Source organism: Enterococcus lemanii (genome assembly GCF_016909125.1).
Lineage (GTDB): Bacteria > Bacillota > Bacilli > Lactobacillales > Enterococcaceae > Enterococcus_I > Enterococcus_I lemanii.
The window spans coordinates 1-57,671 of sequence record NZ_JAFBFD010000006.1 but is presented as its reverse complement, the minus strand read 5'-3'; the positions used below and the strand labels follow the sequence as shown (position 1 = coordinate 57,671).

General features: G+C 36.7%; 57 protein-coding genes, 1 tRNA gene, 1 pseudogene and 1 other annotated feature (1 of these 60 running past the window's edge). Of the genes and pseudogenes, 46 read left to right on the top strand and 13 right to left on the bottom strand.

Annotation, left to right across the window (positions count from 1 at the left end; all coding sequences use genetic code 11):
- The 5 genes in view from yycF to JOD14_RS02910 are tightly spaced (at most 51 nt apart) and all read left to right on the top strand, a layout consistent with a single transcriptional unit that may run on beyond the window.
- A protein-coding gene (gene yycF, locus JOD14_RS02930) for a response regulator YycF (RefSeq protein ID WP_204653199.1) crosses the window boundary here: on the top strand, window positions 1-272 show its 3' portion. 433 nt of this gene lie to the left of the window's left edge; only the last 272 of its 705 coding nucleotides appear in the window; the start codon falls outside the window, past its left edge; the stop codon is at window positions 270-272.
- Between the two features lie 3 nt (window positions 273-275).
- On the top strand, window positions 276-2,108 hold the full coding sequence (gene walK, locus JOD14_RS02925) for a cell wall metabolism sensor histidine kinase WalK (RefSeq protein WP_204653198.1): 1,833 nt from the start codon (window positions 276-278) through the stop codon (window positions 2,106-2,108).
- Window positions 2,099-3,418, top strand: a complete 1,320-nt coding sequence (locus tag JOD14_RS02920; protein ID WP_204653197.1) for a two-component system activity regulator YycH — start codon at window positions 2,099-2,101, stop codon at window positions 3,416-3,418. Before walK ends, JOD14_RS02920 begins: the two co-directional genes overlap by 10 nt.
- A complete protein-coding gene (locus tag JOD14_RS02915) occupies window positions 3,408-4,271 on the top strand; it encodes a two-component system regulatory protein YycI (RefSeq protein WP_204653196.1) in 864 nt (287 codons plus the stop codon). The genes JOD14_RS02920 and JOD14_RS02915 overlap by 11 nt, the downstream gene beginning before the upstream one ends.
- A 51-nt stretch (window positions 4,272-4,322) precedes the next feature.
- Window positions 4,323-5,129 (top strand): MBL fold metallo-hydrolase, encoded by an 807-nt coding sequence (locus tag JOD14_RS02910; protein WP_204653195.1) that lies wholly within the window; start codon window positions 4,323-4,325, stop codon window positions 5,127-5,129.
- Between the two features lie 79 nt (window positions 5,130-5,208).
- On the opposite strand, the gene JOD14_RS02905 is transcribed toward JOD14_RS02910, so the two are convergent.
- Window positions 5,209-6,009, bottom strand: a complete 801-nt coding sequence (locus JOD14_RS02905; protein ID WP_204653194.1) for a competence protein ComK — start codon at window positions 6,007-6,009, stop codon at window positions 5,209-5,211.
- A 163-nt stretch (window positions 6,010-6,172) separates the two neighbouring features.
- On the opposite strand from JOD14_RS02905, the gene JOD14_RS02900 reads away from it, so the two are divergent.
- Complete coding sequence (locus JOD14_RS02900) at window positions 6,173-6,952, top strand: MerR family transcriptional regulator (protein WP_204653193.1); 780 nt, start codon at window positions 6,173-6,175, stop codon at window positions 6,950-6,952.
- 61 nt (window positions 6,953-7,013) lie between these two features.
- Here the strand turns inward: JOD14_RS02900 and ald are convergent, their stop codons facing one another.
- Together ald and JOD14_RS02890 are read right to left on the bottom strand one after the other, a co-directional pair.
- Window positions 7,014-8,132 (bottom strand): alanine dehydrogenase, encoded by a 1,119-nt coding sequence (ald, locus tag JOD14_RS02895; protein WP_204653192.1) that lies wholly within the window; start codon window positions 8,130-8,132, stop codon window positions 7,014-7,016.
- A gap of 142 nt (window positions 8,133-8,274) precedes the next feature.
- Entirely contained in the window at window positions 8,275-10,209 is a 1,935-nt protein-coding gene (locus JOD14_RS02890) for an ABC-F family ATP-binding cassette domain-containing protein (RefSeq protein WP_204653191.1), read from the bottom strand.
- 199 nt (window positions 10,210-10,408) lie between these two features.
- Here JOD14_RS02890 and JOD14_RS02885 point away from each other — a divergent pair, with 199 nt between their 5' ends.
- A complete protein-coding gene (locus JOD14_RS02885) occupies window positions 10,409-11,056 on the top strand; it encodes a redox-sensing transcriptional repressor Rex (protein ID WP_204653190.1) in 648 nt (215 codons plus the stop codon).
- Between the two features lie 126 nt (window positions 11,057-11,182).
- Here JOD14_RS02885 and JOD14_RS02880 read toward each other — a convergent pair whose 3' ends face one another.
- Window positions 11,183-11,536 (bottom strand): thioredoxin family protein, encoded by a 354-nt coding sequence (locus tag JOD14_RS02880; RefSeq protein WP_204653189.1) that lies wholly within the window; start codon window positions 11,534-11,536, stop codon window positions 11,183-11,185.
- Between the two features lie 214 nt (window positions 11,537-11,750).
- Here JOD14_RS02880 and JOD14_RS02875 point away from each other — a divergent pair, with 214 nt between their 5' ends.
- From JOD14_RS02875 to JOD14_RS02865, 3 genes are read left to right on the top strand one after another with little or no spacing between them, the layout of a single operon-like run.
- Window positions 11,751-12,020 (top strand): IreB family regulatory phosphoprotein, encoded by a 270-nt coding sequence (locus JOD14_RS02875; protein WP_204653188.1) that lies wholly within the window; start codon window positions 11,751-11,753, stop codon window positions 12,018-12,020.
- On the top strand, window positions 12,017-12,448 hold the full coding sequence (ruvX, locus tag JOD14_RS02870) for a Holliday junction resolvase RuvX (RefSeq protein WP_204653187.1): 432 nt from the start codon (window positions 12,017-12,019) through the stop codon (window positions 12,446-12,448). Before JOD14_RS02875 ends, ruvX begins: the two co-directional genes overlap by 4 nt.
- Before the next feature lie 27 nt (window positions 12,449-12,475).
- The gene (locus JOD14_RS02865) at window positions 12,476-12,775 is read left to right on the top strand and encodes a DUF1292 domain-containing protein (protein ID WP_204653186.1); all 300 of its coding nucleotides are present in this window, start codon (window positions 12,476-12,478) and stop codon (window positions 12,773-12,775) included.
- 158 nt (window positions 12,776-12,933) lie between these two features.
- Here the strand turns inward: JOD14_RS02865 and JOD14_RS02860 are convergent, their stop codons facing one another.
- Entirely contained in the window at window positions 12,934-13,872 is a 939-nt protein-coding gene (locus JOD14_RS02860; protein ID WP_204653185.1) for an AraC family transcriptional regulator, read from the bottom strand.
- Window positions 13,873-14,104: 232 nt separating this feature from the next.
- Here JOD14_RS02860 and melA point away from each other — a divergent pair.
- Window positions 14,105-15,325: pseudogene (gene melA / locus JOD14_RS02855) on the top strand (alpha-galactosidase); the annotation flags it as partial.
- 170 nt (window positions 15,326-15,495) lie between these two features.
- Window positions 15,496-16,779, top strand: a complete 1,284-nt coding sequence (locus tag JOD14_RS02850) for a glycoside hydrolase family 27 protein (protein WP_239576055.1) — start codon at window positions 15,496-15,498, stop codon at window positions 16,777-16,779.
- 88 nt (window positions 16,780-16,867) lie between these two features.
- Here the strand turns inward: JOD14_RS02850 and JOD14_RS02845 are convergent, their stop codons facing one another.
- Entirely contained in the window at window positions 16,868-17,209 is a 342-nt protein-coding gene (locus tag JOD14_RS02845; RefSeq protein ID WP_204653184.1) for a metal-sulfur cluster assembly factor, read from the bottom strand.
- Between the two features lie 188 nt (window positions 17,210-17,397).
- Between JOD14_RS02845 and ilvD the strand changes: the two genes are divergently transcribed.
- Window positions 17,398-19,101: a dihydroxy-acid dehydratase gene (ilvD, locus tag JOD14_RS02840; protein ID WP_204653183.1), complete on the top strand. Its 1,704-nt coding sequence runs from the start codon at window positions 17,398-17,400 to the stop codon at window positions 19,099-19,101.
- An 83-nt stretch (window positions 19,102-19,184) separates the two neighbouring features.
- Window positions 19,185-19,413 (top strand) — a binding site (T-box leader).
- Window positions 19,414-19,527: 114 nt separating this feature from the next.
- On the top strand, window positions 19,528-20,373 hold the full coding sequence (locus JOD14_RS02835) for a MetQ/NlpA family ABC transporter substrate-binding protein (protein WP_204653182.1): 846 nt from the start codon (window positions 19,528-19,530) through the stop codon (window positions 20,371-20,373).
- Window positions 20,374-20,403: 30 nt separating this feature from the next.
- Here the strand turns inward: JOD14_RS02835 and JOD14_RS02830 are convergent, their stop codons facing one another.
- Together JOD14_RS02830 and rnhC are read right to left on the bottom strand one after the other, a co-directional pair.
- On the bottom strand, window positions 20,404-21,516 hold the full coding sequence (locus tag JOD14_RS02830) for an NAD(P)/FAD-dependent oxidoreductase (RefSeq protein ID WP_204653181.1): 1,113 nt from the start codon (window positions 21,514-21,516) through the stop codon (window positions 20,404-20,406).
- Window positions 21,513-22,466, bottom strand: coding sequence for a ribonuclease HIII (gene rnhC / locus JOD14_RS02825; protein WP_204653180.1), 954 nt, complete (start codon window positions 22,464-22,466; stop codon window positions 21,513-21,515). The genes JOD14_RS02830 and rnhC overlap by 4 nt, the downstream gene beginning before the upstream one ends.
- Before the next feature lie 148 nt (window positions 22,467-22,614).
- On the opposite strand from rnhC, the gene JOD14_RS02820 reads away from it, so the two are divergent.
- The 8 genes from JOD14_RS02820 (at window position 22,615) to JOD14_RS02785 (ending at window position 31,594) form a co-directional block, all read left to right on the top strand.
- The gene (locus JOD14_RS02820; RefSeq protein ID WP_204653179.1) at window positions 22,615-23,055 is read left to right on the top strand and encodes a cell division protein ZapA; all 441 of its coding nucleotides are present in this window, start codon (window positions 22,615-22,617) and stop codon (window positions 23,053-23,055) included.
- A gap of 13 nt (window positions 23,056-23,068) precedes the next feature.
- Entirely contained in the window at window positions 23,069-23,614 is a 546-nt protein-coding gene (locus JOD14_RS02815; RefSeq protein ID WP_204653178.1) for a CvpA family protein, read from the top strand.
- A gap of 75 nt (window positions 23,615-23,689) precedes the next feature.
- The gene (locus tag JOD14_RS02810) at window positions 23,690-26,053 is read left to right on the top strand and encodes an endonuclease MutS2 (RefSeq protein ID WP_204653177.1); all 2,364 of its coding nucleotides are present in this window, start codon (window positions 23,690-23,692) and stop codon (window positions 26,051-26,053) included.
- Window positions 26,054-26,134: 81 nt separating this feature from the next.
- Window positions 26,135-26,449, top strand: coding sequence for a thioredoxin (gene trxA / locus JOD14_RS02805; protein WP_204653176.1), 315 nt, complete (start codon window positions 26,135-26,137; stop codon window positions 26,447-26,449).
- 107 nt (window positions 26,450-26,556) lie between these two features.
- The gene (gene uvrC / locus JOD14_RS02800; RefSeq protein WP_204653175.1) at window positions 26,557-28,368 is read left to right on the top strand and encodes an excinuclease ABC subunit UvrC; all 1,812 of its coding nucleotides are present in this window, start codon (window positions 26,557-26,559) and stop codon (window positions 28,366-28,368) included.
- A gap of 43 nt (window positions 28,369-28,411) precedes the next feature.
- Window positions 28,412-29,311: an ABC transporter ATP-binding protein gene (locus JOD14_RS02795; protein WP_204653174.1), complete on the top strand. Its 900-nt coding sequence runs from the start codon at window positions 28,412-28,414 to the stop codon at window positions 29,309-29,311.
- A complete protein-coding gene (locus tag JOD14_RS02790) occupies window positions 29,304-30,578 on the top strand; it encodes an ABC transporter permease (RefSeq protein WP_204653173.1) in 1,275 nt (424 codons plus the stop codon). The genes JOD14_RS02795 and JOD14_RS02790 overlap by 8 nt, the downstream gene beginning before the upstream one ends.
- Entirely contained in the window at window positions 30,575-31,594 is a 1,020-nt protein-coding gene (locus JOD14_RS02785; protein ID WP_204653172.1) for an alpha/beta fold hydrolase, read from the top strand. Before JOD14_RS02790 ends, JOD14_RS02785 begins: the two co-directional genes overlap by 4 nt.
- A 52-nt stretch (window positions 31,595-31,646) precedes the next feature.
- Here JOD14_RS02785 and gloA read toward each other — a convergent pair whose 3' ends face one another.
- Window positions 31,647-32,021, bottom strand: coding sequence for a lactoylglutathione lyase (gloA, locus tag JOD14_RS02780; protein WP_204653220.1), 375 nt, complete (start codon window positions 32,019-32,021; stop codon window positions 31,647-31,649).
- A gap of 160 nt (window positions 32,022-32,181) precedes the next feature.
- On the opposite strand from gloA, the gene JOD14_RS02775 reads away from it, so the two are divergent.
- Entirely contained in the window at window positions 32,182-32,643 is a 462-nt protein-coding gene (locus JOD14_RS02775) for an NUDIX hydrolase (protein ID WP_204653171.1), read from the top strand.
- A gap of 176 nt (window positions 32,644-32,819) precedes the next feature.
- Here the strand turns inward: JOD14_RS02775 and yidA are convergent, their stop codons facing one another.
- The 3 genes from yidA to JOD14_RS02760 are packed head-to-tail and all read right to left on the bottom strand — an operon-like array spanning window position 32,820 to window position 35,811.
- Complete coding sequence (gene yidA, locus JOD14_RS02770; RefSeq protein ID WP_204653219.1) at window positions 32,820-33,629, bottom strand: sugar-phosphatase; 810 nt, start codon at window positions 33,627-33,629, stop codon at window positions 32,820-32,822.
- 15 nt (window positions 33,630-33,644) lie between these two features.
- Window positions 33,645-35,006 (bottom strand): HD domain-containing protein, encoded by a 1,362-nt coding sequence (locus JOD14_RS02765; RefSeq protein ID WP_204653170.1) that lies wholly within the window; start codon window positions 35,004-35,006, stop codon window positions 33,645-33,647.
- Window positions 34,990-35,811: a lipoate--protein ligase family protein gene (locus JOD14_RS02760; RefSeq protein ID WP_204653169.1), complete on the bottom strand. Its 822-nt coding sequence runs from the start codon at window positions 35,809-35,811 to the stop codon at window positions 34,990-34,992. Before JOD14_RS02760 ends, JOD14_RS02765 begins: the two co-directional genes overlap by 17 nt.
- A gap of 112 nt (window positions 35,812-35,923) precedes the next feature.
- Here JOD14_RS02760 and JOD14_RS02755 point away from each other — a divergent pair, with 112 nt between their 5' ends.
- The 5 genes from JOD14_RS02755 to JOD14_RS02735 all read left to right on the top strand — a co-directional run bounded on the left by JOD14_RS02755 (window position 35,924) and on the right by JOD14_RS02735 (window position 39,063).
- Window positions 35,924-36,382 carry a YwiB family protein gene (locus JOD14_RS02755; RefSeq protein WP_204653168.1) on the top strand — a complete coding sequence of 153 codons (459 nt, stop codon included), beginning with the start codon at window positions 35,924-35,926 and terminating at the stop codon, window positions 36,380-36,382.
- A 61-nt stretch (window positions 36,383-36,443) separates the two neighbouring features.
- Window positions 36,444-37,055, top strand: a complete 612-nt coding sequence (rpoE, locus tag JOD14_RS02750; RefSeq protein WP_204653167.1) for a DNA-directed RNA polymerase subunit delta — start codon at window positions 36,444-36,446, stop codon at window positions 37,053-37,055.
- Window positions 37,056-37,224: 169 nt separating this feature from the next.
- Window positions 37,225-38,013: a hydroxymethylpyrimidine/phosphomethylpyrimidine kinase gene (locus tag JOD14_RS02745; protein WP_204653166.1), complete on the top strand. Its 789-nt coding sequence runs from the start codon at window positions 37,225-37,227 to the stop codon at window positions 38,011-38,013.
- Window positions 38,010-38,510: an ECF transporter S component gene (locus JOD14_RS02740; RefSeq protein ID WP_204653165.1), complete on the top strand. Its 501-nt coding sequence runs from the start codon at window positions 38,010-38,012 to the stop codon at window positions 38,508-38,510. The genes JOD14_RS02745 and JOD14_RS02740 overlap by 4 nt, the downstream gene beginning before the upstream one ends.
- Before the next feature lie 4 nt (window positions 38,511-38,514).
- On the top strand, window positions 38,515-39,063 hold the full coding sequence (locus JOD14_RS02735; protein WP_204653164.1) for a TIGR01440 family protein: 549 nt from the start codon (window positions 38,515-38,517) through the stop codon (window positions 39,061-39,063).
- Between the two features lie 382 nt (window positions 39,064-39,445).
- Here the strand turns inward: JOD14_RS02735 and JOD14_RS02730 are convergent.
- A tRNA-Arg gene (locus JOD14_RS02730) sits at window positions 39,446-39,517 on the bottom strand.
- Between the two features lie 54 nt (window positions 39,518-39,571).
- Here JOD14_RS02730 and rpoN point away from each other — a divergent pair.
- From rpoN to JOD14_RS02640, 18 genes are all read left to right on the top strand, one after another.
- Window positions 39,572-40,891 (top strand): RNA polymerase factor sigma-54, encoded by a 1,320-nt coding sequence (gene rpoN / locus JOD14_RS02725; protein ID WP_204653163.1) that lies wholly within the window; start codon window positions 39,572-39,574, stop codon window positions 40,889-40,891.
- Window positions 40,892-41,071: 180 nt separating this feature from the next.
- Window positions 41,072-42,109: a sugar-binding transcriptional regulator gene (locus JOD14_RS02720; RefSeq protein WP_204653162.1), complete on the top strand. Its 1,038-nt coding sequence runs from the start codon at window positions 41,072-41,074 to the stop codon at window positions 42,107-42,109.
- 40 nt (window positions 42,110-42,149) lie between these two features.
- Window positions 42,150-43,151: a type I glyceraldehyde-3-phosphate dehydrogenase gene (gene gap / locus JOD14_RS02715; RefSeq protein ID WP_204653161.1), complete on the top strand. Its 1,002-nt coding sequence runs from the start codon at window positions 42,150-42,152 to the stop codon at window positions 43,149-43,151.
- A gap of 97 nt (window positions 43,152-43,248) precedes the next feature.
- The gene (locus tag JOD14_RS02710; RefSeq protein ID WP_204653160.1) at window positions 43,249-44,439 is read left to right on the top strand and encodes a phosphoglycerate kinase; all 1,191 of its coding nucleotides are present in this window, start codon (window positions 43,249-43,251) and stop codon (window positions 44,437-44,439) included.
- Window positions 44,440-44,473: 34 nt separating this feature from the next.
- On the top strand, window positions 44,474-45,229 hold the full coding sequence (tpiA, locus tag JOD14_RS02705; protein ID WP_204653159.1) for a triose-phosphate isomerase: 756 nt from the start codon (window positions 44,474-44,476) through the stop codon (window positions 45,227-45,229).
- A 101-nt stretch (window positions 45,230-45,330) separates the two neighbouring features.
- Entirely contained in the window at window positions 45,331-46,632 is a 1,302-nt protein-coding gene (gene eno, locus JOD14_RS02700) for a surface-displayed alpha-enolase (RefSeq protein WP_204653158.1), read from the top strand.
- Window positions 46,633-46,776: 144 nt separating this feature from the next.
- A complete protein-coding gene (gene secG, locus JOD14_RS02695; RefSeq protein ID WP_204653157.1) occupies window positions 46,777-47,016 on the top strand; it encodes a preprotein translocase subunit SecG in 240 nt (79 codons plus the stop codon).
- Window positions 47,017-47,121: 105 nt separating this feature from the next.
- Window positions 47,122-47,877 carry an alpha/beta hydrolase gene (locus tag JOD14_RS02690; RefSeq protein ID WP_239576052.1) on the top strand — a complete coding sequence of 252 codons (756 nt, stop codon included), beginning with the start codon at window positions 47,122-47,124 and terminating at the stop codon, window positions 47,875-47,877.
- A complete protein-coding gene (rnr, locus tag JOD14_RS02685; RefSeq protein WP_204653156.1) occupies window positions 47,874-50,225 on the top strand; it encodes a ribonuclease R in 2,352 nt (783 codons plus the stop codon). Before JOD14_RS02690 ends, rnr begins: the two co-directional genes overlap by 4 nt.
- 11 nt (window positions 50,226-50,236) lie before the next feature.
- Window positions 50,237-50,695: an SsrA-binding protein SmpB gene (gene smpB, locus JOD14_RS02680; protein ID WP_204653155.1), complete on the top strand. Its 459-nt coding sequence runs from the start codon at window positions 50,237-50,239 to the stop codon at window positions 50,693-50,695.
- 269 nt (window positions 50,696-50,964) lie between these two features.
- Entirely contained in the window at window positions 50,965-51,684 is a 720-nt protein-coding gene (atpB, locus tag JOD14_RS02675) for a F0F1 ATP synthase subunit A (RefSeq protein ID WP_204653154.1), read from the top strand.
- A gap of 31 nt (window positions 51,685-51,715) precedes the next feature.
- Window positions 51,716-51,928 carry an ATP synthase F0 subunit C gene (atpE, locus tag JOD14_RS02670; RefSeq protein ID WP_204653153.1) on the top strand — a complete coding sequence of 71 codons (213 nt, stop codon included), beginning with the start codon at window positions 51,716-51,718 and terminating at the stop codon, window positions 51,926-51,928.
- Between the two features lie 110 nt (window positions 51,929-52,038).
- Complete coding sequence (atpF, locus tag JOD14_RS02665; RefSeq protein WP_204653152.1) at window positions 52,039-52,563, top strand: F0F1 ATP synthase subunit B; 525 nt, start codon at window positions 52,039-52,041, stop codon at window positions 52,561-52,563.
- On the top strand, window positions 52,553-53,095 hold the full coding sequence (gene atpH, locus JOD14_RS02660; RefSeq protein ID WP_204653151.1) for an ATP synthase F1 subunit delta: 543 nt from the start codon (window positions 52,553-52,555) through the stop codon (window positions 53,093-53,095). The genes atpF and atpH overlap by 11 nt, the downstream gene beginning before the upstream one ends.
- Window positions 53,096-53,118: 23 nt before the next feature.
- Complete coding sequence (gene atpA / locus JOD14_RS02655) at window positions 53,119-54,675, top strand: F0F1 ATP synthase subunit alpha (protein WP_204653150.1); 1,557 nt, start codon at window positions 53,119-53,121, stop codon at window positions 54,673-54,675.
- A 15-nt stretch (window positions 54,676-54,690) separates the two neighbouring features.
- Complete coding sequence (locus tag JOD14_RS02650) at window positions 54,691-55,614, top strand: F0F1 ATP synthase subunit gamma (RefSeq protein ID WP_204653149.1); 924 nt, start codon at window positions 54,691-54,693, stop codon at window positions 55,612-55,614.
- A 26-nt stretch (window positions 55,615-55,640) separates the two neighbouring features.
- The gene (atpD, locus tag JOD14_RS02645; protein ID WP_204653148.1) at window positions 55,641-57,047 is read left to right on the top strand and encodes a F0F1 ATP synthase subunit beta; all 1,407 of its coding nucleotides are present in this window, start codon (window positions 55,641-55,643) and stop codon (window positions 57,045-57,047) included.
- Between the two features lie 14 nt (window positions 57,048-57,061).
- Window positions 57,062-57,484 carry a F0F1 ATP synthase subunit epsilon gene (locus JOD14_RS02640; RefSeq protein ID WP_204653147.1) on the top strand — a complete coding sequence of 141 codons (423 nt, stop codon included), beginning with the start codon at window positions 57,062-57,064 and terminating at the stop codon, window positions 57,482-57,484.
- Window positions 57,485-57,671 lie beyond the last annotated feature (187 nt).

The window sequence follows — 57,671 nt, the reverse complement described above, 5'->3', positions numbered from 1 at the left end:
CCTATATTGTTAGTAAAAATGGCGAGAGCATTGAGCTGACTCACCGAGAATTTGAGTTATTACACTATTTAGCCAAACACATTGGGCAAGTAATGACAAGAGAGCACTTATTGCAGACGGTTTGGGGTTATGATTATTTTGGTGACGTCCGAACAGTTGACGTGACGGTTCGTCGCTTACGAGAAAAAATTGAGGACAGCCCGAGTCATCCAAATTATCTTGTGACTAGACGCGGTGTGGGTTACTATGTGCGTAATCCAGAACAGGAGTAATAAATGAAAAATAAGGTTCGCTTTTTTCAATCAGTGAACTTTAAAATCGCCCTGACATTTATCTTGATTCTTTTTATAGCAATCGAGATTATCGGGGCGTATTTTATTCGTGGTTTAGAACGTTCAATGATTGAAAATTTCAAAACAAATATGAATGCGCAAGCAGAAACGCTAGCTGGGACAATTAGTACGTACTTAGGAAATCAAGATTTAGAAGTAGCTGATATTAATACAGAAATCCAGCGAATTTTAGATAGTAGCGATTCACCAGATATTTTAGAAATGCGGGTGGTTGATTCAAAAGGGATTATTCGCGCAACAACTGATCCAACTGATCGAAATGCAATTGGTAAAAAAAGCATCGATTCTTATATTGATGAGTTTACGGATAAGAATTTTTCAGCTTTTGATGAAGTCAGTGGAGAGCGGGTATTAATTAATATTCGAATTGTTCAAGGGACAGGGGATTCGGTTGAGGGAGCTCTTTATATGCGTAGTAATCTCGAACAACAATATCAAGATATTAGTAATATCTCGTTTATTTTTATTTCAGCAACTTTAGTGGCGATTGGCATTTCAATGGTTGTTTCTTTGTTAATTGCTCGTTCGATTACCCAACCAATCGGGGAAATGCGTGAGCAAGCTTTACGCATTGCTCGTGGTGACTATAGCCATAAGTTGGAAGTGAAAGGAAAAGATGAATTGGGACAATTAGCTGAAACATTTAATCAGTTAGCGATCCAAATTGAAGAAACACAAGATGCCGTAGAGTCAGAAAGAAATCGATTAGACAGTGTTTTGACGCATATGACAGACGGGGTAATTGCTACCGACCGGCGTGGAAAAGTGATCATGATTAATGAAATGGCCTTATCCTTATTAGATGTGAAACAAGAAGCCGCCATTGGGCAATCAATTTTGACTTTGTTAGAGTTAAACGAAGATTTTACCTTGAGGAATTTACTGGAAAGTACCGATGAAATGTTACTAGAAAGGCCATCGAGTTATCCCCAACGTGGCAATTTGATTTTACGTATTGACTTTTCGATGATTCGACGAGATTCTGGGTTTATTTCAGGCTTGGTAGCGGTGTTACATGACGTAACCGAACAAGAAAAAACCGAACAAGAGCGACGAGATTTTGTTTCGAATGTTTCACATGAATTACGTACACCACTAACGAGTATGCGGAGTTATATTGAAGCTTTAGAAGAAGGAGCTTGGCAAGATTCAGAATTAGCCCCTCAATTTTTAAAAGTAACTTTAGAAGAAACCGATCGGATGATCCGGATGATCAATGATTTATTAAATTTATCAAAAATGGATAGTGGCAATGCGCAATTACAATTAGAATTTGTTAATTTCAATAATCTAGTGAATTTTATTTTGGATCGTTTTGATATGATGGTGACCAGCCAAGAAAAGCACTATAAAATTAAACGGGAATTTACGAAGCGAGACTTGTGGGTTGAAGTCGATACCGATCGAATGATTCAAGTGATTGATAATATAATGAATAATGCGATTAAATATTCACCAGACGGCGGGACGGTCACGGTTCGTTTAGCTGAAACGCATAATCATATTTTATTAAGTATTTCCGATCAAGGAATGGGGATTCCCAAAAAAGATTTACATAAAGTTTTTGACCGTTTTTACCGAGTGGATAAAGCCCGTGCACGAAAACAAGGAGGAACCGGTTTAGGACTTGCGATTTCTAGAGAAGTCGTTAAGGCACATCATGGCTCAATTTGGGTGGAAAGTCGCGAACACTATGGCTCAACTTTTTATATTAGTTTGCCATATGAACCATATGAAGAAGAGTGGTGGGATTAGTGAAAGTCAAAGAGAAAATCTTGAGAGTCATGCTAATCTTAATGATTGGTTTGAGTTTTTATTTAACTTATTTGTTGTGGGCTGGCCCAAGCAACCACGATTTAATAACGGATCATTCAAAAGAAGTCGTGAAAAAAGAAGAAAAAGAAAGAAAACCCATTGATATTTTTTTACCATTGACCCTTAGATATGAAGTGAGAGAGACAAATTATATGTCTCAAAACGAAACCTTGCTAAAAGAAGTACAATTAGCGATTAATGAGAGTCGTTTTACGAAAATAAAAGAGAAGACATTCAAAGTAGAAGAATATCAAACGGAAGTGAAAAGCAAACGTGGCATTGAGTTAGCTTATAGTTTTTTATTTCCTTTAACCCAATATATAGACTTGTTTGATCTAGATTTTCCACTAGAAACACAAACAAGTCAGGAATTTACTTTTTCGAAAATTCAAATTGATTTTGAAAAGCGTAAAATTCGCTTTTTAAATGACGAGCAATTGAGAATTGTTGAAGCAGCGATTGATAGTCAATTATCACCATTTACAAAATTACTAAAAGAAGTTGAAACCAACTGGATTTTAGTCGAGCCGAGTCCTTTGAGTAGCAATCTTTTTGTTAGCGTTCAAGAAATGGAATTAAAAAAATATAGCTACATTTCTTCGATGCGTCCTTATACGTTATTTCGAGATGCTTTTTTTACAACGCCAGCAAATGTCCGAAGTACGAATAATTCACTTGATGTTCACCTGTTTGATAGTGCAGAAACGCTAACTATTCAACAAAATAGTAGTGAATTTCAGTTTCAAGGAACCATTGATACAAAACAACCTTTTGAAATTTATCAAACAAGTTTTGATTTTGTCCGTGAGATTAGTCCAAGCTATGGTTCGACACGCATGATTGATCAAGTCCGCAATACGATTGATTATCGTATTTTTGTGGAAGGTTTTCCAATATTTGGTTCTTTTTCAGAAGGTCGTTTATTTGCTTATTTTTCAGACAACAAACAAATTGATAAGAAAAATATTACTATCGATGGAAATTTAAACTCTTTGCAAATTCCAATTCCTTCTGAAGAATTGATACAATTACCAACCAGTCATGAAGTTGTTCAAAAATTAGAACAAGCTGGAGGAGAGATTGATCAAATTAAGATGTTTTTAATTGGCTATAAATGGGAAAATATTCAAGATACTGGTGTGGTGGACTTGATTCCACAATGGTATTTAAAATACGGGGAATCTTGGTACACGTATGATAAATTATATGAAAAAATTGTAGAAGAAAAGGGGAGAGGGAATGGATTTTAAGAAAATTGAGTGGATCTTTTTCCTCGCTTTTTTAGGGCTCAATCTTTTTCTTTTAAACTTGTATCGAGAAGCACGCATTGAACAAAATATTACTTATCGTACAAACGAAACGATTCCATTAAAACAGCGGTTGGCTTCTGAGAATATAAAGTATGAAGAGGAGTTTTCTGAGGAAAATCAAATGGGGTATTACTTAAGCGGTGTTCCAACTGATTTTTATGAGGCACGAAAAGAGGCACAAGCTCGTCTAAATATTCCTGATTTTTTAATGAGTCGAACGACCATTGAAGAGGGGATGTTAACGCATTTAATCGATGAATCCATTTACATCAAAGAGGCTACGCAAGTTGAAACCGTCATAACGGCGCTACTTAATGACGAGAACTTTGTATTATATGGTGATAGCTATCGATACTTGCCACAAGAATCGAATTTGACGTCAGAATATCCTGAAATCATCGCAGGGCAAGAGTATGATGGCATTGCAATTAATGATTCTTCAAGTCGTTTAATTTTTTCTTTAGAAAAGTCAGGCGATCATTTTCTTGTAAAAAAATACAGTCAGACACATATTTCAGATTTAAGTCCTTTAAGGGAAGAAATGGCGATTATTTCAGAAAAAGAAGCCATTAATACGCTCTATGTTAATAGTAAAATTCCTTCAAATTCAAAAATTATTTCTAGAGAACTGATGTATAAAATGACCATTAAAATCAGAGATCAGAATATTTACGTGCCGACTTGGTTTGTTACGATTGAAACAACCGATGGAAAAGTTCGCGTAGAGCAGGTAAATGGCTTCACCAATCGAATTGTAACAAATTCAATTGTTCAAACAGTGGAAAATAAATAGAAAGTGCGTATAATAGGAAACAGTTGTTTAAATTAGAGAGGATTTTTAGCTGTGAATGATTCAAATGGATTTCAAATTAGTGTTTTAGCCAGTGGAAGTTCTGGGAATTGTTTATTTCTTGAGACACCTAAAAAGAAAATTTTAGTTGATGCTGGTTTGAGTGGTAAAAAAATTACGTCTTTATTAAATGATATTGGCCGGACACCAGAAGAACTGGATGCGATTTTAGTGACACATGAACATCGTGATCATATTCATGGTGTGGGTGTTCTTGCTAGAAAATATAATTTATCTATTTATGCCAATGAAAAAACATGGCAAGCGATGGATCCGTTAATTGGAAAAATCGCTTTAGAACAAAAACACCATTTTGAGATGGGGAAAGTTTTAACTTTGGACGATCTTGATATTGAAAGTTTTGGTGTCTCTCATGATGCAGCAGCACCTCAATTTTATCGTTTTTATCGTAACGGTAAGTCTTTTGTTATTTTGACAGACACGGGGTATTGTAGTGATGCTTTACGTGGGAAAATTACCGGTGCAGATGCGTATTTAATTGAAAGCAATCATGATTTAGAGATGTTACGAATGGGGGCTTATCCGTGGAACTTAAAGCAAAGAATTCTAGGGGATAAAGGACATCTTTCGAATGAAGATGGCGCATACGTTATGGCAGATGTGTTGACAGATACAACCAAACGAATTTATTTAGGTCACTTAAGCCGTGAAAATAACTTGAAAGAATTGGCCCATTTAACGATGGTTCATACGTTAAAAGAACAAGGATTAGCGGTTGGTCATGCTTTTGAAGTATTTGATACCGATCCAGAGCAAGCAACCGAATTATTTTCAGTATAAAATCGCTAAAATTACGAATGAATAAAAAACGCACGCAAAGTCATCTTTGCGTGCATTTTTTTATTGTGATGAAATGAACTTATTCTTCGATATCCAATCGTTGTAGTAGTTTTCGTTTTGCAAGAAACGCCGCCTCAAAATTATAGCGTTCAAAAAAATCGCCCTGTAGTCCGGGTAAGTGTTGATATTCCACCCCTTTTAAAATCGTTCTTGTAACAATGTTCGAAGGGATATCCAAATACTCTAGCAAATTAGTTGTTGGTCGAATCGGATCGGCATCGGCTTCTCTTTTTAAGATGCCATGGATAATAAAAGATTTTATCATCCGCCTTTTGATTCCGCGTGCTTGTCGATCACTACCAATGGTAAAAGAATTGTCTAGCTCAATGAAAGTTAAATGATTGGTCTCTTCAATATTACAAACGCGAGCGGGATTAATCCAAATTGTTTCTTTTTCATGGATGCTACCTAAAGAAAAAATGCTAAATTTTTGAGTAGCAATTGGAATGATGGTTGTTTTTTTATTAAAAATAGAATGAATTGTTCGAGCGTAAACTTTAAAATCTAAATATTGATAGGCTTTAAGTACATTTTGTATAATATCAAGTGGCGTAAGTTCTACATAAAGTGCGTAATTTTTATACAGAACGAACGTTTTTTTGTGGAATGCAGTTTTAATAGGAACGAGTGCGTAAACTTCTTCAAAAAAATCAGGTGTAATTGCTGGCTCAAAATGATGTGTTACTTTATGAATATTTTCAGGGGTGTAATAAAGCTCTTCTGACAAGCAAAATAAGGTGCTTAAAGGTATTTTATAACCGCGGTACTCCTTAATCGAAGGAAGTTGCTTGTTATGTAATTGAAAATTTGATAACTTCATAAGATCTCCTTTTACTTTAACAGATATAATTAAATAACATTATACATTGTTATTTAATCTTTTGCTAGCGCTTTCACAAGGAAATCTTTTTTAATGTACGATAAAACGCCTTGACCTTAACGTAAGGTGAAGGGGTACAATAAAGAAAAAAAGGAGGAGGGAAATGGATTATACCATTAAGCAAGTTGCTGAAATGTCAGGTGTGAGTAGTCGAACTTTACGTTTTTATCATGAAGAAAAACTATTAGAACCACGAGAGATGAATCAATCGGGTTATCGAATTTATGGTGAAGAGGAATTGGAACGTTTACAACAAATTTTACTTTATAAAGAATTAGGATTAAAGTTAACGGCAATTAAGCAAATATTAGATAACCCCGATTTTGATTTTGAACAAGCTTTAAAAACGCACAAAATCGCCTTAGAAGCGAAACGAGCAAGTTTAGATCAAATGATACGAACAGTTGAAAAAACGTTGGTTACTTATCAAGGAGGAGAGAAGATGTCAGGAGAAGACAAATTTATGGGATTTAAGAAAGAAAAAATCGCAAAAAATGAGCAAATTTATGGTACGGAAATTAGAGAAAAATATGGCGATGAAACGATTGATTTAGCAAATCAAAAATTGATGAATTTGACAATCGAAGAAAATCAAGAATTAGAAGAAACACAAAAGCAGTTATTTGATCAACTAGCCATTGCATTAAAAAGAAACGTTGTAGAGGAAGCGTTACAATTGCTTATTTTTGAATTGCATCGAAAGTGGTTGCAATTTTATTGGCCAAAGTATGAAGCACAGGCCCATTTTGGCTTAGCACAAATGTACTTAATCGATGAACGCTTTACTAACTATTATGATAAACAAGTGGGGGACGGTGCGACGAGAATACTTTGCCAAAGTATTCAGAAGTTCACACAAAAAAAGAATAATACCCAAGTTTAATAACAGATGTCTAATAAAAAAACTCCTCAGAAATCATTCTTTCTTGAGGAGTTTTGTTCTATTACGCAAGTAGGGCATCTAAGGCTTTGTATGGTAAATCAAGATCAATCGCAATTCCTTCATTGACGACAAATCCTTGGTAAGTATTTACGCCACGATACAAAGCGGTATTTGCTTTGATTGCTTTTTCAAAAGAGGCAGAATTCGCAATTAGACGGACATACTCCAAAGTTGTATTACTTAAAGCATAAGTTGCAGTCTGAGCAACTCCACCGGGCATGTTTGCCACCGCGTAGTGAATGACGCCTTCTTCAATATAAGTCGGTTGGTCATGAGTAGTTGCAAAAGAACTTGTTTCAAAAATACCGCCTTGGTCAATCGCAATATCAACAATGACTGATTTTTTCGGCATTTTTTTAACCATGTCTCTTGTGACTAAAGTTGGCGCTTTTCTACCAGGTAATAAAACAGCACCAATGACTAAATCAGCGGTTTCTAATTGCTTTTCAATATTAAACGCATTAGAAAGTAGCGTTTGAACTTTCCCGTTAAATTGAGCATCGAGTTCTTTTAAGCGATGCAAATTGACATCAAGAATAGTGACGTTTGCACCAAAGCCATAAGCGATTTGTGCGGCGTTGGTTCCTGAAACGCCCCCACCGATAACAACAACGTTTCCTTTTCGGACCCCTGGAACACCAGCTAGTAAAATCCCTTTCCCTTCGTTTGGTCCTTCTAAAAATTGTGCACCAATTTGAACAGCCATTCGACCTGCAATTTCGCTCATTGGGGCCAATAGTGGGAGTCCACCATTATCTAATTGGACGTTTTCATAAGCAATAGCGGTAACTTTTGCCTCAATTAAAGCTTGGGTAACGGCTTTATTTGCGGCTAAGTGCAAGTAAGTAAATAAAATTAAACCTTCACGGAAAAAGTGATATTCTTCTTTTAAGGGCTCTTTTACTTTCATCACAAGGTCTTGTGCCCAAACATCGGCTGGATTTTCTTTAATGATTGCGCCAACAGCAAGGTAAGCTTCATCGCTAATTGCAGAGCCTGCGCCAGCTTGTGTTTCAACATAAACTTCATGGCCTGCTTGGATTAATTCGTAGACACAAGCAGGGGGCAAAGCGACTCTTTTTTCATTATTCTTAATTTCTTTGACAATTCCAATTTTCATTTTCTTAATCACTCCATCTTTTTGGGTACGTTCAATTATAAAGGAAAAACAGAAGAATCACAATCATTGCATGAAAATTCTGAAAATTTTTCACAAAAAATTAATAAAGTTTCAAGAAAATTACTTCTTGAAACTTTATTAATTATGAATCCAATTGCTCTAACTCAAGACTAGCTTTTTCCCATTCTTCATAGAGTGTTTCTTGTTGGATTGTTTTCTCATCGATGGTTGTTTGAAGTTCAATGAGCGCAAAATGATTATTTAAATTATCGGGTTGAGTCATTTGTAGTTCTAATTGACTCACTTCTTCTTCAATTTGTTCAAGGTTCTCTTCTAGCTGTCCAATTTTTCTTTGTAGCTGGCGAATGATCTTTTGTTGTTCTTTCGTTTGTTGGAAAGATTGTTTACCAGCAGATACACTTTTTTCTTTTACTTGATCTTGTTCTAGCAAAGCAAGCAACTCGGCCTCTTCTTGTTTTTTTTCCATGTAATAATCATAATCGCCTAAATAGAGTGTGCTTTTTTCTGGTGAAAGTTCAATTACTTTTGTTGCAATTCGATTGATAAAATAACGATCGTGCGAAACAAATAAAATCGTTCCTTCAAAGTCAATTAACGCGTTTTCTAAAACTTCCTTACTATCAATGTCTAAGTGGTTCGTAGGCTCGTCTAAAATTAAGAAATTTTCATGGTTCATCGCCAGTTTGGCTAAAGCGACACGAGCTTTTTCTCCACCGCTTAAAAGACCAATTGTTTTTTCAACGTCTTCACCAGAAAATAAGAAACTTCCTAAAACGGAGCGGATCTCAACTTCCGGTGTTGTCGGGTGTTCATCCCAAAGCTCTTTTAAAATTGTTTTTTGTGGTTGCAGTTTTTGTTGTCCTTGATCGTAATAACCAAGAGATACATTCGTCCCGTAATGGAGCGTACCTTTTAGGAGTGGAATTTCTTTTAAGATGGATTTTAAAAGCGTCGACTTACCAATCCCATTTGGGCCAACCAGCGCAATGGCATCTTTTCGTCGAATATCTAGCGTAATATTTTTAGCAAGAACGTGTTTATCATAGCCGATTTCTCCGTCTTCTAATTGTAAGACCACGTTTCCTGATGGCTTATCGATTTTAAAAAGGATATTTGCTGATTTCTCTGCTCCTTGTGGTCGTTCCATTCGTTCCATCTTTTCAAGTTGCTTCCGCCGACTTTGTGCTCTTTTGGTGGTTGAAGCTCTGGCTAAGTTCCTAGCAACAAAGTCTTCCAGTTTATTTATTTGTCCTTGTTGCTTTTCAAAAGCTTTCCAGTCCAAAGCAAGTTGTTCTTCTTTTAGCGTTAAATAGCGGCTGTAGTTCCCTTTGTAGTGCATCATTTTGTGGCGTGCAATTTCATAAATTTCGGTCACAACTTTGTCTAGAAAATAACGGTCATGCGAAACAATTAAAAGTGCGCCTTGATAATTTTGTAAATAATTTTCTAACCAAGCCAATGTTTGGATATCTAAATGGTTTGTTGGTTCATCTAAAATAAGTAGTTCTGGCTTTTGCAATAACATTTTTGCTAAAGCCAGTCGCGTTCGTTGTCCGCCAGATAAATCTTGCACTTTTTGTTGATAAAAGGTGGCGTCAAATTGAAACCCGTGTAAAATGGAGCGAATCTCATTTTCGTAGCTATACCCATTCTGCTCAACAAAAGTATGTTGTAATTGGTCGTACTCTTTTAAGACGCGTTGTCCTTCTGGCGAGTCAATTTCTTGTGTACTAATAAGCGTTTCTAATTCTCTTAAACGACTTTCCATTTGACGTACAGCAGTAAACGCATCAAGCATTTCATTCCAGACAGTTGTATCTGAATTTAAACCGCTATTTTGAGCTAAATAGCCAATTGATAAATTTTTTGTCTTGGTCAAGGTGCCTTTATCGGGACTTTCAATACCGGCAATAATTTTTAAAAGTGTTGATTTGCCGGCGCCGTTTCGGCCAACTAAACCAATTCGACTTTGTGATTGAATTTCTAACTGCATATTTTCAAACAGCACCTCAGCGCCAAATAAGCGAGCAACCTGGTTTATTTGTAGTAAAATCATCTAAATCCTCATTTCTAATTCATCTAACAAGTGATATGTTTTCTTCAGTTTACCATAGTTTATTTCCTTGGGCGATACACGAAAAAAAGCAAATTACAAAAAAAGCACAAATTATGAGCAAGTGAATTGCTTTTATCAAGCTAAATTTGCTATGATAGGGTTTGTAATAGTGAAGTTTTCACAAATGGAGGTACTAAAATTGAAAGACAATCAAATTCCAAAGGCAACAGCCAAACGCTTGCCTTTATATTATCGTTACTTAAGATTATTAAATGATGCAGGTAAGAAGAAAGTTTCTTCAACCGAACTGAGTGAAGCGGTACAAGTTGATAGTGCAACGATTCGCCGTGACTTTTCTTACTTTGGTGAGTTGGGCAAGCGCGGTTATGGGTATGATGTAAAGGATTTAATGCACTTTTTTGCCAAAACGCTAAATGATGATCAAATGACCAATGTTGCTCTTGTTGGGGTAGGGAATTTAGGGAGTGCGTTATTGAAATACAAATTCCATCAAAGTAACAGTATCCGAGTGAGTGCAGCTTTTGACGTAAATCCTGAGATTGTGGGCCGAATTGTGGACGGGATTCCTGTTTATCCAATGTCTGATATGAAAGAACAAATTTCAATTCAACAAATTGATATTGCCATTTTAACCGTGCCGGCTGAACGATCACAAGATGTAGTGAATGACTTAGTTGCAGCAGGTATCAAAGGAATTTTAAACTTTACGCCAACCCGCATTACAGCACCAGCAGATGTCCTGGTACAAAACGTTGATTTAACGACGGAATTACAAACCTTAATTTATTTCTTACACTCTGGAGGAATTATTCCAGAAGAAAACTAGACCGAATCGATTGATAAGGTCAAAATAAAACCGAACGCGATTGAAAACACGCTGAAGTACTCATACCAAAACGGTAAGAGCGAGCAGTCCAATCGATTGTTCGGTTTTTTTAGACGTGAATATTTGTTACGTGTTTGCTTCAAATAAAGAAGTATAATCGCTAACCTCTTTCATTTGTTGGTAATTGGTTACAAAAGATTCTAATCGGGCAAAATCAATAAACCGTGCTTGTCGATGAACCTCTTTTCCTTGATAAAAAATTAAAATAGCTGGAGCGGTCATAACTTGAAATGTCCCAGCGACTTCAGGTGCCTCTGCGATATCTAACGCAAACATGGGCAAAGTGTTATTAAGAAAAAGCTGCTCAACTCGTGGTTTTACCGCGTGGCAAACCGAGCAATTTGGAGCAGAGATGTAGAGTAAACTAAGAGGACTTTGTCTGATTTTTTGAATTGTTTGTTCGAAAGTTAAGTGTTGCATATTTTTCACCCCTTTTACTTTACTTTAAGGATCCTCAAAGAACTTGTCAAATTTTGCGTACTCTTAATTTAGATACAAGAAAAATCATAAAAAAATCACAAACACTTGTTATAATCTAAAGTAGATTAAGAAGAATTTATTTGTAGTTTAACTAAAGGTCTAGTACAATAGGAACTAGGAATAAAGAGTTTTTTAAAGAAAGAGGTGTCACGTTATGGGTGTAAATGATGAAACGGTTCGTTTTGATTTTGACGATAGCCGTAAGCAAGAAATCAGTGAAACATTAGCGATTGTTTACCGCGCCTTAGAGGAAAAAGGCTACAATCCAATTAACCAAATTGTTGGTTATTTGTTATCAGGTGACCCAGCCTATATCCCGCGTTATCGTGAAGCGCGCAACTTAATTCGTCGTCATGAACGAGACGAAATAATGGAAGTTTTAATTCGCTATTACTTGAAAGATCATGGAGTTCATTTATCATGAGAATAATGGGGCTTGACGTTGGATCCAAAACCGTGGGAGTTGCTGTAAGCGATTTGATGGGATGGACAGCGCAAGGAGTTGAAATTATTCGAATTAATGAAGCACGTGGCGAATTTGGTTTTAAACGTGTGAAAGAATTAATTGATGAATATGAAGTGACGAAAGTTTGCATTGGCCTACCCAAAAATATGAATAACTCAATTGGGCCACGAGCAGAAGCTTCAATAGCTTATGGTGATAAATTAGAAGAGTTGTATCAAATTCCGGTAGTTTATCAAGATGAGCGGTTAACAACCGTGCAAGCGGAACGAATGTTAATTGAACAAGGTAACGTTTCACGTGACAAGCGCAAAAAAGTCATTGATAAAGTGGCGGCCGTCATGATTTTACAGAACTACTTAGATAGCGTCGGAAATAAATTATTATAAAAGAATGAAAAGAAAAGAGGAAAAACAATGACAGAACATACACACGACCACGAAGGACATGAACACATTACTTTAATTGACGATGAAGGAAACGAAACGTTATACGAAATTTTATTAACGATTGACGGTCAAGAAGAGTTTGGCCGCAATTACGTTTTACTTTATCCAGCTGGAATTCCAGAAGACGAAGAAGTTGAGCTACAAGCCTATGCCTACATCGAAAACGAAGATGGCTCAGAAGGTAGTTTAGAACAAATCGAAACCGATAAAGAATGGGATATGATTGAGGAAGTCTTTAACACCTTCATGTCCGAAGAAGAAGAATAGATTAAATAAAGCGAAGAAACCTTGATTTGATAAGGTTTCTTCTTTTTTATTTTATTTTTGACCAAGGTTATTAAAAATTAAGATGTGCCACAACAATATCGAATCGAACAAATGATGTTGCATGATTCTCAAAAATAAAAGACGAAAGAAGCTAGATTTTAAATGCTTCTTTCGTTTTTCATTTTTATTACTTCCCAATTATTTTCGTTTGATTGTTTCCGAAACTGACCAACATTATCTTTTTGGTGCTCAATACTTTGTTTTTGTAGCTTGTACGCTTTTGGGCTTAAACCATAGTGTTGTGTAAATGTTTGGCTGAAGTGTTGACGACTGTTATAGCCAATTTTAAAAGCCACATCGGTAATGGAAAGTTCACTATTTGCTAAAAGAAAACAAGCTTGCTCTAGTCTTTTTTGATTAATATAGGTTGCAATGGTTGTGCCTAATTGTTCAGAAAAAAGGGCATGTAAGTAAGATTTATTAATGCCAACATAATTTGCAATGTTAGGCACGCGGAGTTCTTCTTCCAAGTGTTCAGAAATATATAGCAATGCTTTTTCTAGATAAGGGCTAGGGGTTGGTGTTGTATTTGTATGAAGTAAATTTCCTAATTCGAGTAAACATTGTTGAAAAAGTAAATCAATTAAAAAAGTATCTTCGGATTGAGTATTTTGCAACGAATTTTTAGACAAAGTACCGATTAGCTTTTGTAAAGGTTGTTTTAAGCGATTGTTATCATAAGCAAAAAAGACAGTGGGAAACGCTTGTGTTTTTTGTTGTAAAAAAGAACAGTGTTTTCGCAAATTTGCTAAAGCAATCTCTCCTTGTTCTCCGACACTAAACTCCAAATTTAAAAGCGAACAAGGGCTACGATTATCAACAAATAAACGATGTGGGACATGGGCATCTAAAAAAACAAAATCACCTTCATAAAGGGTTCTTTTTTCAGACTGCGTGTAAATAAAGCAGTGTCCTTTTTTGACATACATAATCTCGCAAGATTCGTGTTGATGTAGACTCATATCAAAATTTGTGAGCGAAAGAGCATAAAAGGCGGTAATATTCGCCTGGTTTTTCTTTAAATCAAAAAGACTCATTTCTTCCTCCTAAAAGTTAAACTAATTTATTATACGACAATATCTGACATAATTACTGCTTTTTTTTACAAATATTTCCGTCTGATTTTTTTAAATAGCTAAAATAATCAGTAACAAGATTTAAAGGAGGATAACAATAAGTAAGAAAATTACAATCATTGGTGCAGGAAGCCTTGTTTTTGCGCGAACACTTTTTACGGATTTATTGTCGGTACCTTAATTACGTGATTTTGAATTTGCTTTTACAGACATAAATCCAGCGAATTTCGAAAAAACGAGAGCGCTTTGTCAAAGAGATTTGGAAGAAAATGGTCTTGATAAAACGATTATTGCCACAACGAATCGACGTGAAGCGTTAAAAGGAGCTCGTTACATTCTAAACCTCGTTCGTGTGGGTGGTTTGGAAGCGTTTGAGACGGATATTGACATTCCTTTAAAGTATGGAGTGGATCAATGCGTAGGGGATACTTTATGTATTGGAGGAATCATGTATGGGCAGCGAGTGATTGCTGCAATGCTTGATTTTTGCAAAGATATTCGGGAAGTTGCCGAAAAAGATGCCTTGTTACTAAATTATTCAAATCCGATGACGACTTGGGCTTGTAATCAGTATGGAAAAGTTCGAACGATTGGCTTATGCCATGGTGAAATTCATGGCGAGTTTCAAATTGCTGAAGTTTTGGGTGTGGCAAGAGAAGAGTTAGACATTATCTGCGTGGGCATTAATCATCAAACGTGGTATCTTTCAGTTAAACATCAAGGAATCGAGCGCAAGAATGAGCTACTTGCAGGCTTTAGTCAGCACGAACGATTCAAAGAAGAAGAAAAAGTACGAATCGATATGTTAAAGCGTTTTGGCCATTATTCAACGGAATCCAATGGTCATTTGCCAGAGTATGTTGCTTGGTACCGGAAAAGGCCCGAAGAAATTAAGCAATGGATTGATACAAGTAGTTGGATCTACGGTGAAACAGGTGGTTATTTGCGCATTACACGTGAGGAACGTCACTGGTTTGAATTTGAGTATCCGAATCTTTTAAAAGAAAAAGGCAAAGTGTATGATGGCTCCGATCGTGGTTTAGAACACGCTTCTTATATCATTGAAGCACTAGAAACCAATCGGATTTATCGAGGACATGTCAACGTAATTAATGGCTCGACCATTACTAATTTAGCGCCAGAAGCCGTGATTGAAGTGCCGTGTTATGTAGATCGTACGGGGATTCAAGTGCCACGTATTGGTGAATTGCCATTAGGTGCAGCCGCGGTTTGTTCTCAATCGATTTGGGTCCAACGCTTAGCAGTCGAGTCAGCGGTTTCTGGTAACGTTCAATTATTAAAACAAGCCGCTTTACTTGACCCACTAACAGGCGCTGTTTGCAATCCCCCAGAAATATGGCAAATGGTTGATGAATTATTAATTGCCCAGGAAGCTTGGCTACCCCGATACTAAGAGGTTATTCAAATAATTAAAAAAGAATGGCAAACAAGGTCTCTTATTCCAACCAATGATACTTATCAGGGAGCCGTGCGAATCAAAGAAAAAACACCAGCGCAAGTCCAAGCACAAAGAAATGAACGCAAGATTACCGTTTAATAAAAATTGAAAGAAGGAATCAATCAATGAAAAGTACATTAAAACATTTAAAACATCTAGAAGTTGCACAAACGCCACCAATGGGCTGGAATAGTTGGGACTGTTATGGCGCATCTGTTCGAGAAGAAGAAGTACGCGCCCATGCTGATTTTATGGCAGAAAATTTAAAAGAATATGGCTGGGAATACGTGGTTGTTGATATTCAATGGTCCGAACCGCAAGCTAGTTCGACATGGTATAATGCTTTTTTTTCATTACAAATGGACGAATTCTCACGTTTAATTCCTGCTGAAAATCGCTTTCCAAGTGCGGCGAATGGTGTCGGATTTAAAGCTCTTGGAGACTACATTCATAGCCTAGGGTTAAAATTTGGCATTCATATTATGCGTGGGATTCCACGTCAAGCGGTTCATCAAAATACGAAGATCAAAGGGACTGACAAACGAGCGCGTGACATTGCGCTAAACAATATTTGTCCTTGGAACTCTGATATGTATGGCGTTAACGTAGACTTACCAGAAGGTCAATTGTACTACGATTCTTTAATTGAACTGTATGCTAGTTGGGGTGTTGATTTTATTAAAGTTGATGACATTGCCAATTCTTATTTATACGGAGGTGCACACCGAAAAGAAATCGCAGCCATTCAAAAAGCGATTCAAAAAGTCGGACGCCCAATGGTCTTATCTTTATCTCCAGGCCCAGCCCAATTAACCGATGGTGCTTATTTACAAGATCATGCGAATATGTGGCGTTTAACTGATGATTTTTGGGATCATTGGGACGCGCTTTACACGATGTTCGACCGTTGCGCAGAGTGGGCACCTTATTTACGACCAGGTAATTGGCCTGACTGTGACATGTTACCGCTAGGGCATATTGGCATTCGAGCGCATGATGGTGGCGGTGGTGATAACTGGACGCGTTTCACGAAAGATGAACAATATACTTTGATGTCTTTATGGACAATTTTTCAATCCCCATTGATGTATGGTGGCACCTTGCCTGATATTGACGCATTTACTTTAAGTTTATTTACGAATAAAGAAGTTTTAACGATGTACCAGACACTGACCCAACGTCGTCAATATTATCGAGATGAAAATTGGGTGGTTTGGCATGCAACAAGTGAAGAAAAAGAATATGTTGCGATTTTTAACGTGAGTGAAAATGAGCAAGCTATTCCTGAAAGTCTGGTATCCGATCTCGTACCACAAGGCGATTTTGTTTATGATTTGTGGCATCAACAAGCAATTTTACTAAGTGAGCAAAAATTAGCTCCGCATGGTGCACTGTTGATTTCTCTTTAAATTAAAAATAAAAAAACTTTACTCAAAGTTTAAAGTAAAGTTTTTTTTAATAGAGAAATATAATCGTAAGTTCCTACTGTGGAAGGATTTAATTTGGGCTAACACCTAAAGAAATTCGTCCAAATCGGCTAATCCGAGTCATTTTCCAAGCGGGTGACCAAACGATTTCAACGTGAACAGAGTGGATTTCAGCAAGTTCTAATAAAACTTCTTCAATTTCTCCTGGAATCGATTCAATACATTCGCATCCCATTCCGGTAAAGGTGATAGTAATTTCGCAATGCCCCGTCTCATCTAAATTAATTTCGTAGACCAAACCTAAGTTAATAATATCTAAACCAATTTCTGGATCATAAATCATAAGTAATTTTTCGATTATTTGCTCGTTTATTTGCAATGCTAAAGCATTCATTTTTATATTGTTATCCATAGAGACGCGTCCTTTCTTTTATAACGTTGGATGTTTTCTCATTTTTTCATAAAATCACTTTTTTTTCAAGGTTTATAATGATAATTTCATTTAATTACTAGAATTTTATCATTTTTATGTTAGAATAGCGTTATTAGTTTTAATATTTTGGAAATTTTCTGACTTTTATTAATTAAGGAGTGAAAAAAATGACAAATAATCAAGCAAAAAAAGACATTCGGATTCGTAGTAATGTCTATGATAGTATGGTTAAGTCACCTAACCGTGCCATGTTAAGGGCAACGGGGATGGGAGACGAAGAGTTCAAAAAACCAATTGTTGGGGTAATTAGTACATGGGCAGAAAATACACCATGTAATATTCATTTACATGATTTAGGCAAGCTTGCCAAAGAAGGCGTCGTTACAGCAGGTGGTTGGCCAGTTCAATTTGGTACAATTACCGTTGCAGATGGTATTGCGATGGGGACACCAGGGATGCGTTATTCTTTGCCATCACGTGATATTATAGCAGATTCGGTTGAAGCAGCAATTGGTGGACATAATTGTGATGCATTCGTAGCGATTGGTGGGTGCGATAAAAATATGCCAGGGTGTATGATTGCCATTGCTAACTCAGAAATCCCTTCTATTTTTGTTTATGGTGGTACGATTGCTCCTGGAAAATTAGATGGAAAAGACATTGATTTAGTTTCGGTTTTTGAAGCGATTGGCAAATGGAATCATAACGATATGACGGCTGAAGAAGTTCGCCGAATTGAATGCAATGCATGCCCAGGTCCTGGCGGTTGTGGCGGTATGTATACGGCCAATACGATGGCATCTGCTATTGAAGCAATGGGAATGAGTTTACCTGGATCTTCTTCACACCCGGCAACGACCCAAGATAAATTAGATGATGTACAAGCTGCAGGGGAAGCTGTTTTGAAATTATTAGAAAAAGGCATTTATCCAAAAGATATTATGACACGCAAGGCTTTTGAAAATGCGATTACGGTTGTAATGGCTTTAGGCGGTTCAACGAATGCGATTTTACATTTAATGGCGATGGCGCATGCAGCAAATGTTGAATTAACTTTGGATGATTTTAATGATTTCCAAGAGAAAGTTCCTCATTTGGCAGACTTAAAGCCAAGTGGTCAATACGTATTCCAAGATTTATATGAAGTGGGTGGCGTATCGGCTGTGATGAAATACCTACTAGAAAAAGGCTATTTACATGGTGATTGTTTAACCGTTACGGGCAAAACGCTTGCGGAAAACTTAGCAGAAGTTCCTTCTCTAACACCAGGTCAAAAAGTGATTATGCCACTGGAAAACCCAAAACGAGCAGATGGCCCATTGATTGTTTTACATGGGAACTTAGCCCCAGATGGCGCGGTAGCCAAAGTTTCAGGGGTGAAAGTTCGTCGTCATGAAGGACCAGCCAAAGTCTTCAATACTGAAGAAGAAGCCATTCAAGCGGTTTTAGCAGATGAAATCGTCGATGGGGATGTGGTGGTTGTTCGTTACGTAGGACCAAAAGGCGGTCCTGGTATGCCAGAAATGTTATCACTTTCTAGTATGATTGTTGGAAAAGGCCAAGGTGAAACCGTTGCTTTAATTACAGATGGTCGCTTTTCAGGTGGTACTTACGGATTAGTTGTAGGCCATATCGCTCCTGAAGCGCAGGATGGTGGGCCAATTGCCTTGCTAAAAACAGGCGACGTTGTAATTGTCGACCAAGATACAAAAGAGTTAACGATGAAAGTAAGCCCAGATGAATTAGCAAAACGCCAAGCAGAATTAGTGATTCCATCGCTTCATTCAAGAGGTGTTTTAGGAAAATATGCGCATATTGTTTCAAGCTCATCTAAAGGTGCCATTACTGATTTTTGGAAAAAAGACGAGTAAGCATAATCAAAAAATTAAAAAGAAAATAGGTTTTGTAGTTGACAATGAGAAGATTCTCATGTAAAGTACAAGACAACTTAAATAGTCATCCGTTGCAAAGAAGAGTAATTTTCTCATGCTTTTTAGAGAGGTTCCGTTTGGTGAAAGGAACTAAGTCAGAGAAGATGAAGATGGTCTTGAAGGATAAATCGTCGATAAGTAGGCGGTTTCGATACGTTCAATCGTTAACTTGAACACCTATTTTTTTTGAAGTAGGGTGAGGGAAGTTTTTACTTCTAAAAAAAGGTGGTACCGCGATTCATCGTCCTTTTGCTAGTTTCGACTAGCAAAAGGGCTTTTTTTATTGAACAAAACGATTTGGTAAGCCGTCATTTGTCTGAGTATGATTGATTTAAGTAAAAAACAATAAAAAAGGGGAAAATAAAGATGAAAAAATGGAATAAAGTGATTCGTTTTAGTTTATTAGGGGCTGCTATTTTAGGGTTGGCTGCTTGTGGAAAAGGTACGGATTCAGGTGTTGGATCAAGTGATAAAAATGAGTTAGAGGTACTTAAAATTGGTGCGACTTCTACACCACATGCGGAAATTTTAGAGCAAGTTAAAACAGATTTAAAAGAAAAAGGCTATGATTTAGAAATTACTGTTTTTGATGATTATGTCTTACCAAACTTAGCCGTTGAAGATGGTAGTTTGGATGCGAATTTCTTCCAACACCAACCGTATTTAGAGAAATTTAATGAAGAAAATAATACGAATTTAGTTTCTGTTGCTAAAGTTCATTTTGAACCACTAGGGATTTATCCAGGAAAAACAAAAGATTTAACTGAGATTGCAGAGGGTGCACAAATATCAATTCCAAATGATTCAACAAATGGTGGGCGAGCGTTATTATTACTTCAAGCAGCCGGTTTAATTGAATTGAAAGAAGGTGTCGGCATCAGTGCAACGGTCAATGATATTACGAAAAACGACTATAAAATAGAAATTGTTGAATTAGAAGCAGCCCAATTACCTCGCTCAGTAGGCGATGTTGATTTTTCTGTCATTAATGCAAACTATGCACTAGAAGGTGGCTTTAACGTTGAAAAAGATGCCCTAAAAGCGGAAGACAAAAGCTCTGATGCAGCCGAAACATTTGGTAACGTTATTGCCGTTAGAAGTGGGGAAGAAAACGAATCGAAAATTACGGCTTTAGTTGAAGCTTTAAAAACAGATAAAATTAGTAAATTTATTAATGATCATTACGAAGGTTCTGTTATCTCACTATTTTAATTCGTCACTAAAAACAACCATGGATTTTTGTCATGGTTGTTTTTTTATATACGTTTCAAGTTCTTTTTGGTATTGTTTTGTTTCTATTTGGCGATTGTTATTTAGTTCTTGCGCTAGTATGTAGCCAATCAGAGGACCAATTGTTAACCCTGACGAGCCTAATCCACTTGCAACAAAAAGAGAAGGATCATTTGGAATTTTTCCAAAAAAAGGCGCAAAATCAGAAGTATAAGCTCGGGTCCCAACTCGGTACTGATAGGGAGCACCTTTTAATATTTCTGAAGAAGCTAGAAATTTTTGACTGATTTGCCAAAGATTAGTGAATGCTTCTTTTGTAGGTGTTAAGTCCCAAAGTGCTTCATTTTCATGTGTTGCTCCAAGTAAAATTTTCCCATTTTGATAGGGAATCAAATCAGCTTCTCCATCAAGCATGACGACAGGCCAAGTCGTACTTTGTAAATAATTGGTTTGAAATTCAATTAATTGGCCTTTTTGGGGACGGACGTCAACAAAATAGCCAAGCGGACTTAAGAGGTTTTTTATGCTTGGACCTGCTGTGATAACGATTAAATCAAAAACGTGCGCGGTACTGGTTGTCTTTACGAGCCAGTGCTCTTGCTCTTTTTGCAGCTTCGCCCTTTCTGGAATGAAAGAAACACCTTTATCTTTTGCCAAAGTTGTCATTTTTTCCAGATAAGCCTGTCCATTTAGTCGGGCGCCTCCTTGGAGAAACAAACTTACTTGAGGTTTTAATAAAGGCATGACTTGGTGTGTTTTCTCTTTTGTTAAAAGTTGAATTGTTCCTAATTCGGGCGCCTCTTTTTTTCTTTCATTTGCAAGGGTAAGTAAAGAATCGAATTCTCCTTCTTTTCGCAAAATCAAAGCGCCTGTTTGTGCGTAGATATCAGTGGATAAATGGAAATCTCGAACTAATTTTGGGAAAAAAGCGGCCCCGTCTTTTGCAAGTTGGTACCATTTTTGATTCCGTCTTTTGGAAGTCCATGGCGAAATGATACCTGCACTTGCACTCGTTGCTTGGCCAACGCCTTCGTCATATAAAGTAACTTGGAATTGTTCGAGATTGAGATAGTTCGCAAGCGTTATTCCAATGATGCCTCCGCCAATAATAGCGATTTTTTTCATTTATAATCACCTGCAATTTTCTGTGCTTTTTTTGTATTGGCAAAATGAAGTTTGGCATAGTTTTCAAGTAGTGAAAGGCCGCCTTTTTTTAAAATACGAGCAGCGACTTGATCAGATTTCAAACCAGCTCCAGAAGGCAAGGAAAAACCTAACTCTTCGCTCCCTTTTTTTAAAGAATCTAAAAATTGGGCGCGGCATAAAATGGACGCTGCGGCTACTGCCAAGTGGTATTGTTCGGCTTTAGTTGTAAAGAGTAAGCGATTTGTGACCTGGTTTTTTTCGGTTTTTAAGTATTTTCGATAATTGGCCTCCGGTGTAAATTGATCAATTAAAATGTAATCTGGTTGGGTTGGAGAAATTTCGTTTAATAATAAGCCGATTGCCTGGTTATGTAAAGCGACTTTCATCCGGACGGCATTGTACTGCGGTTGGATTTCATTGTATTTTTTTGGTGTCACCTCTAATATTTTATAAGCGACTTGCTCTTTAATTTTTGGTGCAAGTTTTTGAATGTCGCTATCCGTGAGCATTTTTGAATCTTTGACACCTAAGGCCTTTAAGGCTGGTAATTGCTCAGTTGAAGCGAATACCGCACAGACAATTAAAGGACCAAAATAACTGCCATTTCCCACTTCATCGCTACCGATTAGACTTTTTTGGGCGATATCGACAGGTAAAACATTTTGCTGAGTCCGGTTTGTTTTTGTCGTTTTTTCATCTTTGGTTGTCGTTTTTGCTAAGCTTTCATTTTTTGACCATCGACTCGCTTCTTGCTGGGCCGCGCTTCCTTGAAACATGACTTTTCCAGAAGTATAAATGGTAATAGTTGTTTGATTTGTTTTGGCAATAAACTCTGTATAGGGGATATTTTTATCAATTTTATCGTTATGGTAAAATTTTTTGATTTTATCAATTTCAGTTTTTGATAATTTTAAAACAACAGGAGCCATATAGAGACCTCATTTCTTCTTTTTTTATCAGTTTACCACAGAAAAGATAAAAGATTTATGAAAGAATCAGTGAAACGTCATAGCAAAAAAAACGATTATCTTTTATAATGTCTTAGAGAGTTTTTTATTTTTAGGAGGAGAGTTGGAAGTGGCAAAAGCAAAAACACGGTATAAAGCCGTCATTGCAAATCAATCGTATACAATTATCGGTCATGAATCCGCTGATCATATGAAGAAAGTGACGCAGTTAGTCAATGTGCAACTTCAAGAAATTCGCCAATTGGCTCCTCAGACTACGACTGAGGAAGCAGCAATTTTGTTAGCAATGAATGCCGTCTCTGATCAGTTGTTGAAACAAAAAGAGTTGCTTCGTTTGAAAAAGGAAAATGAAGAGTTGAAAAAATTAGAAATTAAAGCTTTAGAATTAGAAAATCGCTTGAAAAGAATTGACGCACTTGAAAAAGAAGCAAAAGAAGCTTTAGAGAAATCTGGTCGAACAGATGTTGAAATAACCAATCATTTGGAAGCACAGCAAATTTTAAATGAAGAGCGTAAAAAAAGTATACAAAAAAAAGCAACGAAACAGTAAGGGAGGTTCTAGTATGATAGGTACGGTATTTTTATTAACTTTATTAGGAACCTTTTATAGCGGCAGCCGACGAGGTATTCCTTTGCAATTGGTTTATTCAGCAGGTTTCTTTCTTTCTTTTTTGTTTGCTCAGAAAATGTACGTTTCTTGGGGGCGTAAAATTGAATTAATTGTCCCTTATTTATCTGTTTCTCCTGAGACAAAAATGGTCTTTTTTAGTCAAAAAGAGGCATTTGATTTAGATAAACCTTATTATGCGGCAGTTGCTTTTTTATTTTTTTTACTTGTCGGATTGTTATTAACGAAGCTAGTTGGTTTGCTGGCAAGCCCGCTAAGGTTTGTTTCAATTATTCCACAGTTTGATTGGATTGTTGCCGGTTTTTTAAATGTACTAATTGTTTATATTTGGTTCTTTTTATGCTTAAAGCTATTGACGTTAATTCCAATTGACTTCATCCAAGATTTATTTGTTAGCCATCAGTGGCTACGTAATATTGTTGAAAAGACGCCATTTTTTTCTAATTATATTCAACAACTATGGATTACCAATATCATTTAATAATCATCAAACAAAAACAAAGAGAAATATCTGAAGAGAATTTCTTTTCTTTTGTTTGAAAAAAGGTGGTAGAAAATGAATTCCCGTATTTTAAAAACCCTTGAATTTGAACAAGTAAAACAAAAGTTATTCCCTTACTTGACGACCGCTCAAGGAAAAGAAATGTTAGAACGGCTAATCCCCGTTGCAGATAAATTATTAATTGAAACATGGCTAGAAGAAACAAAAGATGCTCTAAAGGTCCAACGTTTGCGTGGAGGGATTCCCATTCCTAAGATTGAAAATATTCAACCACACATGAAACGAATTGAAATTGGAGCGGATTTAAACGGTTATGAACTTGCCCAAGTGACTCGAGTATTAACCACTACGGCAGAAGTTCGTCGTTTTATTGAAGAGTTAAAAGAAGCTGAAATTGAATTTGCTCGGTTGTACCACTGGGAAAAACAAATGACGCATTTACCAGAATTGACTCGTACTCTAAAACAGTCAATCGAAGAAGACGGCCGAGTGACGGACGATGCTTCTGATTTATTGCGTCAAGTTCGCCAACAAATTCGTCGAAGTGAGCAAAGTATCAGAGAAACACTCGATGGTTTGATTCGTGGTAATAATGCTCGTTATTTAAGCGATGCGATTATAACCATGCGAAATGAGCGTTACGTGATTCCAGTAAAACAAGAGTATCGCGGTATTTTTGGTGGCGTCGTGCATGATCAAAGTGCCTCAGGACAAACTCTTTTTGTGGAACCTAAGCAAATTGTGGAACTAAATAATCGTTTGCGACAACAACAAATTGCTGAGAAAAATGAAATAACGCGCATTTTAGCAGAGTTGTCAACGATGCTTGTTCCATACCGTAAAGAAATTATCCACAATGCGTATGTGATTGGTCAATTTGACTTTATGAATAGTAAAGCCCGCTTTGCTAAAGAACAAAAAGCAATTGTTCCAGTTATTCATTCAAAAAATGAAGTTAATTTTAAACAAGCCCGTCATCCATTAATCCCAATTGATAAAGTCGTCGCCAATGATATTTTAATTGGAAAAGACTATCAAGCCCTGGTTATTACAGGACCCAATACTGGTGGAAAAACGATTACTTTGAAGACACTCGGATTGTTGCAGTTGATGGGGCAAGCCGGCTTACCAATTCCAGTGGACGAAGAAAGTCAAATGGGGATTTTTTCTGAAATTTTTGCAGACATTGGCGATGAACAGTCGATCGAACAAAACTTATCAACTTTTTCATCCCATATGACGAATATTGTTGAAATTTTAAGAAAAGCAGATAATCAAAGTCTAGTTTTATTTGACGAGTTAGGCGCAGGAACTGATCCTCAAGAAGGAGCAGCCTTAGCGATTGCTATTTTAGATGAGATGGGCGCCCGTTCGTCTTATGTTATGGCGACAACCCATTATCCTGAACTTAAAATTTATGGTTATAACCGACCAAAAACAATCAATGCTTCAATGGAATTTGATGTTGATACGCTTAGCCCAACCTATCATTTATTGATTGGGGTGCCAGGTCGAAGCAATGCTTTTGAAATTTCAAAACGCTTAGGATTGGACCCACAAATCATTGATTCTGCGAAGAAAATCATTGATGGAGAAAGTCAAGATTTAAATGAAATGATTGCTGATTTAGAAAATCAACGGAAAATGGCTGAAACGGAATATTTAGAGTTACGACAATCACTAGTTGAAGCACAAAAATTAAAAGAAGATTTAGAAAGTGCACAACGCTATTTCTTTGAAGAAAGAGAAAAAGAACTGAGTAAGGCACGAAAAGAAGCAAATGAACTTGTTGAAAAGGCAAATGAAGAAGCCGAAACGATTATTTCTGATTTACGCAAAATGCAATTACTTGGCGGTCAAGCAAAGGTGAAAGAGCATGAGTTAATCGATGCTAAAAGTAAGTTAGCTGATCTAAAACAAGAAGAACAACTTTTAAAAGAAAATAAAGTCTTGAAAAAAGCGAAAGCCGCAAAAAAATTAAAACCAGGCGATGAAGTGATGGTTTTGTCTTATGGACAAAGAGGCGAGTTGCTCAAAAAAATTGGTGATGCAAGTTGGCAAGTCCAATTAGGTATTTTAAAAATGACGGTAGCTGAAACAGACTTGCAACCTTTGCAAGCTGCACCTGAGCCAAAACAAAGAGTGGTCACCATGCGTTCAAGTCAAGAGTCACACGTTGCCACGCAGCTTGATTTAAGGGGCAAACGTTATGAAGAGGCGCTAAATGAAGTGGATCAATACATTGATGCGGCGTTATTAGCGAATTACCCACAGGTGACGATTGTGCATGGTAAAGGGACAGGGGCTCTCCGTCAAGGAATTAATAATTATTTAAAAAATCATCGTAACGTTAAGAGTTTTGAATTTGCCCCGGCGAATCAAGGTGGCAATGGTGCAACGATTGTAAAATTCAAATAAAACTTATTTGATAAGAGGCAAGAAAGTAGGCAAAAAAATAAATCAGTGCTATACTTTCAACAGAATATGGAGGGATATTTGATGGCAAAAGAAATTACGGATGCAACATTTGCACAAGAAACAGATAAAGGTTTAGTTTTAATTGATTTTTGGGCGACATGGTGTGGTCCTTGTCGAATGCAAGCACCGATTTTAGATCAATTAAGTCAAGCTTATGATGAAGAGCAATTAAAAGTAACGAAAATGGACGTAGATGCAAATTCTGCTACACCAGCTTCTTTTGGAATTATGAGTATTCCAACTTTAATTTTGAAAAAAGATGGACAAGTCGTTGAAAAAGCAATTGGCGTCCAAACAAAAGAGCAACTAGAAGCAATGATTGCCCCTTATTTATAAGAGAATAAAAAGAGCCTAAAGTCATAAGATTTTAGGCTCTTTTCTTTGCGGTTTTATACTTCATGGTATAATTGACAAAGAAGTTTAATCAGAATGGAATGAGTAAAATGAATGATAAAATTCAACATAAACTAGCTCTTTTACCTGACCAACCGGGCTGTTATTTGATGAAAGACCAAAATGGAACCATCATTTATGTTGGAAAAGCAAAAGTGCTAAAAAATCGTGTCCGTTCTTACTTTACGGGGAGCCACGATACAAAAACAACACGTTTAGTCAGTGAAATTGCTGATTTTGAATACATTGTAACGGAATCTAATATTGAAGCATTATTGCTTGAAATTAATTTAATTCAAAAAAATAATCCAAAATACAATATTATGTTAAAAGATGATAAATCCTATCCTTTTTTAAAAATTACCAATGAAAAATACCCACGCTTATTAATTACACGTAAAGTTTTAAAGGACAAGGCTTTGTATTTTGGCCCTTATCCCGATGTTGGGGCAGCCAATGAAATAAAGAAATTGTTAGATCGGTTATTTCCTTTAGTTAAATGCGGACCAAGCAACACGAAACGCCCTTGTTTGTACTATCATCTCGGTCAATGTTTATGTCCGTATCATTTTCAAGTTGATCCACAAGTTTATCGTGACATTGTTGAAGAAATAAAACGTTTTTTAAATGGTGATTATCAAGAAATTGAAAATAAAATTCAATTGAAAATGGCAAAAGCTGCTGAAGAAATGGCATTTGAACAAGCTGCCGAATTTCGTGATCAAATTTATGCGATTGAAACAATTATGACCAAACAAAAAATGACGAAAGCCGACTTTGTTAACCGAGATGTTTTCGGTTATGCGATTGATAAAGGGTGGATGTGTGTCCAAGTCTTTTTTGTTCGCCAAGGAAAATTAATTGAACGAGATGTATCAATTTTTCCATTTTATAATGAAGCAACGGAAGATTTTTTAACTTTCATTGGTCAATTTTATCGAAGAAATGAACATTTTATACCAAAAGAAATTTTAATTCCAACTGAAATTGATCGCTCAAGTGTCGAGGCCCTTGTTGCAACTAAAATTCTTCAGCCTCAACGTGGTGAAAAAAAGAAGTTAGTTGAATTAGCAAATAAGAATGCTCGAATTGCTTTGACTGAAAAGTTTCAACTAATTGAAAGAAAAGAAGAACGAACGCTTGGTGCAGTTCAAAAATTAGGTGCTATTCTTCAAATACCGACACCGATTCGAATTGAAGCCTTTGATAACTCGAATACTATGGGGACAGATCCAGTTTCTGCGATGGTCGTTTTTATTGATGGCAAACCAGCTCGTAATGAGTATCGTAAATATAAAATAAAAACGGTTAAAGGGCCAGACGATTATGCTTCAATGGCAGAAGTTATTTATCGGCGCTATTCTCGGGTGCTAAAAGAAGGACAGCCATTACCAGATTTAGTCGTGATTGATGGAGGAAAAGGTCAAGTTGAAGTAGCTCGTGACGTACTTAGCAATCAATTAGGCATTGATTTGCCAATCGCTGGTTTAGCTAAAAATGAAAAACATAAAACAAGTGAGTTACTCTTTGGAGAGCCTCTTTCAGTCGTTCCTTTAAAAAGGAATTCAACAGAGTTTTTTTTGTTGCAACGCATTCAAGAGGAAGTCCATCGATTTGCAATTACTTTTCATCGACAGTTGCGAAGTAAGACGAGTTTTGCTTCTAAATTAGATGGTATTGAAGGTTTAGGACCAAAACGAAAAAAAATATTATTAAAAGAATTTAAATCTTTAAAAAATATCCAACAGGCAAGTATTTCCGAACTCACTGCCATTGGATTACCGAGTAAAGTTGCCCAAAATGTTTATGAAAGCCTTCATAAAGGAAATGAAAATACGTCTAAAGATGGATTAAGCAAATAAAAAAAGAATGTTATAATTTATTTGTAAAGAAAGGGTGAGAAAGATGTTAGAAGTGAAACACTTAACGAAAAGCTTTGGGGACTATTGTGCGGTAGAGGATTTATCTTTTCAAATTGAACCAGGTACTATTTTAGGTCTAATTGGTCAAAATGGGGCTGGAAAAACGACAACATTTCGCTTGATTTTAAATTTTTTAACTGCAGATCACGGTGAAATTTGGTGGAACGGACAACCAATTGGGAAAAAAGAATACAACCTCATTGGTTATTTACCAGAAGAAAGAGGCTTATACCCTAAAATATCAATTCAAGATCAACTCCTATATTTTGCTCAATTGAGAGGGCGGACTAAAAAAGAAATTGAACCAAAAATTGATGAATGGATGACGCGTTTTCAAGTAAAGGGTAAGAAAACAGATAAAGTTAAAACACTATCTAAAGGGAACCAACAAAAAGTGCAATTAATTTCGACTTTAATTCACGAACCAAAATTGATTATCTTAGATGAACCATTTAGTGGGCTTGATCCAGTTAATGCGGAATTATTAAAAGAAGGAATCTTATCATTGAAAGAAAAAGGGTCCTGTATTATTTTTTCTAGTCACAATATGGATCATGTCGAAAAAATTTGTGATCACCTCGTTATGTTAAAGAATGGGCAAACCGTTTTAAATGGGGTTGTTCATGAAATTCGTCAATCTTTTGGCCGTACAAAGCTATTCATTGAATCCGATTTAAGCCAAAGTGAGCTTGAGAATTTTGCGGGTGTGAAAGAAGTCATCAAAAAAGAAGATGATAGTTTTGAACTAACGTTGCTGTCGCCAGAAGTTGGAGAAAATATTTTTGCAGCAGCCACTAAAAATGGCTATATCCCAATGTTTAACCAACAGCCACCAACGTTAGAAGAAATCTTCAAATTGAAAGCAGGTGAAATTAATGGCTAAGTATTGGATTATTACGAAAGATGTCTATAAGAAAAATGTAAAATCTCTTTCTTTTTTTGTCATGTTAGTGATTCCTTTTATTGCGGTCGGCGTCTTTTACTTTATTGGGAAAATGTCAGAAACAACCATTGAAACAGAAAAAATTGGAGTAGTCATCACGGAACAAGCAGATGAAATCGGAACAATTTGGCAAAATACCAACACGTCAGCACCGATCATCTTGTCACAAGCAGAGGGAGAAAAACAATTAAAAGCAAAAGAAATTGATGGCTTGCTACTGATTACCAGTGAAGCCGATGTTCTTTCGGCTGAACTTTTAAGTGAAGAAAGTCTTTCGCAATCCACGATGCTGACTGTTCAACAGCAACTTAACCAATTTCAGTCAATTGTTCGGGCGTCAGAATTAGGGCTAACACAAGAAGAAGTTACTCGTTTAAATCAAGCTGTGCCTCTTGAAACAAAGTCCGTTCGTTTTACGCAAAATGGTGCACTAGAAACGGGTAAAGATTTAGGCGCTTTTCGAATGGTTTTAAGTTTTGCAAGTACGATTCTCTTATTCTTTTTTATTATTACTTATGCGAGCATCATCGCTCAAGAAATTGCCTCGGAAAAAGGAACCCGAATTATGGAAGTCATTTTATCGAGTGTTTCAGCGAGTAGTCATTTTTATGGGAAGTTAACGGGCATTTTACTAGTCGCTTTAACGCAACTCGTTGTTTATGGGATTGGCGCTGGAATTACTTTTATTTGGTTTAAAGACAATCCTTTGATTCTTGGCTTTTTTAATGAATATTCTCTTGCTTCCATTTTAAATGGCTTTTTTAGTTACACCTTAATCTATTTACTTTTTGGGATATTCATTTATGCCGTTTTAGCGGCTTTATGTGGTTCTTTAGTTAGCAAAGTGGAAGATGTCAGCAAAGCAATCTTACCGGTTACTTATTTATCTTTGGCTGGTTATATGATTGGCTTAACGGTTGGTGCGATGAATCCAGACCATTTAATTGTTCGCGTTAGTTCGTTCATTCCCTTTTTATCTTCTTACACGATGCCCATACGGTTAGCGTATGGCTCTGTTTCGAGCAATCAAGTCTTTATTTCTCTGTTTCTCTTGCTTTTAAGTATTTTTATTTTAGTTGTATTTTCATCAAAAATGTATAAAGCCAATGTATTAATTTACAATGACAATGGTATCTGGGCAGCATTGAAACAATCATTTTCGTTAATGAAATATCAAAATAATCATAAGGAAGGTAAACGCAAATGAAAAACAAACATAAAAAAGGCTTGCTTTCATTCGGTCTTGTTGGCGCGGGTATAGGTTTAACTTATTTTCTATTTCGAAATGAAGCAGTTGAAATAAAAAATCAAACAAAGCCAAAAATCCAAGAGGGTGCGTACAAGCGAGACTTATTTTTAGTTAGTAGTGACGGCTTACCTTTAGCATTGACAATCACCCAAGATGTGAAACAACGACCAAAAGCCGTCGTGCAAATTATCCATGGGATTTTAGAACATAAAAATCGCTATCAAGACTTTGCCAATTACTTAGCTGAAAATGGCTATATTGTTGTGACAAGTGATAACCGAGGCCATGGTGAATCAGTTAATGAACAATTTCCGTTAGGGCACATGCCAGGAATTGAGCGAATGATTGAAGATCAAGTGAACATCACTGATTTTATTCAAAAGCAGTACCCAGAGTTACCGGTTTATTTATATGGTCATTCTTTTGGCTCGATTTTAGCTCGTAATTATTTACAACAACACGATGATAAAATTGAGAAGCTACTTTTAACAGGCACGGTTTGTTATCAAAATTTAGCGCCTTTAGGTATTAACCTCGCTCAATTTGCAAATCGTTACGTCGGTGAAAAAAGTCATTCTTGGCTAATCAAGAAGCTATCTGGCTTTGGTTCAAAAGACTATGATTGGTTGACGCACGATAAAGAGCAACTCGAAAAAGTGGCAAATGACCCACTAATGCTTGAAGGATATGACAATATTGGTGTATATACGATTTGGCAAGGAGATTATGAATTAAAACAAATTGAAAAATATGCTTGCAAAAACCCAACATTGCCTATTTTTAGTCTCAGTGGTTCAGAAGACGATAAAATAACTGGTGGTGTAAAAGGATTAGCCGATACCCAAAAAACATTAGAAAAAATCGGTTATACCAATATAACCATGGAAGAAATACTAAATATGCGCCATGAAATCTTAAACGAAGTGGAAAGACAAAAGGCCTATCAACAAATTCTAGCTTTTTTTGAAGCTTAAAAAAACCCTATGAAATTCAAGTAATAGAATTTCATAGGGTTTTTGCTAATTTTTAGCGAGCGCGAATGACTTCGACTTTGTAACCATCTGGATCAATAATAAAGTAATAAGAAGGAGGCACTCCTGGTAGTCCTTTAAGATCGGTTACCTCAAAGCCAGCTTCTTTATGTTTTTGATGTAAAACCGCAACATCGTCTGTTGCAATCGCAATATGACCATAGCCATTACCTAAGTCATAGCCGGGGTGATCATAATTGTAAGTTAATTCTAGTTCATAACCATCGCCAGGTAACGTTAAGTAAACAAGTGTGAATTTTGCTTCGGGGAAATCACGGCGACGACTTTCTTCAAAACCAAAAGCTTTTTGATAAAAATCAAGAGAAGCGTTTAAATCTTTAACACGGACACAAGTGTGAGCCATTTTCATTGTATTCATCATCCTTTCAAGTTGTTAAAGCTATCATAACATAAGCTCTTTTTTGTTGATAGAAATATGTTTGCTAATAAAACGGTAACAAACAAATGAATTTTACTTGTTTATTTATTGAGAATTCGTTAATATAGAAGAAAACCTTTGGAGGTTAACCATGCTTATTCCAACTTTTGGAGAAAAAGAAAAGGATCAAAACTATCAAACGCGTCGTGGTGCTTATGTTGTAGTTCCGCAGTTAAATAAAGAAAAGATTATATTGGTTCAAGCTCCTAATGGTGCTTATTTTTTACCAGGAGGCGAAATAGAAGCTGGTGAAGATCATTTTGCAGCTATTCATCGTGAAATGTTAGAAGAATTAGGTTTTGAAGTTGAAATTGCGACGTATTTCGGGGAAGCAGTTGAACATTTTTATTCGCGTCATCGCAACACTTATTTTTATCACCCGGGTTATTTTTATGAGGTGACTACTTGGAAGCGTGTTGCAGAACCAACAGAAAAAACGAACCAGCTTGCTTGGGTTACTCCAACTGAAGCTTTAAAATTGTTAAAAAGAGGGAGCCATCAGTGGGCGGTCAAGCAGTGGCTCATCAAAAACGAGCACTCGACGGCGCACTAAGGGTGTTTTAAACGCGCTAAATATTCGTTTTCTATTATAAAAAGAGGCCAAAAGAAATTTAAAATAATTTCTTTTGGCCTCTTTTTTAGTGAACAGAAAGAACCAATGACTTTTTGTTAATTAAAAAACTTAAGGAATAACTTTACCAATAAAACGCATTCGGTCGAGCGTATTCATTATAAAACAAATTTTTCAATCGCTACAGCAACACCATGTTCGTCATTTGAAGTAGTAATAAAACTGGCTGCTTTTTTAACGTTTTCGGTTGCGTTGGCCATGGCGATACCAATACCCGCATATTCAATCATAGGTAAATCATTTTCATTATCACCTAAAGCCATTACTTCGCTCGGTTGAATATTAAGTTGTTCAGCTAAACGTTTTACTGCAGCTCCTTTATTTACTTTTTTATTTAAAAATTCTAAGAAATAAGGCGCACTTTTCACAATGGTATACTGCTCATAAAATTCAGCTGGAATGAGTGGTTGAATCCGTTCTAAAATTTCAGGTTCATCAATCATCATCATTTTAAGAATGTTTAATTCTGCATTCATTTCGTCTTGAGTACGGAATTTCAAAGGCATATTAACGAGATAAGATTCTAAGACAGTATAACGGCTAATGTCACGATTTGAAGTGTACATGGTATCCGCTGTTTCAGTATGTAAGTGAACATTTAACTTTCTCGCCAATGTATCAATTGCTAAGTAATCGTCATAAGTTAATTCAAATTTTGAAACAATTTCTTTTGTTTTTGTTTTTTGAATCAAAGAACCATTATAAGTCACAACATAGTCATTTTCACCAAATAAATCAAGTTCTTCAATTAAATCTTGAACACCTGTTAAAGGACGTCCCGTACATAAGACGATTTTCACCCCTTTTTCTTCGGCTTTTTTTAAAGCCACTTTCACTTCATCTGTTAGTTGGTGATGGCTGTTAAGAAGCGTTCCATCAATATCAATTGCAATTAATTTAATCAAAATTTCTCCTCCAGTAGTCTATTCAGTTAAAGCGCCATTATGAATATGGGCTTTAAATTCATTATAAGTTGCTCCAAATAAATCATAGTTGGCTTGCATAGAAAGGTCAACCATTTCTTTTGGGAAATAAAAACGATGGTCGCCTTGGCCTTGACCGGCAATCGCTTTGACTAGTTGACTTGCTTGTGAAAGCTCGACGAAAGTTCCGTCATTTTGTTGGAGTTCGATTTGGGTTCGTTGCTTATTTGATTCTGGTCGATAAAAGTCATAGGGCAAATCGAAACTCGAATGAGTCGCGGTATAATAAGTTGGATTGTAGCCAACTTTTTCAACAAGTTGTTGCATAGACGCAACGAGAGGCCGTTGCGTTGGGTCTTGGAATCGGCAAGACTTTAGTGGTTTTCGATTTAAAAAGCGTGAAGCCAAATCAGTTAATAATGCATCCGGTTCGTCAAGCCAATGGTTAAAGTAAGTATTTAAAACGCCATCATCCAGTCTGAGGTAATCACTGATAGTAAATGATTCTTCAAAAAAAGGAACAAGCAGAGGAGCCTTGCAAAAAAAGAGCTCTTTGTTTAGTTGGTAGTACTCTTTTGCTCGCTTTAATAAATGTTCCAGTAAAACTTCCATTCCGCGAGAAGTTGGATGGAAATAAACTTGTGCGTACATCTGGTAGCGACTAACAATATAGTCTTCGACGGCATGCATCCCGTTAATGGCAAAAGTTATCCCACCATCATAAGGACGAATGACTCTTAAAATCCGCGTCAAGTCAAAAGTACCATATTCAGTTCCAGTAAAGTAGGCGTCACGCAAGAGATAATCCATCCGATCAGCATCAATTTGACTAGAAATCATTTGGACAACTTGGGGGTTGGGGTAAGTTTTTTGAATGACACTAGCCACCTTCTCGGGAAAACCGTGTTCCACTTGATTTAAAACTTGATAAATTTCTGTTTCAGGAGAACAAATGATTTGAACGGTTAATTGCTCATGATTTGTTTTAAAGATATGTTCAAAAGTATGCGAATAAGGACCATGGCCAACATCATGTAATAAGGCAGCGCACAAAGTGACTAATCGTTCTTGATCATTCCAACCTTTCTGACCGATTTTTTCAATGGAATAATTACGTTGGAAAATATCGCAAATTCTACGAGTAATTTCATAGACGCCTAACGAGTGCGCAAATCGGCTATGTTCTGCTCCGTGAAAGGTAAAAGAAGTTGTCCCAAGCTGCTTAATTCGGCGTAATCGTTGGAATTCTTTCGTATTAATTAAATCGGCAATGACCCGATGTTGTACGTGAATATAGTTATGAACGGGATCACGAAATACTTTTTCAATAGGAAGCATTTGTTGTTTATACGGTTGATTCATGATATTCCTCCTGGATGATTTGATTTCGAGTAATCATTTGGTCTATTTTTTTAGTAAGTGTTTCAGTTAATTGGTTTTCTTTGAGCCAGATGGTAAGGTCTGTTGTTTTTTCTTCTGCAGAAAAAGCAGCGCATAGTCGTTGCTTCATTTGTTCAACGGTAAAATTTTCTTCTAAAAGGGTGCTTAACGTCGTCATGCTCAGGGGGTCTATTTTAGGATAACGCAAATCCTGTGAATTTTCGCCCAAACTATGTTGATAAAACTCGCGCACAAATTCACCACGTTGTTCTTGTGGGCCATTCACACTTAAGTACATCATGACCGCAATGCCGCCTTTGATTCGTCGTTGCGCAAGCCCCGCAATTTTTTTACCAGCAACACTTAAATCATAAGCGCCCGGACAATAAGAATTCGGTACTTCACCAGCCGTAATTTCAATTTCAGGTAAGGCTTTTTGTAAAAGTTGTTTTATCTTTTCATAGGCTTGGTCGATCGTCTGTATGTCTGTTGATTTTGGAAAAAAATAAGAAACATTTAAGATTCCATCATCGGCAATGACACCCAGTCCGCCAGAATTTCGAACTAAAGGTTGATAAGGAGAATCTAAGACTTTTTTCAAACCTTGATAAAAAAAAGGTGTTCGTGTGTCTTGCATTCCCAAAATAAAAGTATTTTCTAATTGCCAAAAATGTAAAATTTCTATATGATTTGAATGGGTATACTCTGTAAAAACGTCGGTTAAAGCAAATGGAATATAGCCTTGATTTTGGGCGTATTTTTTTGAATCAAAAATAAGTGTATTCATCTAAGTACCTCGAGATTAAATTAATTTAGGTAATCTTTCCTTCTTTAATTATATACGAAAGATTAAAAAAAAACTGTTTATTGCAATCAAACATTTTTTAAGGGGGAAAACAATGGATTTAAAAAAAGGGATGAACGTTACAATACATTTACGAACGCTCATCAAACAAAACAATGAAGAAGAGGAATTTTTATATGAATTACTAGGGCAAGTTGCACGCGTGGGCGATAATTTATATATACGCTATCAAGAGCCACAAGAAAATGGCGTGACTTATCCAGTAACACTTAAGATTTTTCCTGATGGCCAAGTTCAATTGGTTCGAACAGCCCAAACAAGGACGCGTTTTTTATTTAATCAAGGGCAAGTAACAGAAACGCGTTATCAAACACCCTATGGAAACATTGAACTAGGGGTAAAAACAAAGAAGTTACACTTTAGTTTGAAAGATGAACCAATTTCAGGAAGGGTCGAAGTCGTTTACGATCTACTGATGGCGACAGAAACAGTCGGTAACTATTTTTTTGAATTGGTATTTCTTGAAGAAAGTCAGGGAAAACCAAAAGAATAAATTGCTTTTTGAAGTACAATTTTGTATGATTAGTCTTAGACTGTGAAAGGACGTGTTCCGATTGGAAATTTATGTATTCGAAGGTGTCGATAAAAGCGAATTGTCAATGATTGAAGTAGCGCACGCAATCTTGACACAAAAAGCAGACGTCATGGATTTCTCAGATTTAGTGAATCAAATCCAAAAATATTTAGAAAAATCAGATAGTGAAATTCGTGATTCATTGGCTCAGTTTTATACTGACTTAAACATTGATGGACGTTTTATCTCATTAGGTGACAACCGTTGGGGATTACGTTCTTGGTATGCGGTTGACTCGATTAATGAAGAAGTCAATCATGGAATTGAAGACGAAGAAGATGAAGAAACACCGCGTCGTAAAAAACGTAAAAAAGTAAATGCATTTATTAGTGGCGATGCAGATGCGATTGACTACAATGATGACGACCCAGAAGATGCTGATTTAGCAGATGACGACGAGGATTCTTTTGAAGATGAAGATGATGATGAAGAAGATGTAGAAATTAAAGCGTATAACTCTGACTTGCAAGAAATTGGTGCAGACAAAGATGAGGATGACGAAGCATTAGGAAGTATCGAAGAAGAGCTAACGATTATTGACGACGAAGAAGAAGAAGAAGAAGATGATGAGTTTAGCGAAGAAGAGTACTAATTTTAAAAAATGAAACCTTGCTCCCTATTTAAAAATGGGGAGCAAGGTTTTTTTATGCAGTTACACTCAGATATAATTGGATGGGTTTAAAACTATCCAATTGGTTGTTTTCATTTATAAAAAACTTCCTTATACTAACAATACATAAAAAAGGAGGCGAGGGGAAACGATGGCGCGATTTACTTTAACAATTGGTGGGTCAGATACTTGGGGTGGTGGCGGTATTCAAACAGATTTGAAAACTTTTGAAAATTTAACGACCTTTGGGTTATCGGTCTTAACTTGTATAGCAGTCGAAAAAGAAAATGAATTTGTTATAAGAAATTTAGACGCAAAACTGGTGGAAGAGCAACTAGAAACAATAGAAAAATATTATAAGCTAGATGCAGTAAAAATTGGCCTATTAGGCAGTGTCGAGATTATCGAAGTCGTTAAAGCATTTTGTCAACGAAATGCTAAAAAATATCCAATCATTCTAGATCCGGTTATGGCATTTAAAGAAAGTGAACACGCTCTCAAACAAACTTACTTGCAAAAACTAATAGAGCTGTTTCCTTTTGCGGATTTAATAACACCTAATTTAATAGAAGCCCAATTACTTTTAGGGGGAATTTCAATTCAGACAAAAGAAGATATTTTTTTAGCAGCTGAAAAATTATCTTTGATGACGAAAAGTAAAGTCTTACTAAAAGCGGGTGCAACCCATGGTTTTGATTTGTATCAAACTGCTTATTTCTCGCAACTTTTTGAAGGCCCGATTTCGAATAAAAAAACGGTAAATGGCGCAGGTTGTTGTTTGTCAGCAGCGATTTGTGCCTATCTAGCACAGGGGGCTTCATTGCTCAAAAGTATTGAAAAAGGAAAAAAATTTGTCTATGAAGCCATTGAAACAGGCGTAGTTGTCGGAGAAGCAGGGAATGTATGGCACCCAATAAATGAAGGGAGTTTTAATAAATGAAATTGCAAAAACAACTTGTTCAAATCGCGATGTTGACTGCTTTAACGGTGGTTGTTTCACTGATGTTTATTTTTCCAGTCCCAGCAACGAATGGTTTTGTGACACTATGTGAAGTAGGGATTTATGCGGCGGCTTTTTTACTAGGTCCGATAGGTGGATTTTGGGTTGGTGCTTTAAGTGGTGGCTTAATTGATTTATTTTCAGGTTACCCGCAATGGATTGTTTTTTCTGTTTTGATTCATGGTCTGCAAGGCGGAATCGCCGGTTATTTCTTTCAAAGAAATGGTCGTTATCAAACGCAGATTGGTTTTTTAAGTGGTAGCCTAATCATGATTGTCGGTTATGCATTTGCTACAGGCTTTCTATACACTTGGCCAGCTGGAGTCGCTTCGATTTTTGGAAATATGATTCAAAATATTTTTGGGATTACTTTAACTAGTTTACTAATTTCTGCGTTGCGTAAGGTGAAGCTACCTCTAAACGAAAGAAGGATATGAGCAAATGGAAAAAAACGAAATCGTTGAACCTTTAACAAAGATAATGATCGATATTTTAAATGAAGCCCATTTAAAAAAGGATGATATTTTTGTTTTAGGGTGTAGTACGAGTGAAATCACGGGTGGAAAAATCGGCAAAAATCCTAGCCAAGAAATCGGTGAGTGGGTTGTTAGCACGTTAATGAACCTTTTAAGCTCACAAGGGATTTGCTTAGCTGTTCAAGGGTGTGAACATTTGAATCGTGCCTTGGTTGTAGAAAAGGAAGTGGCATTAAAAAATCAGTGGGAAATCGTTGAAGTTTTACCAAGTTTATTTGCAGGCGGTGCTTGTTCAGTCGCTGCGTTTAAATACTTTAAAGAGCCCGTTGAAGTCGAAAAAGTGACTGCTCAAGCTGGCATTGACATCGGTGATACTTTTATCGGCATGCATATCAAACACGTACAAGTTCCGATTCGTCCATCGATTAAAGAATTAGGGAACGCCCACGTGACGGCGGTTCGTTCTCGTCCGAAATTTATTGGTGGGCCACGAGCAAGTTATAGAAATGGATAGTTTTTTTGAAAAGAATAAGAAAAAAAGGTCAACTACCGCTCGACTTTTTGGAGTCTGTAGTTGATTTTTTACGTTATTTAGTAAATAATATTGGGCCTTTGTTAAAAGAGGTTGTTTGAAAATACTATAAATCGTTAAAAAGAGGCACTCGAGTTAGATAGGATGCACAAAAAAACTCTAACTCAAAAATCGAATTAGAGGACACTTGCCATCCACGCATATTAATTTTTTATCAAAAAAACACCCACAAAATCCCCACAAAGGCCATCAAAAAACACATCTCCACAAAATTTTATGTAATCGTAGGTACGGTGTAAACCGCTAGAAAACAATGTTTTGCTAAATGAAGTTGTTTGAAGTATACTGTAAACAGTTACAAAGACGCGCTCTGAGGGAATCGAACCCCCGTCACAAGAACCGGAATCTTGTGTGATATCCACTACACTAAGAGCGCTTAACACTTTTACTAGATTAGCAAACTTTATGAGAAAATACAAGGGGAATTACAATGAAATTTCAACAACAATACACACAAAAACAAAAACAAGTCCAATCACAAAAACTTGTTTTAACCCAACAGTTGCAACAATCGATTCAAGTCTTACAATTCTCAAGTGATGAGTTGAATCAATTTGTCGAAGATCAAACGCTAGAAAATCCTCTATTAGAGTTAATTGATACCGATTTTGTGCCACAAAATAGTATTTCTTCGTCTGCTAAACAAGAAGAGACGGATTATTTAGCGCAAATTCCAAGTCGGAGTCATTCATTATTTGAATACCTCTTGGAACAGATTCATTTAAATTATCGCGATACTTACTTACGAAGTCTAGTGTTATTTTTAGTTGAATACATCGATGTCAATGGTTTTTTATCTATTTCTTTGGACGAGGCGGTAGAAATAACGGGAGGAACGCCTATTCAATTACTTGATGCGCTTACTTTAATCCAGCAATTGGATCCAGCAGGCGTAGGGGCTCGCGACTTACAAGAGTGCTTGATGTTGCAAACAGAAAGAGACGAGCACGCACCCGCATTAGCTTATATTATGTTAGAAGAGTTTTTTGAAGAATTGGTACAAAGAAAATGGGAGGTCATTGCGAAAAATTATCAGGTTTCTTTACCGGAAGTTCAAAAAATATTTGATTATTTACAACATTTGACCGCTACACCGGGTGCTGTCTTTGATGACCCAAAAGATTTATACATTGTTCCGGATTTAACAGTAACAACGAGCGAGCAAGGCCTTGTTGTTTCGTCAAATAAAAATAGCGTTCGTAAAGTAACCTTTCAGCAAAATTATTTTGATCAAATGAAAAAAAATGCCGATGCACAAGTTTTAGCTTACTTAAATGAGAAACAACAAGAGTTTATTCATTTGAAAAAAATGATTGAGCAACGAGGAGATACCATTTTACGAGTAGGTGAATATATTGTCGCTCACCAACAAGCGTTTTTCTTAAATCCTGCAAGGCCGTTAAAACCATTAATCCTAAAAGAAGTAGCAGAAAAATTAGATATCCATGAATCAACGGTAAGTCGAGCGGTCAATGGGAAATACTTAGCAACGGAATTTGGTGTCTTTGAATTAAAAAGCTTTTTTAGCCACAAACTTATATCAGCCGATGGAGAAGAAAGCTCAACAGCAAGTGTCAAAGTGGCCTTAAAAGAAATTGTAGATTTAGAAGACAAGCAAAAACCGCTGTCAGATCAAAAAATTGTGGATGCTTTAAAGGTTAAAGGGATGAATTTATCGCGACGCACGGTAGCTAAATATCGGGAACAACTTGGCATCCCAGGATCATCGAAAAGAAAAAGATATGAATGAATAGGAGAGAGTAAGAGAAAAAGAGTCGTTTTTTCTCTTGCTTTTTTGGTTGCAAGGAATAAGAAATTGTGCTAAGATTAAATTTGTAAGGGATGAGAAAAACTTAATCAATCTTTTTTTTACTCTGCATGGGTCGTATTAAGTCTATATGGGACTATTCTCGTCCAATGGAGGTGGCAAATGCTAGATGATTTTAGAGTAATTGAAATGATTGCTCCTGATGTATTAGCGACAATTCAAGAACGTTACCGCATTTTGCAAAATATTTATTGGATGCAACCTGTAGGTAGAAGAGTTTTAGCTGATAAATTAGCCTTCACAGAGCGTGCCCTTCGTACAGAAACAGATTTTTTGAAAAAGTTAAAGCTCATTGATGCTTCAAAAAGCGGGATGAAGTTGACTGAAAAAGGCGAAGAAACCTATCAACAATTGAGTGGTTTTATGGACCAAGTTTTTGGAATGAATCATCTTGAAAGAAGCCTTGCAAAATATTTTGGGATTGCTCGATGCTTAGTCACACCTGGTGATAGTGACCAGCAAGAAAAGGTAATCAAAGAATTTGGCCATCTACTGTGGGAAGCGTTGGATCAACAATTACCAAACGGCCAAAACATTATTGCTGTTATGGGTGGCACAACGATGGCAGAAGTGGCAGAAGAACTTTCGGCATTAGAAACAGATGCCCGTCATAATGTGTTTGTTCCAGCACGCGGCGGAATTGGCGAAGCGGTTAACGTCCAAGCGAATTCAGTGAGTGCGGTAATGGCAATGAAAACGAAAGGGACGTATCGTTCACTTTTTGTACCAGAACAATTAAGTCGAGCAACGTACCATTCGCTGATGCAAGAACCATCTATTTTAGAGGTACTTAACTTGATAAGCGAAGCAAATTGTGTTATTCATAGTATTGGAAAAGCAATTTATATGGCTGCACGCAGAAAGATGACAGAAGAAGAAATTCTGATGTTGAAACAAAAAAATGCCGTTGCTGAATCATTTGGTTATTTTTTTGATGAATCCGGTGAAATTGTTCATCGAATTCCTAGAATTGGACTGCAATTAAAAGATGTATCACAAGTGCCATATGTCTTTGCTGTTGCAGGTGGTAAAAGCAAAGCCAAAGCAATCCATGCTTATATGAAGAATGCACCAAAACAAACGTGGCTTATCACCGATGAAGCTGCGGCAAGCGAGATTTTAAAAGGGGTTACCCTTTAAAAATAAAATTTTTTTGATTTTCATAAGGAGGAAATCTTAAATGACAGTTAAAGTAGGTATTAATGGATTTGGACGTATCGGACGCTTAGCATTCCGTCGTATCCAAGATGTAGCAGGAATCGAAGTAGTGGCAATCAATGACTTGACAGATGCAAAAATGTTGGCTCACTTATTGAAATATGATACTACTCAAGGACGTTTCAACGGTACAGTTGAAGTTCACGAAGGCTCTTTCAATGTTAACGGTAAAGAAGTAAAAGTTTTAGCAAACCGTAACCCTGAAGAATTACCATGGGGTGAATTAGGCGTAGATATCGTTTTAGAATGTACTGGTTTCTTTACTTCTAAAACAGCTGCTGAAAAACATTTAACAGCAGGTGCAAAACGTGTGGTTATCTCAGCTCCAGGTGGAGACGATGTACCAACAGTTGTATACAACGTTAACCATGATATTTTAACTGGAGAAGAAACAGTAATTTCTGGCGCTTCTTGTACAACAAACTGTCTTGCTCCAATGGCTAAAGTTTTAAATGACGAATTTGGCGTTGTTGAAGGATTAATGACAACAATTCACGCTTATACTGGCGACCAAATGACTTTAGATGGACCACATCCTAAAGGTGATTTCCGTCGTGCACGTGCAGCAGCAGCGAACATTGTTCCTAACTCAACAGGTGCAGCTAAAGCAATCGGTTTAGTTATTCCTGAATTAAATGGCAAATTAGATGGCGCAGCTCAACGTGTTCCAGTTCCAACTGGTTCATTAACAGAGTTAGTAACAGTTTTAGATAAAACAGTTACAGCAGACGAAATTAATGCAGCGATGAAAGCAGCAGCAAATGAGTCTTATGGTTACACTGAAGACGAAATCGTATCTTCTGATATCGTGGGTATTACTTACGGTTCATTATTTGATGCAACACAAACTCGTGTAATGACTGTTGGCGACAAACAATTAGTTAAAACTGTTTCTTGGTACGACAACGAAATGTCTTACACAGCTCAATTAGTTCGTACTTTAGAATACTTCGCTAACTTATAAGATTCACACTGAATCGAATAAATGAGATGAAAGCGGGGAAGCGACACGCTTCTCCGCTTTTTTTAATGAATCAATTTAATTTAGGAGGCTTCTATTCATGGCAAAAAAAACAGTGAAAGATATCGAATTAAGAGATAAAAAAGTTTTAGTGCGTGTTGACTTTAACGTTCCTTTAAAAGATGGTGTGATTACGGACGATACTCGAATTAAAGCAGCATTACCGACAATTAACTACGTTTTAGAAAACGGTGGAAAAGCCATTTTATTCTCTCACTTAGGTCGTGTAAAAACAGAAGAAGATAAAGCAGGCAAATCTTTAGCGCCAGTTGCTAAACGTTTAGGCGAGTTATTAGGTAAAGAAGTAACTTTTGTTCCCGAAACACGAGGAGCTGCTTTAGAAGAAGCCATTGCTGCAATGCAAGATGGCGACGTGGTTGTTTTTGAAAATACACGTTTTGAAGATATTGATGGCAAAAAAGAAAGCAAAAATGATGCAGACTTAGGCAAGTATTGGGCTTCTTTAGGCGATGCTTTTGTAAATGATGCTTTTGGTACTGCTCACCGCGCGCACGCTTCAAACGTTGGTATTGCATCAACTGGTATCCCAACAGTTGCTGGCTTCTTAATGGAAAAAGAAATTAAGTTTATCGGCGAAGCAGTGGAAGAACCAAAACGTCCGATGGTGGCGATTTTAGGTGGCGCAAAAGTTTCTGATAAAATTGGTGTTATTGAAAATTTAATTCCCAAAGCAGATAAAATTTTAATCGGTGGCGGAATGACTTATACTTTCTACAAAGCGAAAGGGATGGAAATTGGAAACTCTTTAGTTGAAGAAGATAAAGTTGAATTAGCAAAAAGCTTGATTGAAAAAGCTGGTGATAAACTTGTTTTACCAGTTGATTCAGTTTGTGCCGCATCATTTTCAAACGACGTACCAACAGAAATTCATACAGGCGATGTTCCTATTGGCCAAATGGGCTTAGATATTGGTCCTGACTCAGTGGCTTTATTTGCAGATATCTTAAAAGATGCAAAAACAGTTGTCTGGAATGGCCCAATGGGTGTATTTGAAATGTCTAACTTTGCTAAAGGAACAATCGGTGTTTGTGAAGCAATTGCTAACCTTAAAGATGCAACGACAATTATCGGTGGCGGTGATTCAGCAGCAGCTGCGGAACAATTAGGTTTTGCCGATAAATTTACGCACATCTCAACAGGTGGCGGTGCAAGCTTAGAATTACTAGAAGGTAAAGTTTTACCGGGATTAGCAGCAATTAACGACAAATAATTTTTTTGAAAACAAAGAAGGAGTGTCATCTTTTATGCGTAAACCAATTATCGCAGGTAACTGGAAAATGAATAAAACGTTAGCTGAAGCAGTTGATTTTGCAAAAGCCGTTAAAAATGCGGTTCCAGCAAACGATGTTGTTGATTCAGTCATTGGATCTCCAGCTTTATTCTTAGCAGCATTAGCTGAAGAATTAAAAGGTTCAGAAGTAAAATTAGCAGCACAAAACTCTTATTGGGAAAATACTGGTGCATTCACTGGTGAAAACTCACCAGCAGCGATTGCTGACTTAGGTGTGCAATATGTGATTATTGGTCACTCTGAACGCCGTGAGTATTTCCATGAAACAGATGAAGAGATTAATAAAAAAGCAAAAGCAATTTTTGCCAATGGCATGACACCAATTCTTTGTTGTGGTGAGTCTTTAGAAACTTACGAAGCTGGTCAAACAGCCGAATGGATTGAAGGCCAAATTACAGCCGGTCTTGCTGATTTAACAGATGAACAAGTTTCAAATCTAGTGATTGCTTATGAACCAATCTGGGCAATTGGAACAGGAAAATCAGCGGATGCAAATATCGCGGATGAAATCTGTGGTGTAGTTCGTGCAACGGTTGAAAAACTATATGGTGAAAACGTAGCGCAAGCGGTTCGTATTCAATATGGTGGTTCTGTAAAACCAGAAAACATTGCAGAATACATGGCAAAAGAAAACGTTGATGGTGCATTAGTTGGCGGTGCTGCTTTAGAAGCAAATTCTTTCTTAGCTTTATTAGAAGCTGTTAAATAGTTTCAGATTTCATTTGCAGTATTACTAAAAATTCATTACAATAAAACTAATCGCAAGGGGACAACCCTTAAGATAAAACAATTTTAAAGGAGAGACATAACATGTCAATTATTACTGATATTTACGCTCGCGAAGTCCTAGACTCACGCGGTAACCCAACAATCGAAGTAGAAGTATACACTGAATCAGGCGCATTCGGCCGTGGAATGGTTCCTTCAGGAGCTTCAACTGGTGAGCATGAAGCGGTTGAGTTACGTGATGGCGACAAAGATCGTTATTTAGGTAAAGGAGTTTCAAAAGCAGTTGATAATGTAAATAACGTGATTGCAGAAGCGATTATTGGTTATGATGTTCGTGATCAAATGGCAATCGATAAAGCAATGATCGAATTAGATGGCACTCCTAACAAAGGAAAATTAGGTGCAAACGCAATTTTAGGCGTTTCAATCGCTGTTGCTCGTGCAGCTGCAGATTACCTAGAAGTTCCTTTATACCACTACTTAGGTGGATTCAATACAAAAGTATTACCAACTCCAATGATGAACATCATCAACGGTGGTTCTCACTCAGACGCACCGATTGCTTTCCAAGAATTCATGATTTTACCAGTTGGCGCGCCAACATTTAAAGAAGCGTTACGTTGGGGAGCAGAAGTTTTCCATGCGTTAGCTAAAATCTTGAAATCTCGTGGTTTAGAAACAGCTGTAGGTGACGAAGGTGGTTTCGCTCCACGTTTTGAAGGAACAGAAGATGGCGTTGAAACAATCTTAGAAGCGATTAAAGCAGCTGGTTTAGAACCAGGTAAAGATGTTTACTTAGGCTTTGACTGTGCAGCTTCTGAATTCTACGAAGATGGTGTATACAACTACGCGAAATTCGAAGGCGAAGGTGGCGCAAAACGTACTTCTGCTGAACAAGTAGATTACTTAGAAGAATTAGTAAACAAATACCCAATCATCACAATTGAAGATGGTATGGACGAAAACGACTGGGATGGATGGAAGTTATTAACTGAACGTTTAGGTAACAAAGTTCAATTAGTAGGTGACGATTTATTCGTTACAAACACTGAAATCTTATCTCGCGGAATCGCTAACGATACAGCAAACTCAATCTTAATTAAAGTTAACCAAATTGGTACTTTAACTGAAACTTTTGAAGCAATCGAAATGGCGAAAGAAGCAGGCTACACAGCAGTTGTTTCTCACCGTTCTGGTGAAACAGAAGATTCAACAATCGCTGATATCGCTGTTGCAACAAACGCTGGCCAAATCAAAACTGGTTCTTTATCACGTACTGACCGTATTGCTAAATACAACCAATTATTACGTATTGAAGACCAATTAGGTGAAGTAGCAGTTTACAAAGGTTTAGATGCTTTCTACAACTTAAAAAATAAATAAGCATTTATGGATTTAAAAAAAGTCGTTTCTTTTCTTTGAAAAAGAAGCGGCTTTTTTAATTAGATAAAGCATTTTCTGCTAGTAAATAAAAAAGACTTGTGCTAAAGTATAAACGATGGATACTGTGGTAAAGGAGGGGTTTTCGTGTATGATTTAATTTTAGGGCTTGTGATTGTTTTGTCGGTTATTTTAATTATAGCAATCATGATGCAACCAAGTAAGCAAAATAGTGCAGCCAGCGCATTTACTGGTGGAGCAGACCAACTATTTGGTAAACAAAAAGCACGCGGGTTTGAAGCGGTTATGCAACGCGCAACGGCCATTTTAGGTGCGGTCTGGATGATTTTATTATTTGTATTAGTGCTATTATCCTCAACAAAATAAACAAAAGGAACTTAGGAAATACCTAGGTTCTTTTTTTGTATCCTCATAGTGTTAAATAAGGTATTTCAATAGCGGTTATGTTAAAATGACAAAGAGGTGATTGTTTTGGAACATAGTAAAAATAGTCTGTATTTTAAAAAAGGAAAACGTGCCATTTTATTACTGCATGCGTACACAGGGAGTTATAATGATGTTCGTATGTTGGGCCGTTTTTTAGAGAAAGAAAATTATACCATTTTGGCGCCTTTGTTTTCCGGCCATGGAACAAATGACGCGCAAGATATATTAGCGAAAGCTCCGGAAGTATGGTGGAAAGATACACAAGAAGCGCTTTCTTTTTTGCAAACGGAAGGATTTAAAGAAATTGCCGTTTTTGGGCTGTCAATGGGTGGCGTCTTTGCTTTAAGAGCGTTAGAACAATATGATCATTTAATTGGCGGTGGGGCATTTTGCTCACCTTTAATTGTTGATCGTCCCAATACAATTCATCCCAATTTCTTACTATACGCAAAAAATATTTGGCAGAAAAGTCAAGGGGAGCCATTAAGTGAACAGATGCTTCAACAATTAACAACAGATTCATTGCGACAATTAAATGAAATTGAACAATTTGCGAAGCGGACATTTGAAAATTTACCACAAATTAAAAAGCCTGTCTTTTTAGCCCAAGCTGGCAAAGATCAATTGGTAGACCCTGAAGGGATTCACCAGGTCGTTCAAAATTTAAAACAAACACGGTATAACCTACAGTGGTACCCAAATAGTGGGCATGTCATTACAATTGGTGTAGATCGAAAAGAATTTGAAAGAGATGTGCTCAATTTTATTGATGGCTTATCTTGGAATGAGGATAAAGAATGAAAGAAACAATTAAAACAAAAATAGTCCAATATTTAGAAAAAAGTAATAAAAAAAGTTTTTCTTTAGAAGAAATAGCCGAAGTTCTTAGCCTTCAAAAAGGTAAAGACTTTCAAATACTTGTTCAAACAATTGCAAAAATGGAACAAGAAAAAAGTCTTGTTTTTACGAAAAAAGGAAAAATTAAATTACCACAAAAACTTATTTTATTAGAAGGCGTTTTCAGAAGGAATGAGCGTGGTTTTGGTTTTGTGACAGTCGACCCTGAAGAAGACGACATTTATATTCCGAAAGAACAAACAGGCTTTGCGTTAGATGGCGATACGGTGGCGATTGATATTACTCATCCAGCCGACCCGTTTAACGATCGCGGGGCAGAAGGCAAAGTGGTAGAAATTAGAAAAAGAAACTTAACTCAAGTAGTCGGAGAGTTTACTTTGTTTTCTGATGAAGAAATTCGCGAAACAGATTTATATGGCGTAGTAAAACCGAAAGATAAAAAACTAGGAGATTTTAAAATATTCATTGCAGCAGAAGGGATTCGACCAATGGAAGGCAGTATCGTACTTGTCGAAATCACGCATTACCCAGAAGCTGCGTATGCTACTTCTCTTGAAGGAATCGTCAAACAAGTGATTGGTTATAAAAATGATCCTGGCATGGATATTTTATCAATCGTTATTTCAAATGGCATTCCAACACAATTTCAAGAGACAACATTAAAACAAGCAGATGAAGTGCCAGATGAGATTGATCCAGCTGACTTTCCTACTCGTCGAAATTTAATTGGCCAATCGATTGTCACAATTGATGGAGAAGACGCAAAAGATTTGGATGATGCAATTACGGTTAGAAGGCTTGAAAATGGCCATTACTTTCTAGGTGTCCATATTGCGGATGTTTCTTATTACGTGACAAAAGATAGTCCATTAGATCAAGAAGCGTTTGAAAGAGGAACGAGTGTTTATTTAACGGATCGAGTCATTCCAATGTTGCCTCAACGGTTGTCTAACGGTATTTGTTCTTTAAATCCGAAAGTCCCTCGTTTAGCAATGAGTTGTGAAATGGAAATCAACCTTACTGGGAAAGTTGTCAATTATGACATTTTTGAGAGTGTGATTCAATCCGTTGAGCGAATGACTTATACCGATGTAAATGAGATTTTAGAACAAAATAATAGTGAAATTTGCAGTCGATATGCGGCACTCGTCCCAATGTTTGAGGAAATGGCGGATTTACATCATTTGCTTGAAAATATGCGTACTAAGCGTGGAGCAGTAACCTTTGAAGATCGAGAAGCGAAAGTTTTAGTGGACGAAGAAGGCCATCCCCTAGAGATTGTCTTTCGAAAACGTGGCGTCGGTGAGCGTTTGATTGAGTCATTTATGTTAGCCGCAAATGAAACAGTTGCTAAACATTACCATCAAAAAAAATTTCCGTTTATTTATCGGATTCATGAAGATCCAAAAGAAGAAAAAATGCGGCGTTTTTTAGATTTCGCCTCAATTTTAGGTCTCGTTGTTAAAAACACTAAAGGCAAAGTATCGCCTAAAGATTTACAAGCGATTGTACAAGAAGTTGCTGAAAAACCAGAATCTATGGTAATTAACACCATGTTACTAAGAAGCATGCAACAAGCAAAATATTCAGAAAATAATGAAGGGCACTATGGTCTAGCTGCCGAATATTATACGCATTTTACCTCTCCTATTCGACGGTACCCAGATTTAATTGTTCATCGTTTAATTCGTTCTTACCAACTGGACAAAACGCCAGAAAACAAAGCATATTGGGAAGAAAACTTACCAGATATTGCGATTCATAGCTCACAAATGGAACGTCGAGCAGTGAATGCAGAAAGAGAAGTTGATGCACTTAAAAAAGCGGAATACATGCTTGATCATATTGATGAAGAATTTGATGGGGTGATTAGTTCAGTTGCCAAATTTGGTTTCTTCGTTGAATTACCAAATACAATTGAAGGGTTAATTCATTTAACGACACTTAAGCAAGATTATTTTCACTATTTTGAGAACCATCTCGCTTTAGTTGGTGAAAGAACGGGCCAAACGTTTAAAATTGGCCAAAAAGTTCGAATAAAAGTGGCGAAATCTGATCCGGAAACGAGAGAAATTGATTTTGAACTCGTTTCAGCAGAAACAATCGAACCGATTGTAATCAAAAAACAAGGGAATTTTCGTAAAAATAAAAATGTAACTGAAAACAAAAGAACCGAAAAACAGGAGAAAGATCGAAAAAAAGGTAGAAATAAAAAGAAAACAAAAAAACAAGGGCCGTTTTATGCAAAAGCCCTTAAAAAAAGTAAAAAAAAATCCGATAGAAAAAAGTGAAGGAGTAAGAAATGCCAAAAGGTGAAGGAAAAGTAGTTGCCCAAAATCGTAAAGCAAGTCATGATTATATAATTGTTGAAGCCATTGAAGCTGGTATTGTTTTGCAAGGAACAGAAATTAAGTCAATTCGTAATAGTCGAATTAACTTAAAAGATGGCTTTGTAAGAATCCGTAATGGCGAAGCTTATTTGTCGAATGTTCACATCAGCCCTTATGAACAAGGAAATATTTTTAATCATGATCCACTGCGAACACGTAAACTACTACTTAGAAAAAAACAAATTCAAAAATTACAAGTCGAAACGAAAAATGCTGGGATGACCATTATCCCTTTAAAGGTTTATATAAAAGATGGTTATGCGAAAGTTTTAATTGGACTTGCTAAAGGGAAAAAAGATTATGACAAACGCGAATCCTTGAAACGTAAAGACCAAGAACGAGAAATTCAAAGGGTCTTGCGAAATAAGTAGACATAAATTGTAATTTTTGCTTGCTTTCAATTTATTTGCTATGATGATTGAAAGCGACGTTTTCAAATAAAAAAGACTACTATTAGCAAAAGTGTTCATAGGCGATTTTACGATTACAATTTTCAATGAATAGAACCCGTCTTTTTACTGAAAATGTTTTGAAAAAATTCTATCCTAGTGGTATGATAGCGTCTGTTATTAGGAATTACTGAAAAGACAATCATAACTTTTAGGTAGTTTAAGATGCTTTAGAAAAGAGGTGAAAAATTTTGGAAGAACGTTCGCTCCTGTTTCAAATAGGACCCGTTTGGTTTGATGGCACACTTATTTTGATGACACTGCTCACTTGTATCATTGTTTTTTTACTTGTTTTCATTTGTACTAGAAATCTACAAATAAAACCGAAAGGAAAACAAAACTTTATTGAATTTATTATCGATTTTGTCAGAGGGATTATCAAAAGTCAGTTACCAAGCAAAGAAGTAAATAATTATCATTTACTTGGCTTTACTTTATTTTTATTTATTTTAGTTGCCAATGAAATTGGACTTATGACAAAAATCGTTACTTCTCATGAAATAAGTCTTTGGAAAAGTCCAACAGCCGACCCGATTGTAACACTGGGGTTAGCGCTGATGGTAATCGTATTTACCCATTATATGGGTGTTAAGAAACTAGGATTTAAAGATTATGTTTTAAATTCCTATTTGAAACCCGTAAGTTTTATTTTACCGATAAAACTACTAGAGGAATTTACCAACGTTATTAGTTTGGGATTACGTCTATACGGAAATATCTTTGCAGGGGAAGTTCTTTTGGGATTAATCGTTTCAATGGTTACTTCAATCGGCTGGATAGCCTTACCACTTGCGATACCGTTAGAAATGGTCTGGATTGGTTTTTCGCTATTTATCGGTGGGATTCAGGCTTACGTATTTGTTACATTAACCATGGTTTTCTTAAGTCACAAAATCGAAGCAGAACATTAATAAAATGTAATTAATTAGGAGGAAAATTATTATGAACTTTATCGCAGCAGGATTAGCAATTATCGGATCAGCACTAGGAGCAGCTTACGGAAACTCAAAAGTTGTTTCAAAAACATTAGAATCAATGGCACGTCAACCAGAAATGTCTGGTGAATTACGTTCAACAATGATTCTAGGGATGGCCTTTATCGAAGCAGTGCCAATTTTAGGGATTGTAGTTGCTTTACTTCTTGTTTTACGTTAATAACAAAGAAAAGCAGGAGCGATTAAAGACAACAATCTCTTCTGCTTTTTTAAATTGAAGGGCTAACTAAGCAATAAAGGAAGCTAATTATAGATAGGAGTGTCTAGCAAATGCTAAATCACTTAGTTTTACTAAATGCCTCACCCAATACCACGATTAGTAGTTTTTTAGTCGTGACGGTTTCATTTGTTTTGCTGCTTGCATTAATAAAGCACTTTGCTTGGGAACAAATTAGTGAAGTCTTTAAAAAACGTGAAGACCAGATTTCAAATGATCTAGATTCAGCAGAACAAGCGAAAATCAATGCACAAAAATACGAAAAAGAAATAGAGAAGCGTTTTGAGCATTCAGAAGATGAAGCAAACTTAATTATTCAAGAAGCAAAAAAAGAGGGAGAATCAAACCGCCAAACATTGTTGAGTCAAACGCAAGAAGAAGTTGAGCGTTTGAAAGAAAAGGCACATCAAGATATTAATTTTGAACGCCAAACGGCAATGGCTGCAGCGAAAAAAGAGATTGCAGACTTGTCGATAGCGATTGCTGAAAAAATCTTAACAAGTGATTTATCTCTAGAGCATCAAGAAATGCTAGTCGATCAATACATCGAACAACTAGGTTCAGAACATGAAGCTTAATAAATATGAAGTTGGAAAACGATATGGAAAAGCTTTGTTCGAATTGGCGGAAACAAAGCAGGTGCTAGAAGAGGTTTTCCAAGACGTGCAAGTCTTGCGTCAAATTTTTACGGAAGTTCCTAATTTAGGCGATGTATTAAGCAATTCAAAGCTTGCAATGACAGAAAAAGACCAGATTATTGAAACACTAACTTCAGAATTTCAAGGCCTTTTAAAGCAAGCTTTGTTCGTCATTTATCGTAATCAACGGATGAATGATCTGCTTTATATTATTGCTGATTTTGAAGGACGTTATTATGAAAAAATGGGTGTTTTGCCAGTTAAAGTAACAACAACGGTTCCTTTAAACAAAAAACAAAAAGAACAATTAGTTACAAAATTAAAGACGCAATTTGGCTATGCTCAAATTGAAATAACTGAAGCAATTGATCCTACAATTTTAGGAGGAGTAGTCGTGGAGACAAAAAATCAAGTGATTGATGGTAGCCTCAAAACACGACTCAACCAAATTAAAAAAAGTTTAAGTAAATAGACACGGTAGAAGAGGTGAAGCAAGTGTCCATTAAAGCTGAAGAAATTAGTACCTTAATTAAGGAACAAATTAAAAATTATGAAAACAAGCTAAACGTTGAAGAAACAGGGACAGTAACTTACGTCGGGGATGGGATTGCCCGTGCCCACGGAATTGAAAATGCGATGAGTGGGGAGTTATTAGAATTCTCAAATGGCGCTTATGGAATGGCTCAAAACCTAGAAACAAATGATGTTGGGATTATTATTTTAGGTGATTTTGAAACCATTCGAGAAGGAGATCAAGTAAAACGAACAGGTAAGATTATGGAAGTCCCAGTTGGAGATGCTTTGATTGGTCGCGTAGTCAATCCTTTGGGACAGCCAATTGACGGACTAGGACCAATTGAAACAGAAAAATTTCGACCAGTTGAAACGGCAGCCCCAGGTGTTATGCAACGAAAATCGGTTTCTGAGCCGATGCAAACAGGTCTAAAAGCAATAGATGCTTTGGTTCCAATTGGCCGTGGGCAACGTGAGTTAGTAATTGGCGATCGTAAAACAGGAAAAACCTCGATTGCGATTGATACAATCATTAATCAAAAAGGCCAAGATATGATTTGTATTTATGTTGCGATTGGACAAAAAGATTCAACGGTTCGTACACAAGTTGAAACACTTCGTCAACATGGTGCACTTGACTATACAATTGTTGTCGCAGCAGGAGCTTCTCAACCAGCACCCTTGCTTTATATTGCCCCTTATGCTGGCACCGCGATGGGTGAAGAGTTCATGTACAATGGTAAGCATGTATTGATTGTTTTTGATGATTTATCAAAACAAGCGGTGGCTTACCGTGAACTATCTTTATTACTTCGTCGTCCACCAGGTCGGGAAGCTTATCCAGGAGATGTCTTTTATTTGCATTCTCGTTTATTAGAACGAGCAGCCAAATTAAGTGATGAGCTTGGTGGTGGCTCAATGACTGCTTTGCCTTTTGTTGAAACCCAAGCAGGTGATATTTCGGCATATATTCCAACGAATGTCATATCAATTACTGATGGTCAAATTTTCTTGGAAAATGATTTGTTTTATTCTGGCGTTCGGCCGGCGGTGGCAGCAGGTTTATCTGTTTCTCGGGTTGGTGGGTCCGCTCAAATTAAAGCAATGAAAAAAGTTGCAGGTACCCTTCGACTAGATTTAGCGAGTTATCGTGAGCTAGAAGCTTTTACGCAATTTGGTTCTGATTTAGATGCTGCTACTCAAGCAAAATTAAATCGTGGTCGTCGAACAGTTGAAATCTTAAAACAAAAATTACATGCACCATTACCAGTTGAAAAACAAGTGCTAATTTTATATGCGTTAACACACGGGTTTTTAGATACCGTTCCAGTGAACCGAATTTTAGAGTTTGAAGCCGGCTTATTTGCTTATATGGATAAAGAGCATGCCGATTTATTAGAGACGATTCGCACAACAAAAGATTTACCGGAAACAGACTTGTTAGATACAGCCATTAAAGCATATCGTGATCAATTACTAGCAAGTAAAGCCTATGCAGGAACAACGCAAGATAAGTTAGCAGCAATGGAAAATGTATAAAAGAGGTGAAAATTCATGGGAGCATCCCTTAATGAAATAAAACAGCGTATCGTTTCCACGAAAAAGACGAGTCAAATTACGCGCGCCATGCAAATGGTCTCAGCCTCTAAATTAACTAGATCAGAAGAACACTCCAACCATTTTCAGATTTATGCTTCTAAAATTCGTGAGTTAGTGACGCATATCATGGCTAGCTTACCCGATGAACCCGATGAAGAAAATAACGAAGAAACAATAGAAGATGAAACGCAAGAAATTAACTATAACAGTATGTTAATTCATCGTCCAATTAAACGGACTGCTTATATTGTGGTCACTTCTGATGGTGGCTTAGTGGGTGGCTACAATAGTTCAATCTTAAAGCAAGTTATGACAATCATAGAAGAAGATCATCGCTCAGCAGAGGAATATGTGATGTTGGCCATTGGTGGTACAGGTGCCGATTTTTTTAAAGCACGAGGAATTAATGTTGCTTATGAGTTGCGTCACCTTTCTGATCAACCCAGTTTTGAAGAAGTTCGAAAAATTGTTTCTTTAACCACAACGATGTATCAAAATGAAGTGTTTGATGAGCTTTACGTTTGCTATAATCATCATGTGAACTCATTGACAAGTCAATTTCGAGTGGAAAGAATGTTACCAATTTCAGATATCAATCACGACGAGGCGATTGTGTATGAACAAGAATATATTTTTGAGCCTTCTAAAGAAGATATTTTGAAGCAGTTACTTCCTCAATATGCGGAAAGTTTGATTTACGGCGCAATTGTTGATGCTAAAACAGCAGAACACGCAGCTGGCATGACGGCGATGAAGACAGCCACAGATAATGCAAAAACAATCATTGATGATTTAACGATCTCTTATAACCGTGCACGACAAGGTGCGATTACACAAGAGATTACGGAAATTGTTGGAGGCGCTGCTGCTCTCGAATAATTTTGTAAATGAATGGAGGAAAAATAATGAGTTCAGGCAAAATAGCGCAAGTCGTTGGTCCCGTTGTTGACGTGGAATTCTCCTTAGACCAAAGCTTACCAGATATTAACAATGCCTTAATTGTCTATAAAAATAATGAAGAAAAAACAAAAGTCGTTTTAGAAGTCGCTTTAGAACTTGGCGATGGTATTGTTCGAACAATTGCCATGGAATCAACAGATGGGCTTCAACGTGGGATGGAAGTTCTTGATACTGGAAAAGCAATTTCTGTTCCAGTTGGAAAAGAAACTTTAGGACGTGTTTTTAACGTTTTAGGAGATACAATTGATTTAGGTGAAGCATTTTCAACAGAGGCCAAACGTGAAGTAATCCATAAAAGTGCGCCTAAATTCGAAGATCTAAGTACCAGTACCGAAATCTTGGAAACAGGAATTAAAGTAATTGACTTACTAGCACCGTATTTAAAAGGTGGGAAAGTCGGCTTATTTGGTGGTGCAGGTGTTGGGAAAACAGTTTTGATTCAGGAATTAATTCATAACATTGCACAAGAACACGGTGGGATTTCAGTGTTTACGGGGGTAGGTGAACGAACTCGTGAAGGAAATGACTTATATTTTGAAATGAAAGATTCTGGTGTTATTGAAAAAACAGCCATGGTTTTTGGTCAAATGAATGAGCCACCAGGTGCAAGAATGCGTGTTGCGCTAACCGGACTAACCATTGCCGAATATTTTCGAGATGTTGAAGGCCAAGACGTTCTTCTTTTTATTGATAATATTTTCCGTTTCACTCAAGCGGGTTCGGAAGTTTCAGCCTTACTTGGCCGGATGCCTTCCGCTGTAGGTTATCAACCAACATTAGCAACTGAAATGGGTCAGTTACAAGAGCGGATTACCTCAACGAAAAAAGGTTCGATTACTTCGATTCAAGCGATTTATGTTCCTGCGGATGACTATACGGATCCAGCTCCAGCGACAGCATTTGCGCATTTAGATGCGACGACAAACTTAGAGCGGAAATTAACCGAACAAGGGATTTATCCAGCGGTTGATCCACTAGCATCTTCATCAAGTGCTTTGGCGCCGGAAATTGTTGGTGAAGAACACTATGAAGTCGCAACAGAAGTCCAACATACTTTACAACGTTACCGTGAACTTCAAGACATTATTGCAATTTTAGGTATGGATGAACTATCCGATCATGAGAAGGTCTTAGTGGCTCGTGCACGTAGAATTCAATTTTTCTTATCACAAAACTTTAACGTCGCGGAACAATTTACTGGTCAACCAGGATCTTATGTGCCGGTTGCCGAAACGATCAAAGGTTTTAGAGAAATTTTGGATGGAAAACACGATCAATTACCAGAAGAAGCGTTTCGCTCAGTTGGTCGAATTGAAGACGTCATTGAGAAAGCTAAGAAATTAGGTTACTAGAAAAGAGGTGCCTTATGTCACATTTTTTAGAAGTAAGTGTGGTTACACCCAATGGAATTGTTTATGAGCATCATGCCAATAAGGTCGTTGCTCGGACACCAGATGGCGATTTGGGGATTTTACCACGACATGCGCCAATTATTGCGCCTCTCACAATTGATGAAGTTCGAGTAAAACGGATTGATTCAGATGAACATGTGGATTGGATTGCAGTGAATGGTGGTATTTTAGAAGTTCGAGATAATGTCGTAACGATTATTGCCGATAGCGCGGAACGGGAGCGTGATATTGACGTTCCACGAGCAGAAAGAGCCAAACGTCGCGCAGAAGAATTAATTGCTGAAGCAAAAGCTCATGATGACGTCGATGAGTTACGTCGTGCAACAGTTGCTTTACACCGTGCAATTAATCGAATTAACGTTTCGAAACATTATTAATTATTTAGCATAACAGAAAAATCTTATTAATTAATAAGATTTTTCTGTTTTTTTTGGCTCTTTGTCAAATAGTGTTTATGGCAAGATATAAGGGCTCTTTGTCAAATAGTGTTGTTTAGCAATATCCGTATAATTAAGAAGGACTCAGGTTCTTCTTTTTTTGTTATTTAATTTTGGCTTTTTAAAG

Bases quoted from the DNA above. Each gene is read 5' to 3' on its own strand.
- walK (WP_204653198.1), top strand. From the start codon at position 276: ATGAAAAATAAGGTTCGCTTTTTTCAATCAGTGAACTTTAAAATCGCC.
- JOD14_RS02915 (WP_204653196.1), top strand. From the start codon at position 3,408: ATGGATTTTAAGAAAATTGAGTGGATCTTTTTCCTCGCTTTTTTAGGG.
- JOD14_RS02905 (WP_204653194.1), bottom strand. From the start codon at position 6,009: ATGAAGTTATCAAATTTTCAATTACATAACAAGCAACTTCCTTCGATT.
- JOD14_RS02900 (WP_204653193.1), top strand. From the start codon at position 6,173: ATGGATTATACCATTAAGCAAGTTGCTGAAATGTCAGGTGTGAGTAGT.
- ald (WP_204653192.1), bottom strand. From the start codon at position 8,132: ATGAAAATTGGAATTGTCAAAGAAATTAAGAATAATGAAAAAAGAGTC.
- JOD14_RS02890 (WP_204653191.1), bottom strand. From the start codon at position 10,209: ATGATTTTACTACAAATAAACCAGGTTGCTCGCTTATTTGGCGCTGAG.
- JOD14_RS02880 (WP_204653189.1), bottom strand. From the start codon at position 11,536: ATGCAACACTTAACTTTCGAACAAACAATTCAAAAAATCAGACAAAGT.
- JOD14_RS02875 (WP_204653188.1), top strand. From the start codon at position 11,751: ATGGGTGTAAATGATGAAACGGTTCGTTTTGATTTTGACGATAGCCGT.
- ruvX (WP_204653187.1), top strand. From the start codon at position 12,017: ATGAGAATAATGGGGCTTGACGTTGGATCCAAAACCGTGGGAGTTGCT.
- JOD14_RS02865 (WP_204653186.1), top strand. From the start codon at position 12,476: ATGACAGAACATACACACGACCACGAAGGACATGAACACATTACTTTA.
- JOD14_RS02860 (WP_204653185.1), bottom strand. From the start codon at position 13,872: ATGAGTCTTTTTGATTTAAAGAAAAACCAGGCGAATATTACCGCCTTT.
- JOD14_RS02850 (WP_239576055.1), top strand. From the start codon at position 15,496: ATGAAAAGTACATTAAAACATTTAAAACATCTAGAAGTTGCACAAACG.
- JOD14_RS02845 (WP_204653184.1), bottom strand. From the start codon at position 17,209: ATGGATAACAATATAAAAATGAATGCTTTAGCATTGCAAATAAACGAG.
- ilvD (WP_204653183.1), top strand. From the start codon at position 17,398: ATGACAAATAATCAAGCAAAAAAAGACATTCGGATTCGTAGTAATGTC.
- JOD14_RS02835 (WP_204653182.1), top strand. From the start codon at position 19,528: ATGAAAAAATGGAATAAAGTGATTCGTTTTAGTTTATTAGGGGCTGCT.
- JOD14_RS02830 (WP_204653181.1), bottom strand. From the start codon at position 21,516: ATGAAAAAAATCGCTATTATTGGCGGAGGCATCATTGGAATAACGCTT.
- rnhC (WP_204653180.1), bottom strand. From the start codon at position 22,466: ATGGCTCCTGTTGTTTTAAAATTATCAAAAACTGAAATTGATAAAATC.
- JOD14_RS02815 (WP_204653178.1), top strand. From the start codon at position 23,069: ATGATAGGTACGGTATTTTTATTAACTTTATTAGGAACCTTTTATAGC.
- JOD14_RS02810 (WP_204653177.1), top strand. From the start codon at position 23,690: ATGAATTCCCGTATTTTAAAAACCCTTGAATTTGAACAAGTAAAACAA.
- trxA (WP_204653176.1), top strand. From the start codon at position 26,135: ATGGCAAAAGAAATTACGGATGCAACATTTGCACAAGAAACAGATAAA.
- uvrC (WP_204653175.1), top strand. From the start codon at position 26,557: ATGAATGATAAAATTCAACATAAACTAGCTCTTTTACCTGACCAACCG.
- JOD14_RS02795 (WP_204653174.1), top strand. From the start codon at position 28,412: ATGTTAGAAGTGAAACACTTAACGAAAAGCTTTGGGGACTATTGTGCG.
- JOD14_RS02790 (WP_204653173.1), top strand. From the start codon at position 29,304: ATGGCTAAGTATTGGATTATTACGAAAGATGTCTATAAGAAAAATGTA.
- JOD14_RS02785 (WP_204653172.1), top strand. From the start codon at position 30,575: ATGAAAAACAAACATAAAAAAGGCTTGCTTTCATTCGGTCTTGTTGGC.
- gloA (WP_204653220.1), bottom strand. From the start codon at position 32,021: ATGAAAATGGCTCACACTTGTGTCCGTGTTAAAGATTTAAACGCTTCT.
- JOD14_RS02775 (WP_204653171.1), top strand. From the start codon at position 32,182: ATGCTTATTCCAACTTTTGGAGAAAAAGAAAAGGATCAAAACTATCAA.
- JOD14_RS02765 (WP_204653170.1), bottom strand. From the start codon at position 35,006: ATGAATCAACCGTATAAACAACAAATGCTTCCTATTGAAAAAGTATTT.
- JOD14_RS02760 (WP_204653169.1), bottom strand. From the start codon at position 35,811: ATGAATACACTTATTTTTGATTCAAAAAAATACGCCCAAAATCAAGGC.
- JOD14_RS02755 (WP_204653168.1), top strand. From the start codon at position 35,924: ATGGATTTAAAAAAAGGGATGAACGTTACAATACATTTACGAACGCTC.
- JOD14_RS02745 (WP_204653166.1), top strand. From the start codon at position 37,225: ATGGCGCGATTTACTTTAACAATTGGTGGGTCAGATACTTGGGGTGGT.
- JOD14_RS02740 (WP_204653165.1), top strand. From the start codon at position 38,010: ATGAAATTGCAAAAACAACTTGTTCAAATCGCGATGTTGACTGCTTTA.
- JOD14_RS02735 (WP_204653164.1), top strand. From the start codon at position 38,515: ATGGAAAAAAACGAAATCGTTGAACCTTTAACAAAGATAATGATCGAT.
- rpoN (WP_204653163.1), top strand. From the start codon at position 39,572: ATGAAATTTCAACAACAATACACACAAAAACAAAAACAAGTCCAATCA.
- JOD14_RS02720 (WP_204653162.1), top strand. From the start codon at position 41,072: ATGCTAGATGATTTTAGAGTAATTGAAATGATTGCTCCTGATGTATTA.
- gap (WP_204653161.1), top strand. From the start codon at position 42,150: ATGACAGTTAAAGTAGGTATTAATGGATTTGGACGTATCGGACGCTTA.
- JOD14_RS02710 (WP_204653160.1), top strand. From the start codon at position 43,249: ATGGCAAAAAAAACAGTGAAAGATATCGAATTAAGAGATAAAAAAGTT.
- tpiA (WP_204653159.1), top strand. From the start codon at position 44,474: ATGCGTAAACCAATTATCGCAGGTAACTGGAAAATGAATAAAACGTTA.
- eno (WP_204653158.1), top strand. From the start codon at position 45,331: ATGTCAATTATTACTGATATTTACGCTCGCGAAGTCCTAGACTCACGC.
- rnr (WP_204653156.1), top strand. From the start codon at position 47,874: ATGAAAGAAACAATTAAAACAAAAATAGTCCAATATTTAGAAAAAAGT.
- smpB (WP_204653155.1), top strand. From the start codon at position 50,237: ATGCCAAAAGGTGAAGGAAAAGTAGTTGCCCAAAATCGTAAAGCAAGT.
- atpE (WP_204653153.1), top strand. From the start codon at position 51,716: ATGAACTTTATCGCAGCAGGATTAGCAATTATCGGATCAGCACTAGGA.
- atpF (WP_204653152.1), top strand. From the start codon at position 52,039: ATGCTAAATCACTTAGTTTTACTAAATGCCTCACCCAATACCACGATT.
- atpH (WP_204653151.1), top strand. From the start codon at position 52,553: ATGAAGCTTAATAAATATGAAGTTGGAAAACGATATGGAAAAGCTTTG.
- JOD14_RS02650 (WP_204653149.1), top strand. From the start codon at position 54,691: ATGGGAGCATCCCTTAATGAAATAAAACAGCGTATCGTTTCCACGAAA.
- atpD (WP_204653148.1), top strand. From the start codon at position 55,641: ATGAGTTCAGGCAAAATAGCGCAAGTCGTTGGTCCCGTTGTTGACGTG.
- JOD14_RS02640 (WP_204653147.1), top strand. From the start codon at position 57,062: ATGTCACATTTTTTAGAAGTAAGTGTGGTTACACCCAATGGAATTGTT.